This window comes from Pseudomonas sp. PD9R (assembly GCF_019200975.1).
Taxonomy (GTDB): domain Bacteria; phylum Pseudomonadota; class Gammaproteobacteria; order Pseudomonadales; family Pseudomonadaceae; genus Aquipseudomonas.
In genome coordinates this window covers 172,664-214,502 of record NZ_JAHTMR010000013.1, presented here as the reverse complement: position 1 = coordinate 214,502, position 41,839 = coordinate 172,664, and the positions used below count along the sequence as shown (strand labels likewise).

Here is a 41,839-nt window from a genome sequence, read left to right as displayed (position 1 = left end):
GGCTAAGAGTGGCGACAATGAGTTTGGGTCGTTTACGCGACCGACTCAGAGACTTGCTGCGCGGAGCGCGGGGCCAGAAGATGGCGAATATCATCGAACGGATAAACCCTGTACTGCGCGGTTGGTCGGGTTACTTCAAACTCAGTCAGGGCAAGCGACCGCTTGAGGAGCTGGACGGTTGGGTGCGTCGTAAGCTGCGCTGTGTCATCTGGCGCCAATGGAAGCAGCCCTCGACGAGGTCACGCAACTTGATGCGCTTGGGGTTTAGCGAAGCGCGCGCCTGTAAATCAGCCTTCAACGGCAGAGGCCCATGGTGGAACTCGGGGGCGTCTCATGTGAATCAGGCGTTACCGAAGAAACTGTGGGATCGACTCGGGTTGGTCTCGATACTGGATACGATAAACCGGCTTAACCGCATAGCCTGAACCGCCGTATACGGAACCGTATGTACGGTGGTGTGAGAGGACGGCGGATGTAAATCCGCCTCCTACTCGATCCTGTAACTAACCTGTAGGAGCAAGCTCGCTCCTACAAGGGGCAGCGTTCGCTCAAATGAAAGAAATTGAAAGCGAGCAGTGAATAAATCCAGTGATGAGGGTGTTATCAAATTGAGCTACATTTTTTTCCGATAATTGGCCTTTAATCTTTTCTTAACGCACCACTTACAGACTCTTGATCGTATTTTTCGATATTTCAGAGCGAAATTTTTCGCTTTAATTCGATAGATAAGTCGATAGTCTTGGGCCAGCACTTACAGGATCTAGGCAATGCAGCTACGTAACTCTACTTCTCGCTACGGCTGGGTCAGCATCTTTCTGCATTGGGGCGTGGCATTGGCCGTATTTGGTCTATTCGCCCTGGGCCTGTGGATGGTCGATCTGGGTTACTACGACCCTTGGCGTAAAGCCGGGCCGGATATTCACAAGAGCATCGGGCTGATTCTGCTGGCGTTTATGGTATTGCGCGTGTTGTGGCGTTTTATCAGTCCACCACCGCCGACGTTGACTAGCTATAGCCGCATGACGCGCCTCGGCGCCAAGTTCGGGCATGGTTTTCTGTATCTCTGTTTGTTCGCTGTGATGATTGCCGGTTACCTGATTTCCACCTCAGAGGGTGTCGGAATTCCGGTGTTTGACTGGTTTGAAGTGCCTGCACTGGTTTCCGGGCTGCCGGACCAGGCAGATAACGCCGGTGCAATTCACCTCTACCTGGCGTGGACGCTGGTAATTTTTTCCGGCCTCCATGCGTTGGCAGCATTGAAGCACCACTTTATCGACCGTGATGTGACCCTCAAGCGAATGCTGGGTCGCAAAGCCTGAAGTTCAACCTCGACTCCCAAGGAAAACAAAGCATGTTGAAAAAGACTCTCGCCGCGCTGGCAATCGGTTCCGCGCTGCTGTCCGCTAACGTGATGGCTGCCGACTATGTTGTCGACAAAACAGGCCAGCACGCCTTCGTTGATTTCAAGATCAGCCACCTGGGCTACAGCTACATCACCGGTACTTTCAAAGATATCGACGGCAAGTTCAGCTTCGACGCTGCCAAGCCTGAAGACAGCAAGATCGAGTTCAACGTGAACACCGCCAGCGTCTTCACTAACAACGCTGAGCGCGACAAGCACATCTCCAGCAAAGACTTCCTGAAAGCGGCTGATTTCCCTAAAGCTACTTTCAAGTCCACCAGTGTTAAAACCACCGGCAAAAACGCTGACGGTAAAGTCACTGCCGACGTGACCGGCGACCTGACAATTGCTGGCGTAACCAAGCCCGTCGTGGTCAAGGCCACCTTCCTGGGTGAAGGCAAGGATCCATGGGGCGGCTACCGTGCAGGCTTCGAGGGCACTACCAGCATCAAGCGTACTGATTTCGGCAAGATGATGGACCTGGGTCCACAGTCTGACGCTGTTGATTTGTATGTGACGTTTGAAGGTGTTCAAGCGAAATAACATTCGCGCCCGGCCCAAAAAAACGCCCCTGATCTTGTGATCAGGGGCGTTTTTTGTTGGCCAACATACAACTCATGTAGGAGCTGCCGAAGGCTGCGATCTTTTGATTTTGATTTTATAAAACCAAGATCAAAAGATCGCAGCCTTCGGCAGCTCCTACATGAGCGGATCGCAGCGACAAACAAAAATGCCCCGGACCTTTCGGTCCGGGGCATTTTTTATTGCAGCGATAACTCAGCGATTGCGGGTCAGCAATGCCGGTTTTTCACCGCGAGGGCGGCTTGGCAGTTGATCCAGCTGCTCGGGCGTCGGGAAGCGGTCAGCCTTCGACTCCTTGTGCATGATCTTCGGCGCCGGGCCACGCGGGTTCTGCACGGCCGGTTCCGAAAGAGGCTTGTCATCACGGGCCGGACGGCGGTTGCGCGAGTCTTCGCGACGGGCCTGGCCGTCACGTGGCGCACCATTACGTGGGCCACTGCGTTTGGCTGGCGGCGTGCCGGTGCTGGCGCCATCGCTACTGCGTGGACCGCTCTGGCGACCTTGTGGCTTGCCGCCACGGGGTGCGCCCGAACCGGCAGCCGTGCCTTGTGCCGGAGCACCCGGACGGCGGCCACGGCCCTGAGCCGGTTTAGCTTGAGGCACGTAGTCGACGCGGTTACCGAAGTTATCGACATCATCGTCGAGGAACTCGTCCGGAGCACGGTCAGCAGCGGCGCGCGGCGGCTGGCTTGGCTGACGTTGTTCACGGGCCGGGGTGCCTTCGCGTGGTTTCTGTTGACGGGCTGGACGCTCGCCACGCTCGCCGGCTGCGGGTTTTTCCTTGCCCTTGTCCTTGCCCTTGTCTTTACGACCGCCGCCGCCGCCACCGCCACCGTTCGGACCATCGCCGCGCGGGCCACGTGGGTTGCGCGGGTTACGCACATCCGGACGCTCGCGAACTTCTGGTTTCTCGGCTTCTACGGCGCTCGAATCGAAGCCCATCAGGTTGCCGTCGGCAATCTTCTGCTTGGTCATGCGCTCGATGCTTTTCAGCAGTTTTTCTTCGTCCGGCGCGACCAGGGAGATCGCTTCGCCCGAACGACCGGCACGGCCAGTACGGCCGATACGGTGCACGTAGTCTTCGTCGACGTTCGGCAGTTCGAAGTTGACCACATGTGGCAACTGGTCGATGTCCAGGCCGCGGGCGGCGATGTCGGTGGCGACCAGGATACGCACTTCACCGGCCTTGAAGTCGGCCAGGGCTTTGGTGCGAGCGTTCTGGCTCTTGTTGCCGTGGATCGCGACGGCGCTGAGGCCGTGTTTGTCCAGGTACTCGGCCAGGCGGTTGGCGCCGTGCTTGGTGCGGGTGAACACCAGGACCTGTTCCCAGGCACCAGCAGTGATCAGATGTGCCAGCAACGAACGCTTGTGACTGGCTGGCAGGCGGAATACGCGCTGTTCGATGCGCTCGACCGTGGTGTTCGGCGGCGTGACTTCGATGCGTTCCGGGTTGTGCAGCAGCTTGCCGGCGAGGTCGGTGATGTCCTTGGAGAAGGTCGCCGAGAACAGCAGGTTCTGGCGCTTGGCCGGCAGACGGGCCAGGACCTTTTTCACGTCATGGACGAAGCCCATGTCGAGCATGCGGTCGGCTTCGTCCAGCACGAGGATTTCCACGTGGGACAAATCGACGCTGCCTTGGCCGGCGAGGTCGAGCAAGCGACCAGGGCAGGCTACCAGCACGTCGACGCCACGGGACATAGCCTGAACCTGTGGGTTCATGCCGACGCCGCCGAAGATGCAGGCACTGACAAACTTCAGGTCACGGGCATAGACCTTGAAGCTTTCATGCACTTGCGCCGCGAGTTCGCGAGTAGGGGTCAGGACCAGTACGCGCGGTTGGCGCGGGCCGTGACGCTGGGATTTGTCCGGGTGACCGTTGGGGAACAACCGCTCCAGGATCGGAAGGGCGAAACCGCCGGTTTTACCAGTACCTGTCTGTGCCGCGACCATCAGGTCGCGACCTTGCAACACGGCGGGAATGGCCCGCTGTTGCACCGGAGTAGGCTCGGTATAGCCCGCTGCCTCGATGGCGCGGACTAAAGCCTCGGAGAGACCGAGGGAAGCAAAGGACATGAGTAATCCTGTTTTAGTTAGGGCTTGGCCCAATGGGAGTCTTGCCTGGCGCGAATCGCGTTTAAGAGGACGCAATCCCGTCCGGTCCTGCTGGGTTTCGAAAGCTCGTCTGGAGCGCTCGCGCGGGCTTGAAAGCTGCGCTGTAGCGGGGTCGAGATGCCTTGAACGATTCCGAGCGTCCGGGCGTGAGCCTGGCGGGAAGGCCGGAGTATAACAGAGCAATCACTGCGCGCCGCTTTCCTGCTGCTCAACGGTTTTTGCCGTGATAGCGGTGGCCCTTGCTGCACTCGCTGCACTCGCTGCGCTTGCAGCGTTGGCCGGGTCGGTGCCGTAGCGGGCGCTCAGCTCTGCATAGGCTGGCTCGCGTTTGAATCGCTTGAGTTCGGCACCGAAACGCTGCACCAGCAAATCCATGCCGGCGTTGCGGCGTACCGCCAGAAACTGGCTCTGTTGGCTGATGACGGTGGGGTTTTCGGTGATCTTGTCACGGATGTTCAGTTCGTCGAGCAAATGCTGGCCGACACGGCGGTCGGTGATGAGCAGGTCGATCCGTCCGCGCACCAGTTTGCCGAAGTTGGCTTCATGGCTCGGTGCTGGTTCACGGGTAAACAGTGTCGAATCTCTGAAGTCCTGGCTGTACAGGTAGCCCGGCGAAGTCCCGATGGTCAGGCCACGCAGTTCTTCGAGACTGCGAAACGGGTGAGGGTGCTCATTGGCGTAGAACATCACGAATTGCACTTCCGACAGCGGTTCGCTGGGATAGAGCAGGGTCGCGTCGCGTTCATCGCTATGAAAAATGTCCAGCGCGCCATCCGCCTGGCCGGTGTCGAGCATCGACAGGCAGCGTTTCCATGGCAGGAATTGCCATTCCACTTCGATGCCCAGGCGCTTGAAGACAATCGCGGTGGTTTCGTAGTCCAGCCCCAGTGATTTGCCGTTTTCCTCATACACGTAAGGTGCCCACGGTTCCGTGACAATGCGCAGTTTCTCGCCCTGAGCGGCAAAGCTCAGGCAAGTGAAGACAAGCGCGGCGATTAACTGCGTGATCAAAGGCATGGGCTGAGATTACGACGAGAAACGTGAAAGAGCCAGAAACGGGATCCAGAAGCTCTATCTCCGTGTGTTGCATCACAATAAAAGCGTGCTGAGAGCAAAAGAACGCAGCCTCGTTTCACTCGACAGCTCCTACAGAGAACGCAATCCCCTGTAGGAGCTGTCGAGTGAAGCGAGGCTGCGATCTCGTGATCTTGCTTCTAGCGTGGCAACTTCAGGTTGTTCCACACCGCCAGGCTCGCTTCGGCCTGATTCAGTGTGTAGAAGTGCAGCCCTGGCGCGCCACCTTGCAGCAGGCGTTCGCACATCTCGGTGATGACTTGCCCACCAAAGCCTTGAATGCTCTGGGTGTCATCGCCGTAGGCTTCCAGCTGCTTGCGAATCCAGCGCGGAATTTCCGCACCGCAGGCGTCGGAGAAACGCGCAAGCTTGCTGTAGTTGGTGATTGGCATGATGCCCGGCACGATCGGGATATTCACGCCCAGCGCCCGTACACGCTCAACGAAGTAGAAGTAGCTGTCGGCGTTGAAGAAGTACTGGGTGATCGCACTGTCGGCACCGGCGTTGGCCTTGCGCACGAAGTTGGCGATATCGTCTTCGAAATTACGTGCCTGCGGATGCATTTCCGGGTAAGCAGCGACTTCGATGTGGAAATGATCACCGGTCTCTTCACGAATGAATTCGACCAGGTCATTGGCGTGGCGCATTTCACCGCTGGCCATGCCCATACCCGAAGGCAGGTCACCGCGCAGGGCAACGATACGCTTGATGCCGGCGGACTTGTATTGGCTCAGCAGGCCGCGCAAGTCGTCCTTGCTGTCGCCCACGCAAGACAGATGCGGTGCGGCAGGAACTTTAACTTCGCTTTCGAGCTGCAATACGGTGTTGAGGGTTCGATCACGGGTCGAACCGCCAGCGCCGTAGGTGCAGGAGAAAAAATCGGGGTTGTACGTGGCCAGCTGACGAGCAGTGGCGAGCAGCTTTTCATGCCCAGCGTCGGTCTTCGTTGGGAAGAACTCGAAACTGTAGCGACGATCTTGGGACATGGTCTATACCCTTGGAAACACGTAAGCCGGACGCGTGCCCCGTGTAGGAGCTGCCGCAGGCTGCGATCTTTTGATCTTGATCTTCTAAAAGGCAAGATCAAAAGATCGCAGCCTGCGGCAGCTCCTACAGAAGACGGTCAGTCAGCACCGTTCATATAGAAGCCGGTCAGACCGCACCGATCAATAGAAAGGGCGGTCAGTCAGTGCCGATCAGTAGCGATAAGCGTGCGGCTTGAACGGACCTTCGACAGTCACGCCGATGTAGTCGGCCTGGGTCTTGGTCAGTTGAGTCACAACGCCGCCGAAACCGCGGACCATTTCCAGGGCCACTTCTTCGTCGAGTTTCTTCGGCAGTACTTCAACAGTCAGACGCTCGGCTTTTTGGGCTGGCGACAGGTCAGCGTACTTTTGACCGAACAGGAAGATTTGCGCCAGAACCTGGTTGGCGAACGAACCGTCCATGATGCGGCTTGGGTGACCGGTGGCGTTACCCAGGTTAACCAGACGGCCTTCGGCCAGCAGGATCAGGTAGTCGTCGTTCTGGGCATCGAATGCGCCAGCGCCGGTGCGGTGGATCTTGTGAACCTGTGGCTTCACTTCTTCCCATGCCCAGTTCTTGCGCATGAAGGCGGTGTCGATTTCGTTGTCGAAGTGGCCGATGTTGCAGACAACAGCGCGCTTCTTCAGGGCTTTGAGCATGTTCGAGTCGCAAACATTGACGTTACCGGTGGTGGTCACGATCAGGTCGATCTTGCCCAGCAGTGCCTTGTCGATGCTTTCTTCGGTGCCGGTGTTGATACCGTCGATGAACGGCGAAACCAGTTCGAAACCGTCCATGCAGGCTTGCATGGCGCAGATCGGGTCGACTTCGGAGACTTTAACGATCATGCCTTCCTGACGCAGGGACTGAGCGGAGCCCTTGCCCACGTCACCGTAACCGATGACCAGCGCTTGTTTGCCGGACAGCAGGTGGTCGGTACCGCGCTTGATCGCATCGTTCAGGCTGTGACGGCAGCCGTACTTGTTGTCGTTCTTGCTCTTGGTCACCGAGTCGTTGACGTTGATGGCCGGGATTTTCAGCTCGCCCTTGGCCAGCATGTCCAGCAGGCGGTGTACGCCAGTGGTGGTTTCTTCAGTCACGCCGTGAACGCGGGTCAGTACGGCCGGGTATTTCTTGTGCAGCAGCTCGGTCAGGTCGCCGCCGTCGTCGAGGATCATGTTGGCATCCCAAGGCGCGCCATCTTTCAGGATGGTTTGCTCCAGGCACCACTCGTACTCTTCTTCGGTTTCGCCTTTCCAGGCGAAAACCGGGATACCGGCAGCAGCGATAGCGGCAGCGGCCTGGTCTTGAGTCGAGAAAATGTTGCAGGACGACCAGCGTACTTCGGCACCCAGGGCAACCAGGGTTTCGATCAGCACGGCAGTCTGAATGGTCATGTGGATGCAGCCGAGGATCTTGGCGCCTTTGAGCGGTTGCTCACCGGCGTACTTGCGGCGCAGACCCATCAGGGCTGGCATTTCGGATTCGGCGATGATGGTTTCGCGACGGCCCCAGGCGGCCAAGGACATGTCGGCAACTTTGTAATCGGTAAAATCTGCAGGCGTGATAACAGCGCTCATGATGAGCCTCCATTCGTAATGTATGCGAATGGGCGCCGTTGTGCGTTTAGTGTCCGGCTGATCACAGCCAGGCAACGCCCCATCCGAGCCTGACAGGTTGAACCTGCTGCAGCGCCCCTCGGACAGGTGGCGGGAAAACGGTATCAATTGATGATGACCGTTTTGAAACGGTGGCGATTATAGCCGTGTGAGCGATACTTCCAAAGCGTTTCTGTTGGTCAATCTCTGAACGGTAATCGAGACCATAGTCGAAGCGTAATAGAGCTCTAGGTCGGGCTCTGCCATGATGGTCACCATCATTCGGCAAGACGCTCAGGAGTGAATATGAATTTCCACACCCGCAAATGGGTTAAACCCGAAGACCTTAACCCCAATGGCACCCTGTTCGGCGGCAGCCTGCTGCGCTGGATCGACGAAGAAGCGGCAATTTACGCCATCGTCCAGTTGGGCAACCAGCGCGTGGTCACCAAGTACATTTCCGAGATCAACTTCGTCAGCGCCTCGCGCCAGGGTGACATCATCGAACTGGGCATCACTGCCACCGAATTCGGTCGCACCTCGATCACGCTGACGTGCGAAGTGCGCAACAAGATCACCCGCAAAAGCATTCTGACGGTGGAGAAGATGGTCTTCGTCAACCTGGGTGAAGACGGCTTGCCCGCGCCACACGGCCGGACCGAAATCAAATACGTCAAAGACCAGTTCCAGGAAGACGCCAGCGTCGAATAACACGAGACCTGTAGGAGCTGCCGCAGGCTGCGATCTTTTGATTTTGTTTTTGAAGATCAAAAGATCGCCGCCTGCGGCAGCTCACACAGAACGTATTCGCAGCGGCGCAGGTCGTAGCTAGATGACCCGCCACCGGTGCGCACGCCATGAACTCGGCAAAAGACGGCAAAACCCCCGACCTTTCGGCCAAAGAGCAGCACGAGGTCGAAAAGAGTCAGCCACCGCGCGCGGCGGTGCTGCACGAAATCATCCGTACCCAAGGCGATCAGGAGCTTGAGCGCAGCGTCGCGGCGCTGTGGTGGTCGGCGCTGGCCGCCGGCCTGACGATGGGGTTGTCGCTGATGGGCATGGGTTTGCTCAATTCCCGTCTGCCGGACGGCGAAGGTTTCAAGGTGATCGCCAGTTTCGGCTACTGCGCCGGTTTTCTCGCGGTGATTCTCGCCCGCCAGCAACTCTTCACTGAAAACACCCTGACCGCCGTGCTGCCGATCATGAGCAAACCTACGCTGGCCAATTTCGGTCGCTTGCTGCGGCTGTGGACCGTGGTGCTGGTCGGTAATCTCTGTGGCACGCTGCTGGTGGCTTACGTCATGCTCGAGCTGCCGATATTTGACAGCAAGACCGACGTGGCTTTTCTTGATATCGGCCGCAAGGTTATGGAAAACCATGCCAGCCAGATGTTCGCCAAGGGCATCATCTCAGGCTGGATGATCGCGACCATGGTCTGGATGATCCCGTCCATGGAGAGCGCCAAGATGTGGATCATCATCCTCATTACCTACTTCATGGCGCTCGGGGATTTCACTCATATCGTGGTGGGCTCGGCCGAGGTCTCGTATCTGGTGTTTGCCGGCGAACTGCCGTGGAAGGATTTCTGGCTGGTGTTTGCCGGGCCGACGCTGGCGGGGAACATCATCGGCGGCAGTTTTATCTTCGCGCTGATCAGTCATGCGCAGATTCGCAGTGAGTCCGGCGCGCCGAAAGATAAGGGAAACGAAACTGAGCCGGGGTCTGACGAACACTAGCCGGACGAGGCATCAAAGCTCGACCGAACGGGTTATCAGCCAGGAATCAGCCATGCCCGTGCTTGATCGACAGTTGTCGAGTTGAAAGGACGCATCGAGTTCGGGAAGTTCCGCGAGACATAATGATCGGCAATCCGATTGAGTACAGCGTTGTAACCACTGGCGCTCGCGGTTTCTCGCAGGTCAGCGATTGCCTTGGATCGACAACCCTCAATCGGTCAATGAGTGCACCAGCGTTTCTGTCTGGCCTCGACCTGTTTCCATTGACCCTTTCATGAAGTCACCCCAGTTATGGTCGATCAAACCTGTCAGTGCGCCCTGTGCGGTATTTTCGAGGAGGGTCGACGAATTGCGTGAGGGCGTTTGGAAGTGGGCGGAACTGATCACGATGGACTCTTCCTTTGCGTGCGGCTGTGGAAGCAGCACGTTAGGAGAGTCGAGAGCCCGTGAGAGCACGGTGTATCAATTGGGACCACAAGTGCTAAAGGGCTTGGTGTAGAGCTTGCTCATGGGCTGAAAGGCTCTGTTTTGAGCCTTTCAGGTTGGCCAGAGTCCGTCGATCGACGGTCTGAAGAAAATTCACACAACGGGCGTCCAGAATGCCTCGCAGGCCAAGGCCGATTTTCTGACTGGCTAGCAGTCGGACACCTCGACCGAAGCCATGCGGTGACGTTGCAGGTAAATGAACAGCAGCGCGGTGAGCACCGTTATTCCGCCGACCAGCGCGCCTGTCCACGGCAAGTCCGCCAGATCAGCGCCACTGGCGACGACCAATCCGCCGATCCACGCCCCCGCGGCATTGCCGAGGTTGAAGGCGCTCTGGTTCAGGGTCGATCCCAGGTTCGGCGCTTCGTGGGCCTGATCGATGATCAGCAGTTGCAGGATCGGGCACAGTGCGAAAGCGAAAATCCCCCACAGCACCAGCGTAATGGCGGCCGGAATCACCGAGTGACTGGTCTGGCTGAACGCGGCCAGCACCACCACCACGGCCAGCGCCATGCCGACCAGCGAAGGCAATAAGCGGCTGTCGGCCAGGCGTCCGCCGAGCATGCTGCCCGCCGTCAAACCCACGCCGAACAACAGCAGCATGATGGTTACGCCGTGCGGGCTGACGCCGGTAATGTCCTGCAGGATCGGCGCGATATAAGTGAAGACACTGAACAGGCTGGTCGACGCCAATACGCTCATGCCCAGTGCCAGCAACACATTGGTTTTACCCAGCACCTTGAACTCGCTGGCAAGGTTGGCCTTATCCATCGCGATGTGCTTTGGCAGCCAGACCCACTGCGCAATGGCGGCAATGACACCGATAACTGACACCGCCCAAAAGGTCGAGCGCCAGCCGGCATATTGGCCGAGCGCCGTGCCCAATGGCACGCCAAGCACGTTGGCCAGGGTCAGGCCGGTGAACATCATGGCAATCGCCTGGGCCCGTTTGTTCGGCGCGACCAGGCCGGCGGCCACCACCGAGCCGATGCCGAAGAACGCGCCGTGGCACAGCGCAGTTACCACCCGTGCGGCCATCAGCGTGGCGTAGTTCGGCGCCAGGGCGCAGAGCATATTGCCGAGGATGAACATCAGCGTCATGCCCAGCAGCGTGGCTTTGCGCGGCATGTTGGCGGTGCCAATGGCGAGGATCGGCGCGCCGAACACCACGCCCAGCGCATAGCCGGTAATCAACAACCCGGCGTGGGGAATGCTCACGGCGAGGTCGCGAGCGACGTCGGGCAGCAAGCCCATGATGACGAATTCGGTAGTGCCGATGCCGAACGCGGCAACAGCGAGGGCAAGCAAGGCGAGTGGCATGCGCAAGGTCTCTGTCGGTAGTCTTGACGCTGTGATCAGGCGTACGCATGCCGAAGTCCGTTCTCGACGAGAGCGGGCAGGGCAGGATTTTTATTGGAATTAGTCTGTGTGCAACTGAGTGCGGCGCGGTCGCTTGCAGTATAAACAGCTGCTGACATATGGCGAATCAATTCTCTCCCGCTTATAGGTAGGAGCTGTCGAGTGCAACGAGGTTGCGATCTGTTGATCTGGCTTTTTATCAGCGAGATCAAAAGATCGCAGCCTCGTTGCACTCGACAGCTCCTACAGGTAGGGCGGGGCAAAAATAAGGAGTGTGCCGTGCTTGCGACGGCTCTGGTGTTGGTGGCGGCGCTGCTGCATGCGGCTTGGAATACCCTGATCAAATTCAGCGCCGAGCGGCTGCTGGTGGTGGCCTGCATGGACAGCGTGGCGCTGCTTTTTGTCGCCGCGATGCTGCCGTTCGTGTCGTTACCTGCGCAGGAAATCTGGCCGTGGATTCTGGCGTCGGCAGCGTTCGAGTTGCTCTACCGTTATTTGCTGATCCAGGCCTATCGGGTCGGCGACCTGGGGTTGGTCTATCCGCTGATGCGGGGCTTGTCGCCGCTGGTGGTACTGGCGCTGACACTGATCTTCGCGGGAGAGGCGCTGACCCATCAGCAGATTTTCGGAATCATGCTGATTCCGCTCGGCATGCTGTGCCTGCTCTGGCAGGGCGGAGGCGGTGCGCGTTTGCCGTGGTCGATGCTGCCGGTGGTGGCGCTGATCGGTTTGTGCATTGGTTGCTACACGTACATCGATGGTCAGGCGCTGCGGCGCTGGTCGCACCCGCTGGATTACCTGGTCTGGGTGACGTTGCTCAGTGCCTGGCCGTTTCCATTGTTGGCGTGGGTGCGCAAGCGGCCGGCGTTCAGGCTGTTCTGGCGGGAGCAGTGGCGATTGGGGCTGGCGGTCGGGTTTTGCGTGTTGTTCAGCTACGCTCTGGTGCTGTGGGCCATGCAGCTGGGGTCTATTGCCGAAGCGGCGGCCCTGCGCGAAATCAGCGTGATTCTGGTGGTGCTGTTCGGCATGCGCTACCTGAAAGAACCTTTCGGTCGTCCACGGCTCTTAGCTTGTGGGCTGGTGCTGATCGGCATGTTGGTCATGAAGTTTTGACGGGTATTCGAATTTTTGAAATGTGAAGAAGGGATTGCTCTATGACGGTTGCTCTGTGGTGCATTTTGATTGCGATTTTCCTGCCTTATCTGTGTACGGGTATCGCCAAGGCCAGCGGCGGATACGGGCTAAAGGACAACCATGATCCCCGGGACTTTCTCGAGTCACTGAATGGTTTGGGTCGACGCGCGCATGCAGCGCAATTGAACAGTTTCGAAGTGACTCCGGCTTTTGCGGCCGCAGTGATCGTGGCGCACCTGGCCGGCAATGCCGAGCTGGTGACGATCAATGTGCTGTCGGTTTTGTTCATTACCAGCCGGTTGCTGTACATCATTTGTTATCTGGCGGACTGGGCGGTCGTTCGGTCGCTGGTGTGGTTTGTGGGGATGGGATTGATTGCTGCGTTCTTTGTTGTGTCTGTTTAAGAGCAAGATCAAAAGATCGCAGCCTCGTTTTACTCGTCAGCTCCTACAGGGATCGATGTTCATCCGCGATATTGAATGCGGTCGATGTAGGAGCTGCCGCAGGCTGCGATCTTTTGACTTTATTGCTTGTCCGCCACCTGCGGCACTTGCGGCAACGGCGCACCTTTTGGCCAGAGCATCCAGATCTGTCCCTGTTGTTTCATGTCCCCCGCCAGTTGCCCGGCCGCATCGCCGGTGCCCCAGAACAGATCCGCGCGCACTTCGCCGGCAATCGCGCCGCCGGTGTCCTGTGCCGCTACGGGGCGAACCAACGCCGTTCCGTCCGGTTTGGTTGTGGATAACCACAGCAGGCTGCCCAGCGGAATCACTTTGCGATCCACCGCCGCGCTGTAACCGGCCGTCAATGGCACGTTCAGAGAACCACGAGGCCCTTCGTTGCTGTCAGGGTTGCGGGTGAAAAATACATAACTTGGATTGCTGCCGAGCAGTTCCGGAATACGCGTCGGGTTGGCTTTGGCCCAGGTGCTGATCGCGCCCATGGTCACGTCTTCTTTCTTCAACTCGCCTTGCTCCACCAGCCAGCGACCGATTGGCCGATACGGGTGGCCGTTCTGGTCGGCGTAAGCGATGCGCAGCTGACGACCACTGTCGAGCTGGATGCGACCCGAACCCTGGATTTGCAGAAACTGCAGGTTCATCGGGTCAGTCAGCCAGGCCACGACCGGTGCCTTGACCCCTTTGCTCTCGATGGTTGCCGCATCGTCGTAGGGCTTGAGCACGCGACCTTCCAGTCGACCGCGCAGGCGTTTGCCTTTGAGTTCCGGGTAGATGCTGTCCAGGGAGACGATGATCATGTCTTCGGGCACGCCATACACCGGGATGTTCGCCACTGTGGTCTGGGTCAGGCTGCCGGGATAGACCGGTTCGTAGTAACCGGTGATCAGGCCGTTGGGGTTATCGTTGGCGGCGCGCAGGCCGTAGACGTCGAGGTTCTGTTTCAGGAAGCCGCGAATGTCGCTGGCAGTCTGCGGCACATTGGCGGCGGCTGCGCAGGTTGCGCCCCATACCGGGTCGGCTTTGAGTCGGGTGCAGGCGCTGCGCCAAGAGCCGAAACCGGCCACGAGGTCGTTGTCGGACACCGCCGGCAGCGCGTCCCAAGTGGCGCTGGAATAGGTAGCCAGGGCGTGGGTCTTCGGTTGTTTGTTTTCGCCACCGGTGCAACCTGCGAGCAGGGCCACCATCGGCAGGGTCCAGGCCAGGCTGTGACGCCATGCCTTGAAACGGCTGTTCATGGAGTGATTCCTTTGCCGGTTGCCTGAGTGCTCCATGCGCTCAAACAACCCGTATTGATAATAGGGCTATTGGTCTTTACCGATGACGCGTGGATACTGGCCGCCGTTCCCGTGACCTGAAGCCACCATGACTCTTAAAAGACTTTCTGTTGTATTGCTGGCCTGCCTGACGTTGTCCGCCTGCGGCGGTGTCGACCCCAACTCGCCGCTCGGTCAGCGCAAGGCGATTTTCAAGCAGATGCTCAAGACCGGTGAAGACCTGGGCGGCATGTTGCGTGGCCGCATTCCGTTCGATGGTCCGAAATTCGCTGATGGCGCGGTGAAGCTTGACGCGTTGTCCCATGAGCCGTGGAAACACTTCCCGCAGGTGCGCGAAGAAGATCACACCAGTGCCAAAAGCGATGTCTGGCAGAAGCAGGCCCACTTTCAGGAAATGGCCCGCACCCTGGAAGCCGCCACCGGTGAGTTGGTGATTGCCAGCCAGGTTCAACCCTACAAGGCCAGTTCCCTGGGCCCAGCGGTGCAGAAAGTCGAAGACGCCTGTAGTGCGTGCCATAAAGAGTTTCGGGATCATTGATTTCAGCAAAGATCGCAGCCTGCGGCGCCTCCTGCATGTCATGCGTACACCTGTAGGAGCTGCCGAAGGCCGCGATCTCTTGATCTTGAAAAGTCTTATTTATCCAGCTCATCCAATGCGTCCTGCAATTCCTTGCGGGACTCGGCGAGCTTGTCTTTGCGCTTGTTGATCTTGTCCGGATCGCCTTTTTTCATGGCCTTGTCGAGATCAGCCTGACGCTTGCTGACTTCATGCTTGGCGTCGAGCACCTTGTTTTCCCGTTCTTTTTTCAGCGAGGCGTCAGTGCAATTGGCGGTGACTTCGCTCAGGGCTTTTTCCAGGCCGGCTTGTTGATCGGCATTGCCGTGGGACTTGGCCAGTTCGATCTGGTTGATGATGCCTTGCTTCTTGGCGGCACAGCCGGTCAGCTCCGGTGCCTCTTCGGCGGCCATCAGCGGGGCGGCCAACACGCTGCAAAGGGTCAACAGGGCGAGCGGTGAAAGAAATTTCATAAAAGCTCCAGATGAAAAGGCAATCGTGTCGATGCGGCGATGGCTTGTTTGAGCTCATCGGTACTGCATGGGTTCCCGCACGGGCGGGTATCTACGATTGCTAAAAACCGTCTATCCCCGCCCCGCGTAAAGTTTCACTCAAGGCCAGGACCTGCGGGTCGCGAAAAAATGCGCTCAGTTGCGCCGCGCGTCCCGGACCAATACCGGCTTCGGCCTGCCATTGTTCGGTGTCTCGTTGTGCCAGTTCCTGCCATGAATCAGCCAGGCGCGCCTGACCTGTCGGCGGCAAGCCCAGGGCTTTCAGCCAGCGTACAAAAGAGCGTTGCCGGGCGCTGTTGAAACTGTTCAGCAGGCGAGCAGCACTGCGCTCGCCGAAACCGTCAATGTTAGCAAGCTCTCGCGCATCAAGCGTCAACCAATCCAGCAGGTTGTTCAGGTGGCCTGTTGCAAGAAGTTTTTCCCAGGTGCCGGGACCAACATGGGGCAGGGCCAGACCTTGCTTGCCACTGAGCCAGGCCAGGCGTGCGAGAAACTGACTTTCGCATCCGGACGTCGGCTGCCAGCAGCTCAGCGGATGGAAGTCTGCTGCCAGCGGGACGTTCAGTTCCGGGCGTTCGGTGCTTCGCAACACAACGCTATCCAGCCTGGGAATGGTCATGCCGGCCAGGCTGACGGCGACCTGGTCACCCGGTCGAATATCCAGAGATTGCCAGCGTTGCAGGGAGCCCACACTGACGCGTTTGATCTGCCGGTCATCAAGCGTCACCGGCGTCAATTCCAGCAGCGGAGTGATTCGCCCGGTGCGGCCGATCTTGAAGTGAACCTTGCGCACCTCCGCCAGTGCCTGGGCGAAGGGGTACTTCCATGCGGCGCTCCAGGAAGGTGGCTTGGCCTGCCAGCGCTCGGCGGGCGGGCGTTGGTTCTGGCGAAGGACAATGCCATCGCTGGCAAAAGGCAGCGCAGAGCGATACCAGTGATCACGCCAGCGCTCGGCGTCCGCCAGTGAGCTAATGGGTTGGCTGTAGCGCTCGGTGCCCGGAAATCCCAGTTCAGCCAGCGCCGCGATGCGGGTCGGCAAATCTGCCGGGCCTTGGGGCCAGTCCCAGGCAAACAGACCGATGCCGCTTGCCTGCTCGGTGTTCAGCGTCTTGCGGGCCATCAGACCGGCGACCGTAGCGCGGGCGTTGAGGCTGCCAGCCTGGACCTGCACATGGTCGGTCAAGCGCCAATAGAGTTCGCCTTGCACCAGCAGGTCCCGTGGTTGTGCCAACTGTTGCGGAATAGCAGCGATCTGCCGTGCTGAAACCGTCCAGTCCTGACCCTGCGAACCGTCGCCGCGACTGATTGCTTGCGTGAGCAGGCCCTGGTGATAAATCAGGGTCACGGCCACGCCATCGACCTTGGGTTGAACCCAGACACCCGCACGACCGTTCAGCCATTGTTCGACGGCGCGAGCATCGCGCAATTTTTCCAGGCCGGTGTGGGCGATGGGATGAGGAACCGTGCCGCGTGCGGTACGCAATGGGTCTGTGGATGAGTCAATGTTGAAGCATTGGCGCCAGTCGGTGAGTCGTGCGCGGGACTGGTCGTAGAGTTCGTCGGCGACCATTGAACGGCCTTGGCGATGATAGTGATCGTCCCAGGTGTCGATTTGCTTTTGCAGAGCGGTGGTTTCGTCCGAGGCGCGGGTGGATGGCCAGTCGGGGCATTGGGCCGCGTTGGCGTTCAGGCCGGCAGAGGCGAACAGGCAGATGAAAAACAGGCGCAGGTCGAAGAGCATCGTGAGCGTCCTTGCTCATTGGGATGGTCGAAGGCTAGTTGGACTTCGGGAATATGATCGGGAGGTGTTTTTCGGGGTGTTTCGAGGCAGGTAGATCAAAAGATCGCAGCCTTGGGCCGCTCTTACAGGTGTACACATTTCAATGTAGGAGCTGCCGAAGGCTGCGATCTTTTGATCATCAAACAATAAAAAGCCCCGCACGGCGAACCGTGCGGGGCTTTTGGTACCGCCAGGGAAGTCTTACAGGCCGGCAGCGGAACGCAGAGCGTCGGCGCGGTCGGTTTTTTCCCAGGTGAAGGTGGTGAAGGTGTCGTCACCAACAGTCTTGGTCGTCGGGGTGCGACCGAAGTGGCCGTACGCAGCGGTTTCCTGGTACATCGGGTGCAGCAGGTCGAGCATTTTGGTGATCGCGTATGGACGCAGGTCGAACACTTCGCGAACCAGTTTGACGATTTTGTCGTCGCTGATCTTGCCGGTGCCGAAGGTGTTCAGCGAGATCGAAGTCGGTTGAGCAACACCGATCGCGTAGGAAACCTGGATCTCGCAACGCTCGGCCAGGCCGGCAGCGACGATGTTCTTGGCTACGTAACGACCGGCGTAGGCGGCCGAACGGTCAACCTTCGATGGGTCTTTACCGGAGAACGCGCCACCGCCGTGACGGGCCATGCCGCCGTAGCTGTCAACGATGATCTTGCGGCCGGTCAGGCCACAGTCGCCAACCGGGCCACCGATGATGAACTGGCCAGTCGGGTTGATGTGGAACTGGGTGTCTTTGGTCAGCAGTTCGGCAGGCAGCACGTGCTTGACGATCAGCTCCATCACGCCTTCGCGCAGGTCGTTGTACGACACTTCCGGGTTGTGCTGGGTCGACAGGACAACCGCGTCGATACCGACAACCTTGCCGTTTTCGTAGCGGCAGGTCACTTGCGACTTGGCGTCCGGACGCAGCCAAGGCAGCAAACCGGATTTACGGGCTTCAGCCTGGCGCTGCACCAGTTGGTGCGAGAAGGTGATCGGTGCAGGCATCAGCACGTCGGTTTCGTTGCTGGCGTAGCCGAACATCAGGCCCTGGTCGCCGGCACCTTGATCTTCAGGCTTGGCACGGTCAACACCCTGGTTGATGTCAGGGGACTGCTTGCCGATGATGTTCATCACGCCGCAGGTCGCGCCGTCGAAACCAACGTCGGAGCTGGTGTAGCCGATGTCGGTGATCACGTCACGAACGATCTGCTCCAGGTCAACCCAGGCCGAAGTAGTCACTTCGCCAGCGATGATCGCCACGCCCGTTTTCACCAGAGTCTCGCACGCCACACGGGCGAACTTGTCTTCAGCAATGATGGCGTCCAGCACCGCATCAGAAATCTGGTCGGCGATTTTGTCCGGATGCCCTTCAGACACGGACTCGGAGGTGAAAAGAGAGTATTCGCTCATCTCGATGTTTTCCTGATATTTACCGATGGTGAGTGTCGCCAGCCGGCCGCTGAAAATGGCGGACCTGAATCTGGAAACCATTACGCAAGCCTACATAGAGGCTTTCCCCGGGAACGAGTCCCGCAGCGGTGGCCCAACGGGCCAGATCGTCCTGTTCAAACCCCAACCAGAGATCACCGCAGGCCTCCTTGGCCCAACTCTGGTTGTGGCTACATAACTCTGTCACTAACAGGCTACCGCCTGGTTGCAGCAAATTGGCCATGTGCTTGAGCGCATCGGCCGGCGCGGCAAAATGGTGCAGCACCATGTTCAGTACAACGCAGTCTGCCGTCAGGCTGATGCCGTTCAATGCATCGGCCAGTTGCAGGCTAACGTTAGCCAGCGCTTCGCGTTCGCAGACCTGGCGAGCCAGTTCGAGCATCGCCGCACTGTTGTCCAGCGCCGTGACCTGACTGAATCGACGTGCCAGTTCCGGCAAAAATGCGCCGTCACCCGGGCCGACTTCGATGGCCGTAGCACCGTCGCCGAAACTCAACTTGTCGAGCAGAGCCACCACGCTTTCGCGGTACTGCGGCAAGCCGGCGATCAAGTCTTGCTGGGCGCGAAATTTATCCGCAACCCTTGAAAAAAAGTCCTGGCTGGCAGCAGCCCGTTGTCCGTGGACCTGGGTGATCCGCGACTGCACATCGGCAGGCAGGGACAGGTTATCCACTTCTTCGAGCAAGGCTGCGTGCAGCTTGCCGCCCAACAGATCGGTGTGGGGAAGGGCGCGACGGTAGAAAATCGCATTGCCTTCACGGCGAGTCGCCACCAGGTCGGCTTGGGCCAATACCTTCAGGTGATGGCTCATGCCTGACTGGCCAATCCCGAAGATCTGCGCCAGTTCCAGTACACCGAACGAATCGTTGGTCAGCGCGCGCAATACATTCAACCGCAGTGGATCGCCGCCGGCCTTGCAAAGGGCCGCCAGCTCATCGCAATCGTCATGTCGAATGGAAGGCACACGTAAATTCATAAGCCCGGCAGTCTAGTCACGCGTCGAAAGCATCGCAAGAGCAATATCAAAAAGTTTTGATATTGCTCGATAGATGGCACTTCTCACGGGATGGTTAACTCTACAAACGAACAGCGGAAAGGTTTCATCAGTCGAAACCGTCGTAATCCATTGGAAAAACGCCTCTAGATGACTATCTGTCATTGCCCCGAGGCGGCCCGGTGAGGGAAAATGCTCGCCTTTTTTCCGTTTCGTTTTAATCAAACCCCAGGAGATCAGCGATGCCTAGCCGTCGTGAGCGTGCCAACGCCATTCGTGCCCTCAGCATGGATGCCGTGCAAAAAGCCAACAGCGGCCATCCCGGTGCCCCTATGGGTATGGCAGATATCGCCGAAGTGCTTTGGCGCGACTACCTCAAGCACAACCCGAGCAATCCATCGTTTGCTGACCGTGACCGCTTCGTGCTGTCCAACGGCCACGGCTCGATGTTGATCTACTCGCTGCTGCACCTGACCGGTTACGACCTGTCGATCGAAGACCTGAAGCAATTCCGCCAACTGCACAGCCGCACCCCGGGTCACCCGGAACTTGGCTACACCCCTGGCGTTGAAACCACCACCGGTCCACTGGGCCAAGGCCTGGCCAACGCCGTCGGTTTTGCCCTGGCTGAAAAAGTCATGGCTGCACAGTTCAACCGTCCTGGCCACAACATTGTCGATCACCACACCTACGTGTTCCTGGGTGATGGCTGCATGATGGAAGGCATTTCCCACGAAGTCGGCTCCCTGGCCGGCACGCTGGGCCTGGGCAAGCTGATCGCTTTCTACGATGACAACGGCATCTCCATCGACGGCGAAGTCGAAGGCTGGTTCACCGACGACACGCCGAAGCGTTTCGAAGCCTACAACTGGCAAGTGATCCGCAACGTCGACGGTCACGACCCGGAAGAGATCAAGACTGCGATCGAGACCGCGCGCAAAAGCCCGCAACCGACCCTGATCTGCTGCAAGACCACCATCGGCTTCGGTTCGCCGAACAAGCAAGGCAAGGAAGACTGCCACGGCGCCCCACTGGGTGAAGCGGAAATCGCCCTGACCCGTGCTGCGCTGAAGTGGAACTACGGGCCATTCGAAATCCCGGCCGACATTTATGCCGAGTGGGATGCCAAGGAAGCCGGCCGCGCTGTCGAAGCCGAGTGGGATCAGCGTTTCGCTGCCTACTCCGCGGCTTTCCCGACTGAAGCCAACGAGCTGATCCGTCGTTTGAGCGGTGAACTGCCGGCAGACTTCTCGGAAAAAGCCTCGGCCTACATCGCCGAAGTGGCCGCCAAGGGCGAAACCATCGCCAGCCGTAAAGCCAGCCAGAATGCCCTGAACGCCTTTGGCCCGCTGCTGCCTGAGTTCCTCGGCGGTTCGGCTGACCTGGCCGGTTCCAACCTGACCCTGTGGAAAGGCTGCAAAGGCGTCACCGCTGACGACGCCAGCGGCAACTACATGTACTACGGCGTGCGCGAATTCGGCATGACCGCGATCATGAACGGCGTTGCCCTGCACGGCGGCCTGGTGCCTTACGGCGCGACCTTCCTGATGTTCATGGAATACGCCCGCAATGCTGTGCGCATGTCGGCCCTGATGAAGCAGCGCGTGATCCACGTCTACACCCACGACTCCATCGGTCTGGGCGAAGACGGTCCGACTCACCAACCGGTTGAGCAACTGGCCAGCCTGCGCTGCACGCCGAACCTCGATACCTGGCGTCCAGCGGATGCCGTTGAATCGGCGGTGTGCTGGAAGCATGCGCTGGAGCGTAAAGACGGTCCTTCGGCCTTGATCTTCTCGCGTCAGAACCTGCAGCATCAAACCCGCACCGACTCGCAGATCGCTGAGATCAGCCGTGGTGGCTACGTGTTGAAGGACTGCGCAGGCGAGCCTGAGCTGATCCTGATTTCGACCGGTTCGGAAGTCGGCCTGGCCGTTCAGGCTTACGACAAACTGACCGAGCAAGGCCGCAAGGTGCGCGTGGTTTCCATGCCTTGCACCAGCGTGTTCGACGCTCAAGAGGCCGACTACAAGCAAGCGGTTCTGCCGTTGCAGGTCAGCGCCCGTATCGCCATCGAGGCTTCCATTGCCGACTACTGGTACAAGTACGTCGGTCTGGAAGGTCGCGTGATCGGCATGACCACCTACGGCGAGTCGGCACCTGCGTCGGCCTTGTTCGAAGAGTTTGGCTTCACCCTGGAAAACATCCTGGGTCAGGCTGAAGAGCTGCTGGAAGACTAAGCACAACGCGGTGGTCTGATAACCACCGCGTTCCCATGCAGGAGCTGTCGAGTGCAACGAGGCTGCGATCTTTTGATCTTTTTTAGATCAAGATCCAAAGATCGCAGCCTCGTTGCACTCGACAGCTCCTACATGGGTTGTGTTGTTAACGAGAATTTCGTCTGCCTGCGTTAATCGAGAACCTCATGCCTCAACCGCGTCCTTACAAAGTTGCACTCAACGGCTACGGCCGGATTGGTCGTTGCGTCTTGCGTGCGTTGTTCGAGCGAGGCGAGAAGGCCGGGTTTGAAATTGTCGCGATCAACGATCTGGCCGACATGGCCAGCATCGAGTACCTGACACGCTTCGACTCCACCCACGGGCGCTTTCCCGGGGAAGTGAAGGTCGACGGCGATTGTCTGCATATTAATGGCGACAGCGTGAAGGTCCTGCGCAGTGCCACCCCCGAAGGCATCGATTGGGCGTCCCTGGGCGTCGATCTGGTGCTGGAGTGCTCCGGCGCTTACCACACTCGTGAAGACGGCCAGCGTTTTCTCGACGCTGGCGCACCGCGTGTGCTGTTTTCCCAGCCGATGGCCAGCGAGGCGGATGTCGACGCCACCATCGTCTACGGCGTGAACCAGGATTGCCTGACCGGCCACGAACTGCTGGTATCCAACGCTTCCTGCACCACCAACTGCGGCGTGCCGCTGTTGCGCCTGCTGGATCAGGCCATTGGTCTGGAGTACGTGTCGATCACCACCATTCACTCGGCGATGAACGATCAGCCAGTCATCGACGCCTATCACCACGAAGACCTGCGCCGCACCCGTTCGGCGTTTCAGTCAGTGATCCCGGTGTCCACCGGTCTGGCGCGCGGTATCGAACGGCTGTTGCCGGAACTTGCCGGGCGAATTCAGGCCAAAGCCGTACGCGTGCCGACGGTTAACGTGTCTTGCCTCGACATTACGATGCAGACCGTTAGCGACACCGACGCCACCGAGGTCAACCGGATCCTGCGCGAAGCCGCCACCAGCGGTCCGCTCAAAGGCCTTCTGGCCTACACCGAGTTGCCTCACGCCAGTTGCGATTTCAACCACGACCCACATTCGGCGATCGTCGATGCCAGTCAGACTCGCGTTTCCGGCCCACGGCTGGTGAACATTCTGGCCTGGTTCGACAACGAATGGGGTTTTGCCAACCGAATGCTGGATGTTGCAGAGCACTACCTGCAATCCGCTACTAAACAACCGTAACCCAGGAAATGCGACCCATGACCGTGTTGAAGATGACCGACCTCGATCTGCAAGGTAAGCGCGTACTGATTCGCGAAGACCTCAACGTCCCAGTCAAGGACGGTGTTGTCACCAGCGATGCGCGAATCCTGGCTTCGCTGCCGACCATCAAGCTGGCCCTGGAAAAAGGCGCGGCCGTGATGGTTTGCTCGCACCTTGGCCGTCCGACCGAAGGCGAATTCTCCGCCGAGAACAGCCTCAAGCCAGTCGCTGACTACCTGAGCAAGGCGCTGGGCCGTGAAGTGCCGCTGGTGGCCGACTACCTGGGCGGCGTTGACGTCAAGGCCGGCGACATCGTGCTGTTCGAAAACGTGCGCTTCAACAAAGGCGAGAAAAAGAACGCTGACGAACTGGCCCAGCAATACGCCGCTCTGTGCGACGTGTTTGTGATGGACGCCTTCGGCACCGCTCACCGCGCCGAGGGTTCGACCCATGGCGTGGCCAAGTTCGCCAAAGTCGCCGCCGCAGGTCCGTTGCTGGCTGCCGAGCTCGACGCGCTGGGCAAGGCCCTGGGTGCCCCGGCCCAGCCAATGGCGGCCATCGTGGCGGGCTCCAAGGTTTCGACCAAACTTGACGTGCTCAACAGCCTGAGCCAGATCTGCAACCAGTTGATCGTCGGCGGCGGTATTGCCAACACCTTCCTGGCAGCCGCCGGTCACCCGGTCGGCAAGTCGCTGTACGAGCCAGACCTGCTGGACACCGCTCGTGCCATTGCCGCCAAGGTCAGCGTGCCGTTGCCGGTTGACGTGGTAGTTGCCAAGGAATTCGCTGAAAGCGCAACGGCCACGGTGAAACTGATCGCTGACGTCGCGGCCGACGACATGATTCTCGACATCGGCCCGCAGACCGCGGCGAACTTCGCCGAGCTGCTGAAATCGTCGAAAACCATCCTGTGGAACGGCCCGGTCGGCGTGTTCGAATTCGACCAGTTTGGCAACGGCACCAAAGTTCTGGCGCAGGCCATCGCGGACAGCTCGGCGTTTTCCATCGCCGGCGGCGGCGACACCCTGGCGGCCATCGACAAATATGGCGTTGCCGAGCAGATCTCCTACATTTCTACCGGTGGCGGCGCGTTCCTCGAATTCGTCGAAGGCAAAGTGCTGCCCGCTGTTGAAGTCCTGGAAAGCCGGGCCAAGGCCTGAGGGTCGCCCGATTGACCAGGCAGGGAGTGTTCAGATGGTCAAGACGTTAGCGCTGTTGATCGTCGCGGGTGCGCTGGTGGCTTGCGGGAGTAACCCGAAAGCCACACCGGAGCCCGCGCCGCAGACTCAGGAAAAAGGCTGTTATCAGGCCGACTGGCAAGCGGAAACCAACCCGGTGCTCAACAAGCGTTCGGGGCCCGATGGCCTCGACAAATACGAAACACAAACCCCGGCCAAGGAACGTGGCTGCCCTTGACGGGTCTGACTCATTACTCAGGGCTGGCGGCGTGCGCTGTCAGTCGAGGAACACGGATGAAAGGTTTTATCGCCATTACGGCGCTGGCATTACTGGCCGGGTGCAGCAACTTCAACCTGTTCCAGTCTTCCGCCCCAGCGGATAACTGGACCACCTGGACCTGCGACAGCCAGGCCAAAGTGGTGTGGCGCTACACCGATGACAGCCGCAAGGAAGTCGACGTGCGCCTGGGTGGAGCCGATCAGGTCTACCGCTTGAAGCAGGAGCCAGGTGCGTCGGGCTCGCTGTACAGCAATGACATGCTGGCATTTCACGTAAAAGGTGAGGAAGGCCTGGTTTACTGGGTCGCCACCAATGATTTGATTGGCCGTGGCTGTCACCTGTAGGAGCGAGCCTGCTCGCGATGCTCGTCAACGATAACGCAGGCTGTCTGGATGTCCGCGTTGTCTGGATCACCATCGCGAGCAAGCTTCGCTCGTACAGGGAATCGACAGCTTTCAGAATTGATGTGACACCCGATTCGCAGTCCGGGACCAACCCCCGATCTGCAATAACTTGAATAGCCGCCGCCGCTACGGCAGGCTGGCACGATTAACGACCCTAAACCGGGAGAGACACACACAATGGCACTTATCAGCATGCGCCAGATGCTGGACCACGCAGCCGAGTTCGGCTACGGCGTTCCAGCCTTCAACGTCAACAACCTTGAGCAGATGCGCGCCATCATGGAAGCCGCTGACAAGACTGACTCCCCGGTGATCGTCCAGGCCTCGGCCGGTGCTCGCAAATACGCCGGCGCGCCGTTCCTGCGTCACCTGATCCTGGCGGCAATCGAAGAATTCCCGCACATCCCGGTGTGCATGCACCAGGACCACGGCACCAGCCCTGACGTCTGCCAGCGCTCCATTCAACTGGGCTTCAGCTCGGTGATGATGGACGGTTCCCTGGGCGAAGACGGCAAGACCCCGACCGACTACGACTACAACGTGCGCGTTACCCAACAGACCGTGGCCATGGCTCACGCCTGCGGCGTTTCGGTAGAGGGCGAGCTGGGCTGCCTGGGTTCGCTGGAAACCGGCATGGCCGGTGAAGAGGACGGCATCGGCGCCGAAGGCGTTCTGGATCACAGCCAAATGCTGACCGACCCGGAAGAAGCCGCTGACTTCGTCAAGCGCACTCAGGTCGATGCCCTGGCCATCGCCATCGGCACCAGCCACGGCGCGTACAAGTTCACCAAGCCACCTACTGGCGACGTGCTGGCGATCGACCGCATCAAGGAAATCCACAAGCGCATTCCGAACACTCACCTGGTGATGCACGGTTCGTCTTCGGTTCCGCAAGAGTGGCTGGCGATCATCAACCAGTACGGCGGCGACATCAAAGAAACCTACGGCGTTCCGGTTGAAGAAATCGTCGAAGGTATCAAGCACGGCGTGCGCAAGGTCAACATCGACACCGACCTGCGTCTGGCATCCACGGGCGCCATGCGTCGCCTGATGGCCACCAACCCGAGCGAGTTCGACCCGCGTAAATTCTTCGGCGCCACTGTAACGGCCATGCGCGACGTGTGCATCGCACGTTATGAGGCGTTTGGTACTGCCGGTAATGCTTCGAAGATCAAGGCGATCTCGCTGGAAGGCATGTATCAGCGTTATTTGAAGGGTGAGTTAAACGCTAAGGTCAACTAAGTCCTTCAACGTTTGAGTCGCAAAAAACCCGCCGAGAGGCGGGTTTTTTGTGGGCCAAGATCAAAAGATCGCAGCCTGCGGCAGCTCCTACAGGGAAAGATTTTTATTTATCGTGATCAATATCCAGCTTGCTGAACGTTACCTTCCCGCCCTCACTCGTGTACCCAGTGTTGTCCTGCACATACACCCCAGCCTTGAAGTACAGCGGCTTGTCGCGCCATGTTGCGCTGATTTTGCTGTCCCACTGGTAACCCGCCGCGCTGATGCCCAGGGCGCCGCCGGGGCTGAGGTGGATGAGGTAGGAAAATTGCTGGTCGAGTTTCACGCCGGTGGCAATGGTAATCACCCGGCCTTCGTCGTCATCGGGGTGCATGCGTACCTTCGCGACGATATTGCCGGTGGCGGTTTTGGTTTTGTATTGGTACTCGACTTTCACCAAGGGTTTCTGGCTCTCATAGGCATGGATCTGGCCGATCACGATTTTGCCCGAGCTTGGCACCTGATTGACCGCAAGAGTCGCACGCAGCGAGTTGTCGGCGTCCGGGTAGTACCAGTTGCGCAACGTGCCGTTGCTGTAGGTTTCACGCAATTCAGTACGCGGATAGATCGCGTTTTCAGTCTTTGAGCCGGTCACCGGAGACCAGAAAAACAGCGTGCCGGTGTCGGAATGGAAGTATTGATCCTTGAAGCCGTTCACCAGTTTGGAGGTTTCAACGGTGTACGGCGGGCTGCCGACGGGAACACTGAGGTTCCAGGTTGCGAGGTCAATCATAGTCAAAAACTTCCGCGAATTATTGCTGCACGCACGTACCAATAGCTCTAGCACGTGCCTTTGAGGGCGGTCTTTATAAGCGTAGAGGAGTCTTTTGTTAACGCCCGTCTGGCGGTTGGCTGGCGTCAACATCCTGTCGAAATGCCATCTTTCCCGGTTTTAGCGGGCTGTGGGTCCGACCGTTAGTCGGCAAATGGACGCTTCAGTTAAATGATGGCGCTCTGACAGCTTCTGCTTTTCTGGATCCAGGTCTAGAGTGAAGGCTTAGTATTTGTCCGGCTTTCACAAGAAGCCGGTCTGACGTCCCGAACATAGAGAAGCAGCATGGAATGCGCCCACCTCACGCCAATTGAAGGCAGCTCTACCTTATTAATCGTCGACGATTACCCTGAAAACCTGATCAGCATGCGCGCGTTGTTGCAGCGCCAGGACTGGCAGGTCATCACTGCGGCCTCGGGTTTCGAAGCCCTTGGCTTATTGCTCGAACACGATGTCGACCTGGTGCTGCTGGATGTGCAGATGCCGGGCATGGACGGGTTTGAAGTCGCGCGACTGATGCGCGGCAGCCAGCGAACCCGCCTGACGCCGATCATTTTCCTCACCGCCAATGAGCAGTCCCAGGACGCCGTAATCAAAGGCTATGCCAATGGCGCGGTGGATTACCTGTTCAAGCCCTTCGATCCGCAAATTCTCAAGCCCAAGGTCCAGGCATTGCTTGAACATCAGCGTAATCGCCGGGCATTGCAACGCCTCAGCCATGATCTGGAGGTCGCTCGCGCCTTCAATGCCTCGGTGCTGGAAAATGCCGCCGAAGGTATCCTGGTGGTCGGTGAGGACGGTCTGATCCAGTTTGCCAACCCGGCAATCTCGCGCTTGCTCAACGCCACGGTGCAAGAACTGCAAGGCAAGGAGTTAACCGGGTTCCTGCAAAAGCCTCATATCCCGGTGTGGGCCGACTCGGATTGGTTGGCCGGCTATAAACGCGGCGAGACGTTACGCCTGCACGACGCACTGCTGCGCACCGCGCCCGGCCAGCAGGTGCCGGTGGCGCTGTCCTGCGCGCCGTTGCCCGCAGAACAACGGGCGATGGTGGTGACGGTGCTGGACATGTCAGTGGTGCGCCATCTGCATCAGCAACTCGAATTTCAAGCCGTTACCGACCCACTGACCGGATTGCTCAATCGCCGTGGTTTTTACCAGACCGTGGAAAACCTGTTATTGCGTGGCGAACGCTCCGACAGTGCCTGGGTGTTGTTGTACCTGGACCTCGATGGCTTCAAACGGGTCAACGATTCCCTTGGCCACGACGCGGGCGATCGGGTGCTGCGCTGGGTGTCCGAGCAATTGAAAGCCTGCTTGCGACCGTTCGACATTCTGGCGCGCATGGGCGGCGACGAATTCACCGCGTTGCTGGATCTGGAATTCCCCGAGCAAGCGGCCAAGATTGCCGAGAAACTTATCGAACGCGTTTCGATCTGTCAGCAAATCGACGGCCTGGATATCGCCTTGGGTGCCAGCATTGGCATTGCCTCGTTCCCCGATTGCGGCGCCAATCTCGACGGTTTGCTGCGGGCTTCAGACATCGCCATGTACGAAGCCAAACGCGCCGGTCGTCAGCAGTATCGCTTCTACGATCACGAAATGAACGGTCGCGCCCGTTCACGGCTGATGCTCGAAGAAAGTGTGCGCACCGCCATCGAGAACCGTGACTTCAATTTGGTGTACCAGCCACAGGTGGCCATCGCCGACGGGCAGATTCGTGGGTTCGAGGCACTGTTGCGCTGGCAGCACCCGAGCGTCGGCGACGTTCCACCGGGGCTGTTTTTGCCGTTGCTGGAGGAGGCGCGGCTGATCAGTCGTCTGGGCAGCTGGATATACCAACGCAGCGCCGGGCAACGCAAGGCGTGGGAAACCGTCTTTGCCGACGATCTGGTGCTGAGCGTCAGTTTGAGCGGCACGCAATTCTCCATGCCCAATCTGGTCACCGAATTGCGCCAAGTGCTGGAACGGCATGGCTTACAGCCGCGTCACCTGGAAGTCGAGGTCACGGAAGCGGCCCTGATGCACAACCCCGAAGAGACCCGCAAACAACTACGATTGCTGCGCAATCTTGGGGTCAGGATCGCGCTGGATGATTTCGGTTCCGGCCCGTGCTCACTGTCCCATCTGCGCGATCTGGAACTCGACACGCTCAAGATCGACCGTCATCTGATCGCCCGGCTGCCGGAGTCTTCACGGGATGCGGCGCTGGTGCGCAATGTCATCGAGCTCTGCAAACAGTACGGGATGCTGGTGATTGCCGAGGGGGTGGAAACCGTTGCGCAATACCAGTGGCTGCAAGCCAATGGTTGTGAATACGTGCAGGGTTTTCTGGTGGCGCGGCCGATGATGGCCGAAGACACCGGCCACTTTGTGCAGCCGTTTGACTGGAGCGCGCTGACCCGCTGAATTCGCTACACTGGCGACCTTTTCGTGATTTGTGTTGCTGCTGCGATGACCGCGTTGAAATACCTTCAGGCCTATCCCGCTTCATTGCAGGATCAGGTGCGCCAGCTGATCGCCGACGGTCGGCTTGGCGAATACTTGACCAAGCGTTACCCGGAAAAGCACGGGGTACAGAGCGACAAGGCGCTGTACACCTTTGCGCTGGACCTCAAACAGGAATACCTGCGTAACGCCCCGGCCATCGACAAAGTGTTGTTCGACAACCGACTGGACCTGACCCACCGCGCCCTCGGCCTGCACACCACGATCTCTCGGGTGCAGGGTGGCAAGCTCAAGGCCAAGAAAGAAATTCGCATCGCCTCACTGTTCAAGGAAGCGCCCGCCGAGTTCCTGAAAATGATCGTGGTGCACGAGCTGGCGCACTTCAAAGAGTCCGATCACAACAAGGCGTTTTACAAGCTGTGCGAGCACATGTTGCCGGGCTATCACCAGGTGGAGTTCGATGTGCGGGTGTACCTGACGTGGCGTGATATGCACTAAAAGATCTCAGCCTTCGGCAGCTCCCTCATTGATTCCTGTAGGAGTTGCCGAAGGCTGCGATCTTTTGATCTTCTAATAACAAGGAACAAACGTGAGCAAGACCAAGAGCAGCTTCTACCGTCGCTTGTACGTGGCGTACCTGATCGACAGCGGACTGGCCAGCAGCGTACCCGCATTGACCGAAGTCACCGGCATGCCCCGGCGCACGGCCCAGGACACCATCGCGGCGCTGGCGGACCTGGATATCGTTTGCGAGTTCGAGCAGGAAGATGGCGCACGCAACCATGCCGGGCGCTATCGGATTCGCGAGTGGGGGGCGATTGATCGCGGGTGGATCGAGCGTAATTTGCGGCAGATTAAAGCGGTGCTTGAGTATCCCTGAGATTTCTAGTGCCTGTGCTGACGCCTTCGCGGGCAAGCCTCGCTCCTACAATCGCACTCCCTGTAGGAGCGAGGCTTGCCCGCGAAGGGGCACTCAAAGTCGGCGCATACCAATATGTGGAATACCGTCCTCGACGTATTCCTCACCCGCCACCACAAACCCGTACCGCCCGTAGTACCCCTGCAAATGCGACTGGGCCGAGAGATAGATCGGGATCTCAGGCCAGTATTTTTCAGCCTGTTTCAGCGCCTGTTCCATCATTTCGTGGCCCAGCCCCTTGCCGCGGCCTTCAAGTGCGGTCACGACCCGGCCAATCACCACGTCGCCGCCCTGGGATTGCGGGTCCAGCAAGCGCAAATACGCCACCAACCGGTCACCGTTCCAACCCATCAAATGGCAGGTGTCACCTTCCAGATCCTGGCCGTCGATGTCCTGATACGCGCATTTCTGCTCGACAACGAATACCTCGTCGCGCAGTCGCAAGATGGCGTACAGCTGCTCCTTTCCCAGATCACTGTGGTGTTTGCAGACCCAATCGATTGTCATGTTTTGATTCCCTGAAAACGTCCCCCCGATACTAAGCGTCCCGGCGAAGGATGTCTTTATGGCGGAGAAATCTGTGACAAAGACCAAAATGCCATCATTCATTTCTCGCGACGCTGACTTCTTTGTGTAATCTGGGGTCAAGCGATGTGCAGTGGCTTCAATGAGCTAACGTTTACTGCTTGGGCGTGCCGGTACGGGGCTTGGAGTTTTGGCTGAAAACACGTCGGGCAGCCCGCCCGCTAAGGATTTTCTAGCATGCCGCGATTGCATCGAGCCTTTGCTTTGATTGGATTGCTGTTGCTGACTCAAAGTGCGGCAGCGGAAAAGCTGCGGCTGGTGGCGGATGCCTGGCCACCGTTTACCGACGCCACGCTGGTCAATGGTGGGTTGGCCACCGACATTGTCAGCACCGCACTGGCACGGGCCGGCTATGCCAGTGATTTCGAACAGGTGCCCTGGGCGCGGGCGTTGCTGGGGGTGGGCGAGGGTCGATACGACGTGTTGGTCAATGCCTGGTACACCGAGGACCGCACAAAACTTGGCCAGTTTTCCGGTGAGTACCTGCTCAATCGTGTGCGCTTTATCAGGCGCAAGGACACGCCTATCGAATTCAATAATCTGCAGCAACTGCACACTTATCCAATCGCGGTAGTGCGCGGCTACGCGTATTCGCCAGCATTCGATGAAGACGAGTCGCTACAGAAAATTCCAGTGCACAGCTTTGCCATGGCCGTGCGCATGGTTGCCGCCGACAGGGTCAAATTGACCCTGGAAGATGAATACGTGGCCCGTTATTACCTGGCGCGGGAGTCGGCCAAGGTGCGCAATGCCGTGGAGTTCCTGCCCAAGCCGCTGAGCGAGAACAGCCTGCACATTCTGGTCAGCCTGAAGAACCCGGAGCATGAACGGATCGTTGCCGGTTTCGACCGGGAGATTGCGGCGATGAAGGTGGATGGGAGTTATCAGAGATTGCTCAAACAGCATGGGATGTAAGTCAGATCCGAGGCTTCAGTTGTGGCTGATGGCCTCTTCGCGGGCAAGCCTCGCTTCTACGGGTTCAGCGTGACCCTGTAGGAGCGAGGCTTGCCCGCGAAGGGCCCGCACAGCCACCGCGAAACTCAATCCTCACCCGTATCCTTGATCAAATGCGCCGCCAAAGTCCGTAACGGCCCCAATTGCCGGCAGATCAACGCCAATTGCGTCTGCACCAGCCGTTGGCCTTCATCGATTTCATCTGGCATCTGCTCCAGCTCATTGGCCAGTGCTTCTTCCTCATCGCTCTGAATGGCAATCGCCGATTTGCTCGCCAGCCCCCGGGCGATTTCATCAATGCTCGCGGCCAGACTCACGCCGGCGCCTTCGATCAAATGCTCGCGTACATCTGGCGGTAGCTGGGTTTCCCGGTGCGCGCCCAGCCCTGACAGATAGCTGAGCAGCGTGTGCGACAGTACGAGGAAGCGGAAACCGACATCCGCTTCCTTACGGAAATGCCCCGGCTCCATCAGCATATTCGCCAGCGTGGTCGACAGCGCTGCATCGGCGTTGTGCGCATTGCGACGAGCCAGGCGATAGGCCAGGTCGTCGCTTTTGCCAGCGGCGTATTGCTGCATGATTTGGCGCAGGTAAATGCTGTTGCAGGTCAGGGTGTTGGCCAACACTTTGTTCAGGCTCCGACCTTGCCAGTCCGGCAGGAACAGGAAGACCGCCAGTCCGGCAATCAGGCCGCCAAGCAGGGTGTCGAGCAGGCGTGGCAAAAACAGCCCGTAACCGTCACCCACCTGGTTGAAGCAGAACAGCACCATCAAGGTAATGGCTGCTGTGGCCACGGTGTAGCGCGTGGTGCGGTTGGTGAAGAACACCATGCCGGCGGCAATCGCGAAGCACGACTGGATCAGCGGGTTCGGGAACAGGTCGAACAGCGCCCAGGCCAAGGTCAGGCCGATGGCGGTGCCGATGATCCGTTGGCCGAGTTTGCGCCGGGTCGCGCCGTAGTTCGGCTGACAGACAAAGAGCGTCGTAAGGATGATCCAGTAGCCTTGGGACGGGTGGATCAAATGCACCATCGCGTAGCCGATGCTCAAGGCCAGGGGCAAACGCAGGGCATGGCGGAACAGCAGCGAAGTCGGCGTGAGCTGCGTGCGCAAGCGTATCCAGACATCCTTGAGGTTGCGTGGCGAACGGTCGAGCAGGCTGCTGTCGGTGGCGTCGGCGAGAGCGTCGGGGTTGCTGGCATCGCTGAGCAAACGGTCGAGCGTCGCCAGGTTGGCCGCCAAGGCGCGTAATGAACGCAGCAAGCCACGCCAGGCCGGATTGCTCTGGATGCGCAAGTGTTCGAGGGAGGCGTGAAGATCACCTAGCGCCTCGGCGAAACTCGCGTCATAGATGAAGGGTTGGCGCATCTGGATTGATTCCGCCAGCGCCCGGCACGCCTTGCCTTGCTGACGCAGCAGGCGCTGACAGCGGAACAACACGTCGCTGTGGAAGAAGGCTTCGGCCAGGGCGTTGTAAGGATAGTGAGAGGAACTGGCGCGTTCGTGGATGTCCTGGGCGAGGAAGTACAGCTTCAGGTAGCGGCTGACTTTCGAGCCCGGACGACCGTTGCCGACCCGATGCAGGATGATCTCTTTGGCGGCATTCAATGCTGCTACCACGCGACCGTTCTGCTGGGCCAGCTCCAGGCGGCGCGCCTCCACGTCCATCTGCCGAATCGGCTCGAACAGCGACGCCTTCAACTTCAGGTAAAAACCCAGTTCACGGAACAAGCGCGCCAGGCTTTGCTGCACCGGCTGATTGGAAAACAGCGCCTGCCACAACACCGACAGCAAACCGTACCAGGCCGCACCAGCCACCAATAGCACCGGCTCATGCCAGAAATCCGTGACGGCACCGCCGCGCTGGTCCACGCCGATCATGGTGTAGACCGACAGAATCAAGGTTGCCGAGGCAATCGCGCCGTAGCGCTCGCCCAAGGCGCCGAGCATGGTCAGGCAAAAGGCGGCCAGGGCGAAGGCGAAGATAAAGAGGATGGGGTAGGGGAAGAGCAATTCGACGGACAGGGCGGCAACGGCGAAACACACCAGGGTCACGGCCAATGCGTTGAGGCGACCTTGCCAGCCGTCGTCGGTCTCGGCCAGGGCGCTGGCAATAATCCCCAGGAACAACGGGATCAGCAGCCCCATTTCATCCTGATACCAACACAACGCCATGGTGCCGGTCAGGGCGATGAATACCCGCACGCTGTAGCTGAACTTATCCAGTGCCCAAAGGCGCCGCAAAGACTGACGAAACGAAGTCGAGGACATGAAGTGCGAGGGCCTTCCGAGGCAATGACGCTAAATTGAGCCAGTAATGACGCCGACGCAATGGCGGCGATCACATCTGACAGCAAAATCTGTTCCTTCCATGGCGAAACGTCGTCCCTTGTAGGAGCTGTCGAGTGAAACGAGGCTGCGATCTTTTGATCTTAAAAAATAAAAATCAAAAGATCGCAGCCTGCGGCAGCTCCTACAGGGGGGATTTAGTCAGGCGTACTGCGCCGCTGCGTAACCCGATGCCCACGCCCACTGGAAGTTGAAACCACCCAGGTGCCCGGTGACGTCGAGCACTTCCCCGATAAAGTACAGGCCGGGGCTTTTCAGCGATTCCATGGTCTTGGAAGAAACCTCGTTGGTATCGACGCCACCCAGGGTTACTTCGGCAGTGCGATAGCCTTCGGTGCCGGCTGGCACGACTTTCCAGCTCGCCAGTTTTTCGGCGATGTCGGCAATTTCCGCATGGGTGTACTGCTTCATCGGTTTGGAAACAAACCAGTTGTCCGCCAACAGGTTGGCCATCTTCTTGGTGAAGATTTCACCGAGCAGGGTTTTCAGCTCGCTGTTGGGGCGTTCGGCTTGTTGTTCTTGCAGCCAGGTCGGCACGTCGTGGTCTGGCATCAGGTTGATCTCAACCGTGTCGCCGGATTCCCAGAACGAGGAAATCTGCAGAATCGCCGGGCCGCTGAGGCCGCGGTGGGTGAACAGGATGTTCTCGCGGAAGCTCTGATCGTTGCAGCTGACCAGGCAATCCACCGATGTTCCGGACAGCTCGGTACAGAGTTCCTTGAGCTGATCGGTGATGGTGAACGGCACCAGCCCGGCGCGGGTCGGCAGCAAGTCGTGACCGAACTGCTTGGCCACCTGATAGCCGAAACCGGTGGCGCCGAGGGTCGGGATCGACAGACCGCCGGTGGCGATCACCAAGGATTCGCAGGTCACCTGACCGAGGGTGGTGTCCAGCAGGTAGCCCTTTTCGAGCTTCTCGATGGTCTGGATCGAAGTGTCCAGGTGCAGGCTGACGCCAACCTGATCGCATTCGTTGAGGAGCATTTCGAGGATGTCGCTGGATTTGTTATCGCAGAACAACTGGCCGAGTTTTTTCTCGTGGTACGGCACGCCATGTTTGGCGACCATGCCGATGAAGTCCCACTGGGTGTAGCGGGCCAGGGCGGATTTGCAGAAATGCGCGTTCTGCGAGAGGAAATTGCCCGGCTCGGTGTACATGTTGGTGAAATTACAGCGGCCACCGCCCGACATCAGGATTTTCTTGCCGGCCTTGTTGGCATGGTCGAGCAACAGCACCTTGCGCCCGCGCCCGGCGGCGGTCAGCGCACACATCAACCCTGCGGCGCCAGCGCCAATGATCACGACTTCGGTAGAGCGCAAAACGGTGTCCTCAAAATGGAAGCCTGTAGGAGCTGTGTAGGAGCTGTATAGGAGCTGTATAGGAGCTGTGTAGGAGCTGTCGAGTGAAACGAGGCTGCGATCTTTTAAGATCAAGATCAAAAGATCGCAGCCTGCGGCAGCTCCTACAGGGGAGGTGCGTTGTTCTTACAGGATACGCACGCGCAGCGAACGGCCTTTGATTTTGCCGTCGTTCAAACGCTGCAGGGCTTGCTTGGCGATGCCGCGTTCCACTGCCACAAAAGCCTGGAAGTCGAAGATCGCGATCTTGCCGACCTGGGCGCCTGGAATACCGGCGTCGCCGGTCAGGGCACCGAGAATGTCGCCCGGACGCACCTTGTCTTTACGACCAGCGCCGATGCACAGCGTGCTCATCTGCGGCAGCAGCGGACCGCCACCCTGGGAGGTGAGGTTGTCCACCTGGTCCCAGTTCAGCGGCGATTGTTGCAGTTGCTCGATGGCCTGGGCGCGCTGCGCTTCGGACGGGGCAACCAGGCTGATGGCGATGCCTTTCTCTCCGGCACGACCGGTACGGCCGACGCGGTGAATGTGGATTTCCGAGTCACGGGCCAGTTCGACGTTGATCACCATGTCCAGCGAATCAATGTCCAGACCGCGGGCGGCGACGTCGGTGGCAACCAGTACCGAAGTACTGCGGTTGGCGAACATCGCCAGCACCTGGTCGCGATCACGTTGTTCCAGATCGCCGTGCAGGCCGACGGCGGAAATACCTTTGGCGGTCAGGTGATCGACGGTTTCCTGCACCTGCTGCTTGGTGTAGCAGAAGGCAACGCAGGAGGCCGGACGGAAGTGGCCGAGGACCTTGGTCACCGCGCTCATGCGCTCTTCCGGGGAAATCTCGTAGAAACGCTGCTCGATCTGCGAGTCGTCGTGGAACGCTTCGGCCTTCACTTGCTGCGGGTTACGCATGAACTTCGAGGCCAGCTGTTTGATGCCCACCGGGTAGGTGGCGGAGAACAGCAGGGTCTGGCGACGTTCCGGGGCCTGCATGATGATTTCTTCGATGGAATCGTAGAAACCCATGTCGAGCATGCGGTCTGCTTCGTCGAGGATCAGGGTGTTCAGGCCGTGAAGGACCAGCGAGCCCTTGCGCAGGTGCTGCTGAATGCGTCCCGGGGTGCCGACGATGATATGCGCGCCGTGCTCCAGCGAAGCGATTTGTGGCCCGAGGGACACGCCGCCGCAGAGGGTCAGGACCTTGATGTTGTCTTCGGCACGGGCCAGACGACGGATTTCCTTGGCGACCTGGTCGGCCAGCTCACGGGTTGGGCACAGGATCAGCGCCTGGCAACCGAAGTAGCGCGGATTGATCGGGTTCAGCAGGCCGATACCGAAGGCGGCAGTCTTGCCGCTGCCGGTCTTGGCCTGGGCGATCAAGTCCATCCCCTTGAGGATCACCGGCAAGCTTTGCGCCTGGATCGGCGTCATCTGGGCATAACCGAGGGAGTCGAGGTTAGCCAGCATGGCGGCGGACAGCGGCAAAGTATTAAAAGCGGTGGCGATGGTGGTCACGGGACTGGCCTGCAAAACAAAATGTCGCGCAGTGTACCAGCCCGATGGCCATTCGCCCTAAGGTTCGATGTGCTCTTCCGGACGCTTGACGCGCCGTCCGTCTTCCTTTGAGAGTTGCGAAAAGATTGTCGCGGCCAACATCGCCATGATTCCCACGGTCACAAACGTCAGTTGGAACGCCCCCAAGACCGTGTCCACACCGTCATTGCCGATCTCTGCGGTGAACCCGCCAAGCAGCGCGCCGGCGCAGGCCACCCCGAGACTCAAGGACAATTGCGCGACCACCGACAGCAGGCTGTTGCCACTGCTCGCACTGGCATCGTCGAGGTCGATCAGGGTCACGGTGTTCATTGCGGTGAACTGCAAGGAGTTGATCGCGCCAAGAATCGCCAGCATCCCCAGCAGCAACCAGTACGGGGTCTGCTCGCTGACCAGGCCCATGCTCGCCAGCATCAGCCCTAGCGCCAGGGTGTTGCCGGTCAGTACGATCCGATAGCCGAGGCGTTCGATCAGCGGCCGCGCCACCCACTTGGCGATCATCGCCGCAGCGGCCAGCGGCAACATGCTCATCCCGGCTTGTGACGGCGAATACCCCAGCGCCACTTGCAGCAGCAACGGCACGAGGAACGGCAGGGCACCGCTGCCCAGTCGGGCGAACAGGTTACCGAGGATGCCGACGGCAAAGGTCCGGGTCTTGAACAGCGACGGCGAGAACAACGGATTTTCAATGTGCCCGGCACGCAGCCAATAGGCCGCAAGGCAGGCCATGCCGCCAAACAGCAACAGCATCACCCGCAGGTGCGGCAGGTGCAGTTCGCCGAGGCCTTCCATGGCGATGGTGATCAGAATCATCGCCGCGCCGAACAGCAAAAAGCCCAGGCTATCGAAGCGGGTGCGCTCACTGCCGCGCAGGTCGGGGATGAATTTCCACACCGCATAACAACCGATTGCACCGACCGGCAGGTTGATCAGGAAGATCCAGTGCCAAGTCAGGTATTGCACCATCCAGCCGCCCATGGTCGGACCGATCAACGGCCCGAGCAGGCCGGGGATGGTGATGAAGCCCATGATCCGCACCAGTTCCGATCGCGGGTACGCGCGCAGCACCACCAGCCGCCCGACTGGCAGCATCAGCGCACCGCCCAGGCCTTGGACCACCCGTGCGCCGATCAGCAGACTCAGGCTGCTCGACATTGCGCAGAGCAACGAGCCGATGCTGAACAGCAGAATCGCGCCGAAGAAGATTTTCTTGGTGCCGAAGCGGTCGGCGATCCAGCCAGAGGCGGGTATCAGCAAGGCGACCGTAAGCATGTAGGCAATGATCACGCCCTGCATGCGCAGCGGGTCTTCCGCCAGGTCCCCGGCCATGGCCGGCAGGGCGGTGTTGAGGATCGTCCCGTCGAGGGACTGCATGAAAAAGGCAATGGCGACGACCCACGGTACCCAGCGGGCGGTGACAGGGTCGAGAGGCGGGCGGTTGGGCATGGGACCTCTTGTGGTGAGTCAGTGATTTTTGTGTGGCTTGAAAAGGTCGCAGCCTGCGGCAGCTCCTACAGGAAGAGCGCAATCCATGTAGGAGCTGCAGAAGGCTGCGATCTTTTCATGCTGTCACAGGGTCAACGTCAGGCGACTGACCAACGCCCCCGGCAACAACGCCGAAGCCGTCGCTCGCTGGCTATAGGTGCTGGCCGACAACAACATCTCGCGTTCCTCGGTCAATGCTTCCAGCTGCGAACCAAGCAGGCTGAACGCGCTGTCATCGAAGCGCATGGTGCTGACCGGTGCCTGAATCTCGCCGTTCTCGACCCAGAACGTCGCAAACCGCGTCATGCCGGTCAGGCGTGCCGCCGGCTGATCCGAGAAGTTCAGGTACCACAGGTTGCTGATGTACAAACCGGTACCCAGTTGCTTGAGGATTTCAGCCTCTGGCAACACCCCTGCCTGCATGTTCAAGGCGCTCGGCGATTCGCCGCCACTGCCACCGTTGGCGGTCAAGCCGTATTCAGCGGCGCTACGGGAACTGACCAATTGCGCGCCGGCCTTGCCTTCGACGATCAATCCCAGATCGCTGCACGGATAGCCTTCGTCGGAGAACGCCGGGCTCAACGAGCCGCTGACTTTTTCATCCAGCGAGACCAGCGGGCTGAATGTATGGTCGCCACCATAGAGCTTCTGCAACGGGCTGCTTTTGCTGGCAATCGACTGTGCGGAAAAACCGCCCCAGCAGAGCATGCCCATGATTTCTTCCAGTGCCGCCGGCGCCAGGTAGGCGCGGTAATGACCGGGTGCCAGGGTGCGCAGCGGTCGCCCCAAAAACGCCAGTTGTTCGCGGGCCTGCTGGAAGCGCTTGGCAAAACCTTCATTGCTCCAGTCGTGCCCGGCGTAACTGGCTTTCACCGCTTGGCCGTTGTCATGGAACAGGCTGAAATCAAAGTTGAAGCTGTTGGCCTGATGCCAGCCAAACGCGCCCGCAGAACTGGCGAAACCACGGCTGATGGGGCCGGCGGCGTAGAAACCGACCAGGTCCAGGCCTTCGGCGGCTTGAGTGATTTGCGCGACCACCTGCTCGGTGTCTGGTAGCGGGTGCTCCTGCACGTTCTGGCTTTTCCAGCCGTTGTAATTGAGCAGCAGATACGGGTCTTGCGGCAACAGCGGCAAGGTTTCTCGCAGCTGTTGCAGGCCTTCGGCCAGGCGCTGCAAGTCAACTTGCGGATCACCAGACAGGGTGATGTGCAGGTCAGCGTGGCGGCCATCGTTGATCAGCTTGAAGTCGATGCTCGCCTGCTGCACCTGACCGGCCTGACGCACCTTGGCGTGGTTGAAACGCACGAAGGCCGAGGATTCGGCGGCGTAGCTGAGGGTGAACTGTTCCGGTTCGCGCAGGGCCGCGCGCAAGCCGTCGACCAATGCCTTGAACGACTCGGCCTGAGTTTTTGATGTGCTCATCAGGCGTCTCCCCCAAATACATCCACGTTGCTGAACACGCAGGCCGGTGAGGCATGGCCGACGCGGATCACCTGATTCGGCTCGCCCTTGCCGCAGTTCGGTGTGCCGAGAACCTTGAAGGTGTTGGCATCGCCGACTGCGCTGAGGCTCTTCCAGAATTGCGCGGAAATCGCCCGGTAATTCGGGTTCTTCACCACGCCCTTGAGCTCGCCGTTTTCGATCAACTGGCCCCACTCGCAACCGAACTGGAACTTGTTGCGCGCATCGTCGATGGACCACGAACGGTTGGTGCTCATCAAGATGCCGTGCTCGATATTGCCGATCAGCTGTTCCAGCGGTTGATCGCCCGGCTCGATGTTGAGGTTGGCCATGCGGTCGATCGGCGGACGGTTCCAACCGCAGGCGCGGCTGTTGGCGACACCATCCAAGCCGGCGCGGAATTGCGACAGCGCACCACCCAACGGGCGCAGCAACAGGCCTTCGCGGATCAGGAACTGTTTGCTGGCGGCGCTGCCGTCGTCGTCGTGACCGTAGCTGGCGAGTTGTTCGGGGATGTCCGGATCGAAGGTCACGTTGAGCAGTTTCGAGCCGTATTGCAGGCGGCCGAAGTCTTCGGCTTTGACGAAACTGGTGCCGGCGTAATTGCGCTCGTCGCCAAGGATGCGGTCCAGCTCCAGCGGGTGGCCGATGGATTCGTGGATCTGCAACATCATCTGGTCAGGCATCAGCAGCAGGTCGCGTGGCCCCTGCGGGGTGTTCGGTGCCAGCAGCAATTGCAGCGCCTGATCGGCGATTTTCGCACCCGCGCCGATCAGCCCGCAGCGGCTGATCACATCAAAGCCGCCTTGTTGGCCAAAGTTTTCCCGGCCAAGGGTGCGGGTCTGGCTGTCGCTGCCGTCATAGGCGGTGACGTCCAGGCCGGGGTAGACGAAGCGTTGCGCCTGGCGCAGTTCGGCGCCCGCGCTGTTGAGGTAAATCTGCTCGACGTGAGTGATGCCGATGCTCACCTGCCAGTTCACCAGACGCTCGTCCTTGGGCACGGACGCGGATTCGGCGCTCAGTAGTTGGTAGCAATCGCTCAGGGACGGGAACGGCTGGTCGAGGTTCGGCGAGAAATAATCGGCGCGATCGCTCGACACCGCTTGCTCGCGCAGATCCAGCAGGGCATGGGGCTTGAGCCGGCGCGCTTGCTGTTCGGCGCGCTCGAGCGCGGCTTGCAGGCCTTGTTGCGACAGGTCATTGGTCGCGGCGTAGGCTTCGACACCGTTGACTCGAACCGTCAGCATCGCGCCTTCGTCACGGCTCAGGCTCGGCGGTTCGGCGACATTCTTGCGCACCGACAAATACTGGCCGGACTCGCGCACATAACGCAGGGAAAAGAACTCAACGCCCGTGCGCAAGGCAGCAAAACGCTGCTTGAGCTGAGGGTGGAAATCGAACATTCGGAAACCTCCTTGGTATGGAGTGACGGTGTTGCGGTGTTGCGAAGGGAGGGGGTGAAACGTTTGCGTGGCGCTAGATTAGGCCTGCCAGGGGGGAGGATCAAGGGCGCAGCAGTGAAGGAACGGATTACGCAATGCGCAGAGCGTGAGACGAGTTGGCTAATGATGGCGTTCGCGAACAGCCGTTGCAGCTTGCTCGCGATCAACCTCGCCGTCAGGCATCGACCTGCTTTCAGCCGTTCAGATAGACGAAAGCTGCGACATAAATGAATAGGCTTGCAAAAAAAGCAGGCAGGATTTTCCTTGTTTTAGCGACTGCGATGAAGGTGCCGACCAGTAAAACCAACTTCAGTGCATCCAGCGGTTCAAATTGCTGGAACAGCGTCAGCGCATCCTTC

At 59.3% G+C, this 41,839-nt stretch carries 37 protein-coding genes and 1 riboswitch (1 of these 38 only partly in view); of the genes, 18 read left to right on the top strand and 19 right to left on the bottom strand.

Annotation, left to right across the window (positions count from 1 at the left end):
• From KUF73_RS23420 to KUF73_RS23410, 3 genes are all read left to right on the top strand, one after another.
• Positions 1 to 425: group II intron maturase-specific domain-containing protein (locus KUF73_RS23420; protein ID WP_305516113.1), on the top strand; the 425-nt coding region annotated here is incomplete at its 5' end.
• Positions 426 to 767: 342 nt separating this feature from the next.
• Complete coding sequence (locus KUF73_RS23415; protein ID WP_218440382.1) at positions 768 to 1,319, top strand: cytochrome b; 552 nt, start codon at positions 768 to 770, stop codon at positions 1,317 to 1,319.
• Positions 1,320 to 1,351: 32 nt separating this feature from the next.
• Positions 1,352 to 1,945 (top strand): YceI family protein, encoded by a 594-nt coding sequence (locus KUF73_RS23410; protein WP_218440381.1) that lies wholly within the window; start codon positions 1,352 to 1,354, stop codon positions 1,943 to 1,945.
• A gap of 234 nt (positions 1,946 to 2,179) precedes the next feature.
• Here the strand turns inward: KUF73_RS23410 and KUF73_RS23405 are convergent, their stop codons facing one another.
• The 4 genes from KUF73_RS23405 to ahcY form a co-directional block, all read right to left on the bottom strand.
• The gene (locus KUF73_RS23405; RefSeq protein WP_218440380.1) at positions 2,180 to 4,057 is read right to left on the bottom strand and encodes a DEAD/DEAH box helicase; all 1,878 of its coding nucleotides are present in this window, start codon (positions 4,055 to 4,057) and stop codon (positions 2,180 to 2,182) included.
• 222 nt (positions 4,058 to 4,279) lie between these two features.
• Entirely contained in the window at positions 4,280 to 5,113 is an 834-nt protein-coding gene (locus KUF73_RS23400) for an ABC transporter substrate-binding protein (protein WP_218440379.1), read from the bottom strand.
• Between the two features lie 197 nt (positions 5,114 to 5,310).
• Positions 5,311 to 6,156, bottom strand: coding sequence for a methylenetetrahydrofolate reductase [NAD(P)H] (gene metF, locus KUF73_RS23395; protein WP_218440378.1), 846 nt, complete (start codon positions 6,154 to 6,156; stop codon positions 5,311 to 5,313).
• Positions 6,157 to 6,366: 210 nt separating this feature from the next.
• The gene (gene ahcY / locus KUF73_RS23390; protein ID WP_218440377.1) at positions 6,367 to 7,776 is read right to left on the bottom strand and encodes an adenosylhomocysteinase; all 1,410 of its coding nucleotides are present in this window, start codon (positions 7,774 to 7,776) and stop codon (positions 6,367 to 6,369) included.
• Positions 7,777 to 7,799: 23 nt separating this feature from the next.
• A riboswitch (S-adenosyl-L-homocysteine riboswitch) is annotated at positions 7,800 to 7,902 on the bottom strand.
• A 198-nt stretch (positions 7,903 to 8,100) separates the two neighbouring features.
• On the opposite strand from ahcY, the gene KUF73_RS23385 reads away from it, so the two are divergent.
• Together KUF73_RS23385 and KUF73_RS23380 are read left to right on the top strand one after the other, a co-directional pair.
• Positions 8,101 to 8,505, top strand: a complete 405-nt coding sequence (locus KUF73_RS23385) for an acyl-CoA thioesterase (protein ID WP_218440376.1) — start codon at positions 8,101 to 8,103, stop codon at positions 8,503 to 8,505.
• 146 nt (positions 8,506 to 8,651) lie between these two features.
• A complete protein-coding gene (locus tag KUF73_RS23380; protein WP_218440375.1) occupies positions 8,652 to 9,530 on the top strand; it encodes a formate/nitrite transporter family protein in 879 nt (292 codons plus the stop codon).
• A gap of 633 nt (positions 9,531 to 10,163) precedes the next feature.
• Here the strand turns inward: KUF73_RS23380 and KUF73_RS23375 are convergent.
• Positions 10,164 to 11,336, bottom strand: coding sequence for an MFS transporter (locus KUF73_RS23375; protein WP_218440374.1), 1,173 nt, complete (start codon positions 11,334 to 11,336; stop codon positions 10,164 to 10,166).
• A 318-nt stretch (positions 11,337 to 11,654) separates the two neighbouring features.
• On the opposite strand from KUF73_RS23375, the gene KUF73_RS23370 reads away from it, so the two are divergent.
• Together KUF73_RS23370 and KUF73_RS23365 are read left to right on the top strand one after the other, a co-directional pair.
• Complete coding sequence (locus tag KUF73_RS23370; protein ID WP_218440373.1) at positions 11,655 to 12,488, top strand: EamA family transporter; 834 nt, start codon at positions 11,655 to 11,657, stop codon at positions 12,486 to 12,488.
• A gap of 41 nt (positions 12,489 to 12,529) precedes the next feature.
• Positions 12,530 to 12,913: an MAPEG family protein gene (locus KUF73_RS23365; RefSeq protein WP_218440372.1), complete on the top strand. Its 384-nt coding sequence runs from the start codon at positions 12,530 to 12,532 to the stop codon at positions 12,911 to 12,913.
• A 119-nt stretch (positions 12,914 to 13,032) separates the two neighbouring features.
• Here KUF73_RS23365 and KUF73_RS23360 read toward each other — a convergent pair whose 3' ends face one another.
• Positions 13,033 to 14,205 (bottom strand): murein transglycosylase A, encoded by a 1,173-nt coding sequence (locus tag KUF73_RS23360; RefSeq protein WP_218440371.1) that lies wholly within the window; start codon positions 14,203 to 14,205, stop codon positions 13,033 to 13,035.
• 127 nt (positions 14,206 to 14,332) lie between these two features.
• Here KUF73_RS23360 and KUF73_RS23355 point away from each other — a divergent pair, with 127 nt between their 5' ends.
• Entirely contained in the window at positions 14,333 to 14,782 is a 450-nt protein-coding gene (locus tag KUF73_RS23355; protein ID WP_218440370.1) for a cytochrome c, read from the top strand.
• 95 nt (positions 14,783 to 14,877) lie between these two features.
• Here the strand turns inward: KUF73_RS23355 and KUF73_RS23350 are convergent, their stop codons facing one another.
• From KUF73_RS23350 to KUF73_RS23335, 4 genes are all read right to left on the bottom strand, one after another.
• The gene (locus KUF73_RS23350) at positions 14,878 to 15,273 is read right to left on the bottom strand and encodes a DUF1090 domain-containing protein (RefSeq protein WP_218440369.1); all 396 of its coding nucleotides are present in this window, start codon (positions 15,271 to 15,273) and stop codon (positions 14,878 to 14,880) included.
• Positions 15,274 to 15,373: 100 nt separating this feature from the next.
• Entirely contained in the window at positions 15,374 to 17,053 is a 1,680-nt protein-coding gene (ligB, locus tag KUF73_RS23345) for an NAD-dependent DNA ligase LigB (protein WP_218440368.1), read from the bottom strand.
• A 240-nt stretch (positions 17,054 to 17,293) separates the two neighbouring features.
• Complete coding sequence (gene metK / locus KUF73_RS23340; protein ID WP_218440367.1) at positions 17,294 to 18,484, bottom strand: methionine adenosyltransferase; 1,191 nt, start codon at positions 18,482 to 18,484, stop codon at positions 17,294 to 17,296.
• Positions 18,485 to 18,503: 19 nt separating this feature from the next.
• Positions 18,504 to 19,499 (bottom strand): metalloregulator ArsR/SmtB family transcription factor, encoded by a 996-nt coding sequence (locus KUF73_RS23335; RefSeq protein ID WP_218440366.1) that lies wholly within the window; start codon positions 19,497 to 19,499, stop codon positions 18,504 to 18,506.
• Positions 19,500 to 19,759: 260 nt separating this feature from the next.
• Here KUF73_RS23335 and tkt point away from each other — a divergent pair, with 260 nt between their 5' ends.
• The 6 genes from tkt to fba all read left to right on the top strand — a co-directional run bounded on the left by tkt (position 19,760) and on the right by fba (position 26,117).
• Complete coding sequence (gene tkt / locus KUF73_RS23330) at positions 19,760 to 21,757, top strand: transketolase (protein WP_218440365.1); 1,998 nt, start codon at positions 19,760 to 19,762, stop codon at positions 21,755 to 21,757.
• Positions 21,758 to 21,942: 185 nt separating this feature from the next.
• On the top strand, positions 21,943 to 22,992 hold the full coding sequence (gene epd / locus KUF73_RS23325) for an erythrose-4-phosphate dehydrogenase (protein WP_218440364.1): 1,050 nt from the start codon (positions 21,943 to 21,945) through the stop codon (positions 22,990 to 22,992).
• A 17-nt stretch (positions 22,993 to 23,009) separates the two neighbouring features.
• Positions 23,010 to 24,173 carry a phosphoglycerate kinase gene (locus tag KUF73_RS23320; protein ID WP_218440363.1) on the top strand — a complete coding sequence of 388 codons (1,164 nt, stop codon included), beginning with the start codon at positions 23,010 to 23,012 and terminating at the stop codon, positions 24,171 to 24,173.
• Between the two features lie 34 nt (positions 24,174 to 24,207).
• A complete protein-coding gene (locus KUF73_RS23315; RefSeq protein WP_218440362.1) occupies positions 24,208 to 24,429 on the top strand; it encodes a hypothetical protein in 222 nt (73 codons plus the stop codon).
• A gap of 56 nt (positions 24,430 to 24,485) precedes the next feature.
• Positions 24,486 to 24,815, top strand: coding sequence for an MliC family protein (locus KUF73_RS23310; RefSeq protein WP_218440361.1), 330 nt, complete (start codon positions 24,486 to 24,488; stop codon positions 24,813 to 24,815).
• Between the two features lie 237 nt (positions 24,816 to 25,052).
• The gene (gene fba, locus KUF73_RS23305) at positions 25,053 to 26,117 is read left to right on the top strand and encodes a class II fructose-bisphosphate aldolase (protein ID WP_007981624.1); all 1,065 of its coding nucleotides are present in this window, start codon (positions 25,053 to 25,055) and stop codon (positions 26,115 to 26,117) included.
• Between the two features lie 103 nt (positions 26,118 to 26,220).
• Here the strand turns inward: fba and KUF73_RS23300 are convergent, their stop codons facing one another.
• Positions 26,221 to 26,889: a polysaccharide lyase family 7 protein gene (locus KUF73_RS23300; RefSeq protein WP_218440360.1), complete on the bottom strand. Its 669-nt coding sequence runs from the start codon at positions 26,887 to 26,889 to the stop codon at positions 26,221 to 26,223.
• Between the two features lie 324 nt (positions 26,890 to 27,213).
• On the opposite strand from KUF73_RS23300, the gene KUF73_RS23295 reads away from it, so the two are divergent.
• From KUF73_RS23295 to KUF73_RS23285, 3 genes are all read left to right on the top strand, one after another.
• Positions 27,214 to 29,337 carry a bifunctional diguanylate cyclase/phosphodiesterase gene (locus KUF73_RS23295; RefSeq protein WP_218440359.1) on the top strand — a complete coding sequence of 708 codons (2,124 nt, stop codon included), beginning with the start codon at positions 27,214 to 27,216 and terminating at the stop codon, positions 29,335 to 29,337.
• Between the two features lie 45 nt (positions 29,338 to 29,382).
• On the top strand, positions 29,383 to 29,874 hold the full coding sequence (locus KUF73_RS23290; protein WP_218440358.1) for a M48 family metallopeptidase: 492 nt from the start codon (positions 29,383 to 29,385) through the stop codon (positions 29,872 to 29,874).
• A 91-nt stretch (positions 29,875 to 29,965) separates the two neighbouring features.
• Positions 29,966 to 30,256, top strand: a complete 291-nt coding sequence (locus KUF73_RS23285) for a helix-turn-helix domain-containing protein (RefSeq protein WP_218440357.1) — start codon at positions 29,966 to 29,968, stop codon at positions 30,254 to 30,256.
• A gap of 93 nt (positions 30,257 to 30,349) precedes the next feature.
• Here KUF73_RS23285 and KUF73_RS23280 read toward each other — a convergent pair whose 3' ends face one another.
• Positions 30,350 to 30,802 (bottom strand): GNAT family N-acetyltransferase, encoded by a 453-nt coding sequence (locus KUF73_RS23280; protein ID WP_218440356.1) that lies wholly within the window; start codon positions 30,800 to 30,802, stop codon positions 30,350 to 30,352.
• Positions 30,803 to 31,057: 255 nt separating this feature from the next.
• On the opposite strand from KUF73_RS23280, the gene KUF73_RS23275 reads away from it, so the two are divergent.
• Positions 31,058 to 31,795: an ABC transporter substrate-binding protein gene (locus KUF73_RS23275; RefSeq protein ID WP_218440355.1), complete on the top strand. Its 738-nt coding sequence runs from the start codon at positions 31,058 to 31,060 to the stop codon at positions 31,793 to 31,795.
• 125 nt (positions 31,796 to 31,920) lie between these two features.
• Here the strand turns inward: KUF73_RS23275 and yccS are convergent, their stop codons facing one another.
• The 7 genes from yccS to KUF73_RS23240 all read right to left on the bottom strand — a co-directional run.
• Positions 31,921 to 34,104, bottom strand: a complete 2,184-nt coding sequence (gene yccS / locus KUF73_RS23270; protein ID WP_218440354.1) for a YccS family putative transporter — start codon at positions 34,102 to 34,104, stop codon at positions 31,921 to 31,923.
• 219 nt (positions 34,105 to 34,323) lie between these two features.
• Entirely contained in the window at positions 34,324 to 35,502 is a 1,179-nt protein-coding gene (locus KUF73_RS23265) for an NAD(P)/FAD-dependent oxidoreductase (RefSeq protein ID WP_218440353.1), read from the bottom strand.
• A gap of 165 nt (positions 35,503 to 35,667) precedes the next feature.
• Positions 35,668 to 37,005 carry an ATP-dependent RNA helicase DbpA gene (gene dbpA / locus KUF73_RS23260; protein WP_256345677.1) on the bottom strand — a complete coding sequence of 446 codons (1,338 nt, stop codon included), beginning with the start codon at positions 37,003 to 37,005 and terminating at the stop codon, positions 35,668 to 35,670.
• 105 nt (positions 37,006 to 37,110) lie between these two features.
• A complete protein-coding gene (mdtD, locus tag KUF73_RS23255; protein ID WP_218440351.1) occupies positions 37,111 to 38,538 on the bottom strand; it encodes a multidrug transporter subunit MdtD in 1,428 nt (475 codons plus the stop codon).
• A 123-nt stretch (positions 38,539 to 38,661) separates the two neighbouring features.
• On the bottom strand, positions 38,662 to 39,999 hold the full coding sequence (locus tag KUF73_RS23250; protein ID WP_218440350.1) for a TldD/PmbA family protein: 1,338 nt from the start codon (positions 39,997 to 39,999) through the stop codon (positions 38,662 to 38,664).
• Entirely contained in the window at positions 39,999 to 41,441 is a 1,443-nt protein-coding gene (locus KUF73_RS23245) for a TldD/PmbA family protein (protein ID WP_218440349.1), read from the bottom strand. The genes KUF73_RS23250 and KUF73_RS23245 overlap by 1 nt, the downstream gene beginning before the upstream one ends.
• 232 nt (positions 41,442 to 41,673) lie before the next feature.
• Positions 41,674 to 41,839, bottom strand: partial view of an AzlD domain-containing protein gene (locus tag KUF73_RS23240; protein ID WP_218440348.1) — the 3' portion only. 179 nt of this gene lie beyond the right edge of the window; 166 of the gene's 345 nt are visible here — the last part of the coding sequence; its start codon lies off the right edge, out of view; the stop codon is at positions 41,674 to 41,676.

Bases quoted from the DNA above. Each gene is read 5' to 3' on its own strand.
- KUF73_RS23415 (WP_218440382.1), top strand. From the start codon at position 768: ATGCAGCTACGTAACTCTACTTCTCGCTACGGCTGGGTCAGCATCTTT.
- KUF73_RS23410 (WP_218440381.1), top strand. From the start codon at position 1,352: ATGTTGAAAAAGACTCTCGCCGCGCTGGCAATCGGTTCCGCGCTGCTG.
- KUF73_RS23405 (WP_218440380.1), bottom strand. From the start codon at position 4,057: ATGTCCTTTGCTTCCCTCGGTCTCTCCGAGGCTTTAGTCCGCGCCATC.
- KUF73_RS23400 (WP_218440379.1), bottom strand. From the start codon at position 5,113: ATGCCTTTGATCACGCAGTTAATCGCCGCGCTTGTCTTCACTTGCCTG.
- metF (WP_218440378.1), bottom strand. From the start codon at position 6,156: ATGTCCCAAGATCGTCGCTACAGTTTCGAGTTCTTCCCAACGAAGACC.
- ahcY (WP_218440377.1), bottom strand. From the start codon at position 7,776: ATGAGCGCTGTTATCACGCCTGCAGATTTTACCGATTACAAAGTTGCC.
- KUF73_RS23385 (WP_218440376.1), top strand. From the start codon at position 8,101: ATGAATTTCCACACCCGCAAATGGGTTAAACCCGAAGACCTTAACCCC.
- KUF73_RS23380 (WP_218440375.1), top strand. From the start codon at position 8,652: ATGAACTCGGCAAAAGACGGCAAAACCCCCGACCTTTCGGCCAAAGAG.
- KUF73_RS23375 (WP_218440374.1), bottom strand. From the start codon at position 11,336: ATGCCACTCGCCTTGCTTGCCCTCGCTGTTGCCGCGTTCGGCATCGGC.
- KUF73_RS23365 (WP_218440372.1), top strand. From the start codon at position 12,530: ATGACGGTTGCTCTGTGGTGCATTTTGATTGCGATTTTCCTGCCTTAT.
- KUF73_RS23360 (WP_218440371.1), bottom strand. From the start codon at position 14,205: ATGAACAGCCGTTTCAAGGCATGGCGTCACAGCCTGGCCTGGACCCTG.
- KUF73_RS23355 (WP_218440370.1), top strand. From the start codon at position 14,333: ATGACTCTTAAAAGACTTTCTGTTGTATTGCTGGCCTGCCTGACGTTG.
- KUF73_RS23350 (WP_218440369.1), bottom strand. From the start codon at position 15,273: ATGAAATTTCTTTCACCGCTCGCCCTGTTGACCCTTTGCAGCGTGTTG.
- ligB (WP_218440368.1), bottom strand. From the start codon at position 17,053: ATGCTCTTCGACCTGCGCCTGTTTTTCATCTGCCTGTTCGCCTCTGCC.
- metK (WP_218440367.1), bottom strand. From the start codon at position 18,484: ATGAGCGAATACTCTCTTTTCACCTCCGAGTCCGTGTCTGAAGGGCAT.
- KUF73_RS23335 (WP_218440366.1), bottom strand. From the start codon at position 19,499: ATGAATTTACGTGTGCCTTCCATTCGACATGACGATTGCGATGAGCTG.
- tkt (WP_218440365.1), top strand. From the start codon at position 19,760: ATGCCTAGCCGTCGTGAGCGTGCCAACGCCATTCGTGCCCTCAGCATG.
- epd (WP_218440364.1), top strand. From the start codon at position 21,943: ATGCCTCAACCGCGTCCTTACAAAGTTGCACTCAACGGCTACGGCCGG.
- KUF73_RS23320 (WP_218440363.1), top strand. From the start codon at position 23,010: ATGACCGTGTTGAAGATGACCGACCTCGATCTGCAAGGTAAGCGCGTA.
- KUF73_RS23315 (WP_218440362.1), top strand. From the start codon at position 24,208: ATGGTCAAGACGTTAGCGCTGTTGATCGTCGCGGGTGCGCTGGTGGCT.
- KUF73_RS23310 (WP_218440361.1), top strand. From the start codon at position 24,486: ATGAAAGGTTTTATCGCCATTACGGCGCTGGCATTACTGGCCGGGTGC.
- fba (WP_007981624.1), top strand. From the start codon at position 25,053: ATGGCACTTATCAGCATGCGCCAGATGCTGGACCACGCAGCCGAGTTC.
- KUF73_RS23300 (WP_218440360.1), bottom strand. From the start codon at position 26,889: ATGATTGACCTCGCAACCTGGAACCTCAGTGTTCCCGTCGGCAGCCCG.
- KUF73_RS23295 (WP_218440359.1), top strand. From the start codon at position 27,214: ATGGAATGCGCCCACCTCACGCCAATTGAAGGCAGCTCTACCTTATTA.
- KUF73_RS23290 (WP_218440358.1), top strand. From the start codon at position 29,383: ATGACCGCGTTGAAATACCTTCAGGCCTATCCCGCTTCATTGCAGGAT.
- KUF73_RS23280 (WP_218440356.1), bottom strand. From the start codon at position 30,802: ATGACAATCGATTGGGTCTGCAAACACCACAGTGATCTGGGAAAGGAG.
- KUF73_RS23275 (WP_218440355.1), top strand. From the start codon at position 31,058: ATGCCGCGATTGCATCGAGCCTTTGCTTTGATTGGATTGCTGTTGCTG.
- yccS (WP_218440354.1), bottom strand. From the start codon at position 34,104: ATGTCCTCGACTTCGTTTCGTCAGTCTTTGCGGCGCCTTTGGGCACTG.
- dbpA (WP_256345677.1), bottom strand. From the start codon at position 37,005: ATGCTGGCTAACCTCGACTCCCTCGGTTATGCCCAGATGACGCCGATC.
- mdtD (WP_218440351.1), bottom strand. From the start codon at position 38,538: ATGCCCAACCGCCCGCCTCTCGACCCTGTCACCGCCCGCTGGGTACCG.
- KUF73_RS23250 (WP_218440350.1), bottom strand. From the start codon at position 39,999: ATGAGCACATCAAAAACTCAGGCCGAGTCGTTCAAGGCATTGGTCGAC.
- KUF73_RS23245 (WP_218440349.1), bottom strand. From the start codon at position 41,441: ATGTTCGATTTCCACCCTCAGCTCAAGCAGCGTTTTGCTGCCTTGCGC.